Origin of the sequence: Rhizobium sp. NPDC092011 (genome assembly GCF_044756305.1) — a bacterium.
Classification (GTDB): Bacteria; Pseudomonadota; Alphaproteobacteria; order Rhizobiales; family Rhizobiaceae; genus Rhizobium.
Genome location: NZ_JBIVSO010000003.1, coordinates 170,480 through 227,158, shown reverse-complemented (window position 1 = coordinate 227,158; position 56,679 = coordinate 170,480). Strand labels below are relative to the sequence as shown.

Sequence of the window (56,679 nt, the reverse complement as noted above, 5' to 3'; positions counted from 1 at the left end):
GCGACAATCTCAATCACGCGCTGCCGATCTTTGCCCGCCACAACACGCCCTTCACGATTTTCGTCGCACAGGGCCTTTCGGAAAGAACCCATAGTCTGTGGTGGGAAACACTGGCCGAACTGCTTGAACGACGGGACCGGGTGACATTCGATTTCGGCGCCGGGCAGGAATTCGTCCCGCTCAGTACAGATAGCCAGAAGGAGGCGGCGTTTTCCCGCTTTGCCGCCTTTGTCCATGGCATTGACGAGAGCGAAGCCGTTGCGCGGATAGACGAACTTGCAGCAAGGAACGGTTTGGAGCCGCTCGATATCGTCCGCGCCTCGATCATGGATCGAGAAGAACTGAAAGACCTCGCCCGCCATCCGCTTGCCTCGCTTGGCGCACATACCGTCAGCCACAGAGCTCTGGCGCGCCTGCCCGAGGCAGAAGCGGCGGCGGAGATGGCACTTTCGACCGACTATGTGGCTGGTATTACCGGAAAACGGCCGATGGCGATCGCCTACCCCTATGGCACAAGCGAGGCGGTTTCATCCCGCGAAGGCAGGCTTGCGGCAGAACTCGGCTTTTCGATCGGCGTAACGACCCGGCCCGGAATAATCGATCAAGCCAGCGGCACCGCCCTAACCCTTCTGCCAAGGTTGTCGTTGAACGGTCATTATCAGAAGGCACGTTATGCCTCCGCGCTTGCCTCCGGCATTCCCATGCGGCTGATGGGACGCCGGGAGGCGATTTAGATCTGCCAGACGGCAGACCGGGATGTTACGGATACATCCGCACCTTCTGCCAGGCACCTTCCGGCACATCACGCCGGAATTCGATTCGGTCATGCAGGCGGAATTGGCGATCGTGCCAGAACTCGATCGACAACGGGCGAATGCGGAAGCCGGACCAATATGGCGGGCGCGGAATGTCACCGATGGCATAACGTGCCGTATATTCGGCAACGGCCTTCTCCAGCGCAAATCGGCCTTCGAGCGGACGGGACTGCTTCGAAGCCCAGGCGCCGATGCGGCTGCCCCGTGCTCGCGTCTTGTAATATTCGTCCGCTTCCTTGTCGGTGACCACTTCAACCAAGCCGCGCAGACGCACCTGGCGGCGCAGCGACTTCCAGTGGAAGCACATGGCCGCTTTCTTCTGGGAAAGAATTTCTTGGCCTTTCTGGCTTTCGAAATTCGTATAGAATACGAATCCGTCGCTATCGAAACCCTTCAGAAGAACCATGCGGACGTTTGGCAAACCATCCTTATCCACCGTTGCCAAAGCCACCGCATTCGGATCATTGGGTTCAGTGGTCTCCGCCTCGCGCAGCCATGCTGCAAAAAGAGTGAAGGGTTCGTTCTGTTCGGTGAAGTCACCGCTTGTTAACTCGTTTTCCGACATATTAGTTTAAATACTCCGCAATTCCAAGAAACAGCCGGCCTCTCGGGCCGGTCGAAACATCCGGGTGGAAGTCATAGCAAAGTCGACCGTTCATACAATGCGCAAGCTTGCAAAAGACGTGACGATGGCTGTCGCCCTTGTCTCCCTTTTCACCCTTGGCGGCTGCGTCGGCGGCGGCATGGACTATCTGAGCTCGGCGAAAGTGGATCGCAGCGTTTCAACCGGCACTGTGCCGGCCGCTCCCGTAACCACCGACAGTATCTCCGACGAAACCACCGTGCGCAACGCCGTAACCTCTGCGGATCTTCATAAACTCAACGGCCAGTCGATTCCCTGGGCCAATGCCTCCACCGGCAGCGCCGGCGTCATCGACACGATCGTAGAGAGCAACGGCTCGGGCGTAGTTTGCCGCCAGTTTCGCACGACACGCCACTCCTATGAGGGCATTGCCAACTTCTCCGGCAGAACCTGCCTTGTCGGGCTGGGCGAATGGCAATTGCTGAGTTTCCAGCAAGCCGGCTGATCGAAGCCCCTCACATTTTCCACAGGCAATGCGACTGGGCTTTGTGACCCGGACAATACGCATCGCATGCCATATCAATCCCCAGCATCCATTGTTAGCAATCGGCTAACCATTCCGCGAAATGCCCTTTGCCGGCCCCCATCCGCCGTAACGCCTGATTAGCAACTTTTCCCGCAGGATCATCCCATACGCGCATCGACCTTGCTTCCCCCCAGGACGCAAGCCGGCGAAGCGAGATCGATGGATTCATTTGTTTGGGGTGCTCCCACGGGGCCGGGCATACTCAAGAAACGGCGGCGGGAAAGATGCGTGATCCTTACAAGGTGCTGGGCGTAAAGCGGGATGCCGGAGCGGACGAAATCAAATCCGCGTGGCGCAGTCTCGCCAAAACGGCCCACCCCGATCACAATATGAGCGATCCGACCGCCACCGAGCGCTTTGCCGAGATCGGCCGGGCATATGAGACGCTGAAAGATCCGCAGAAGCGTAGCCGCTACGATCAGATTGCCCGTATGGCCGAAGCGAAGGGCCAAAGCACGGAACAGACGATCATACAGCAGCGTCAGGCAGCGCGTGAAATGGCCGCACGGGCCAAGGCAGCGCGCGCCAATGCGGAAAAAGTCATGGAGGAACTCGCCCGGGCGACCGCGCGCAAGGCAGCGGCATCCGCCGCCGCGAGCCAGCAGACGGCTTCGAACGAGTCGCCCGAGGATATGGTGGAGCGCATTTTCGGCGCCAAGGCCAGCCGCAGCACGCAGCAGGAGCAGGCCGCCGCCGAGACCGTTGCGCAGCAGGCCAGCAAGCCGCAGGAAACAAACGCCGCCGCCGCGGAAGATATGCAAGCGGAAGAGGAATTGCTGGCAACCGGCACCGGCTCTGGCGGCTCCCGTTCCGCTTTCGGCATTCTGAGCTCGCTTGTGCGCCGCATCACCGGCAGCAGCGTCCAGGACAAGCCGCCGGAAAAGACGCCCGAGGTGGCTGCGGAGGCGACCGTGACCCTCGACGACATGCTGACGGCCCGCTGGATCACCGTCCCTTTGTCCGACGGTCGCGAGACGCGCTTCCAGGCAACGACGGATATCGGCAATGGCCAGGTACTCCATCTGAAGGGTCAGGGATTGAAACTGCCGGGAATGCTGCGCGGCGATGTCGCCGTCACCATCCATCTTTCCACCGATGCCCGCTTCACGCCCGACGGCCACAATATCCGCACCACGCTGCCCGTAACGATAGAGAACGCCGTTCTCGGTTGCGAGACGACGGTCGAAGGGCTGAACGGTCCGCTCAAGCTTACGGTTCCAGCCTGGTCCGGTTCGGATCAGATCGTTCGCATTCCGGGAGAAGGATTGCCCGACGGCAACGGCGGCAAGGGCGATCTCATCGTCGAATTGCGGCTGATGCTGTGGGAGAAACCGGACGACAAGATCACGGACCTGATGCGCAGCATGCGCGAAGGACTTTTCCTGTGAAATTTTGGTGACAACAGCACCCTTTGTTACGATCCCTAACAGTTGATGATCTTTACGATGCTTGAACAGGGGAACGGCCTATGCCATAGGCAGGGTCATTCGAAAGTTCAAGGGAGCAGAATATGGCTCAATCCACTGGCCTCATGGCAGGCAAGCGCGGCGTCATCCTCGGCGTAGCAAACAACCGTTCGATAGCGTGGGGTATTGCCAAGGCCTGTTCGGATGCCGGAGCCGAGATCGCATTGACATGGCAGGGCGACGCCCTGAAGAAGCGTGTCGAGCCGCTCGCTCAGGAACTCGGTGCCTTCATGGTCGGCCATTGCGACGTCACCGAACCGGCGACGATCGACGCCGTCATCGAGACGCTTGAAGCGAAGTGGGGCAAGATCGACTTCGTCGTGCATGCCATCGCTTTCTCCGACAAGGACGAGCTGACCGGCCGCTACCTCGACACCAGCCGCGACAACTTCACGAAGACGATGGACATCTCCGTCTATTCGTTCACCGCAGTTGCACAGCGCGCCGAGCGAATCATGAATGACGGCGGCTCGATGATCACCCTCACCTATTACGGTGCGGAGAAGGTCATGCCGCACTACAACGTCATGGGTGTTGCAAAGGCTGCTCTCGAAGCGAGCGTGCGTTACCTCGCCGTCGATCTCGGCAACCGCGGCATCCGCGTGAATGCGATTTCGGCAGGTCCAATCAAGACGCTCGCAGCCTCCGGCATCGGCGATTTCCGCTACATTCTGAAGTGGAACGAATACAACGCCCCGCTGAAGCGGACGGTGACGATCGACGAGGTCGGTAACTCGGCCCTCTATCTGCTGTCCGATCTCTCGACGGCTGTCACAGGCGAAATCCACCATGTCGATTCCGGCTACCACACGGTCGGCATGAAGGCTGTGGACGCGCCCGACATTTCCGTCGCGAAGGACTGATCAACAGGAATCTGACCGTGTCGCCAATCCTTTATGTGATACGTCACGGTCAGACCGACTGGAATGCCGAGCGCCGACTGCAAGGGCAGAAGGATATCGACCTCAATGCCATCGGCCGCGAACAGGCCCGTCAGAATGGCGTCGACCTCGGCGAAATTCTGACATTCGAAAACCGGCCGTTCGATTTCGTCGCAAGTCCCTTGCGGCGCACGCGCGAGACGATGGAAATCGTCCGAACCGCCATGGGCATGCCCCCTAAAGACTATCGCACCGACGACAGGCTGGTCGAAGTATCCTTCGGCGCTTGGGAAGGCTTTACCCTCAAGGAACTGAAGGCAACGGAACCCGAGAGGCTGGCGGAGCGCAAGGCCCATAAATGGGATTTCATTCCGCCAGGCGACGATGCGGAAAGTTATGAAATCCTCTCCTGGCGGGTCGGCTCCTGGCTGGCATCCGTGACCGAACCGACCGTCTGCGTTACGCATGGCGGCGTCATCCGCACGCTCTTCCGTCTGATCGGCGATGTCGAAAAGGAAGAAGCGGCCGAAATCCCGATCCATCAGGACCAGATTCTGAAAGTCGATCCGGAAATGAAGATTATCGGCTGGATTTAGGGCTATTCCGGTAAAGTCGGCGGTATTTTCCGCCCGGAATTGCGTGAGCTGCACTTCGGCATAGTGCAAAGGCGCTCGTGAGCCGCCAGCTATCTGGCGGCAGCAATATTTACTGGACGATATCGAGATCGTTGACGACGCGCTTCCCGTCTACTTCCGTGTAGAAGACAACGACCTTGACGCCTGCCTTCAGACCGTTGAAGTCGAAATCCTCGGGCACCTGATAGTTCTTGCCGTCATCCAGCGTGATGCTGAAATTCTGCGTGTCGACCTTCTTGATCGTGGACTCGACATCGGCGCTTTCGGCAAAAGCTGCGACGGGAGCAAGCAGGCTTGCCGTGGCCAAAAGCGTCGCTACGAAAAAGCGCATGGTCGTTACCCTTCAGGTCAATTTGCTTGTGATTTCTTATGCGGCGCAGATAACACTTCGAATATGGCGGAAGTTGCCCTCAATAGTGGCTTCGCCCGCCCAATTGGTGAATGTAGTGTCACAATCCACAATCTGGATTAATCTTTGTTTACCATGCCGATGGCGAAGGCAAGACAGTGGCGGACGCCGTTTCCCGGATGATGGAAAGAAAGCTTTCGTCTTGCCGGCTTTTGGCCCTGCCGGACGCTCGAGACCAAACCGGCCACGATCATTCGGCACAGGACGCAAATAGGCAGAGTATGATGCCGCCTGAAAACCGCTTACACTTTTCGGCATCATGCTCTATGAGTGTGCCGCAATTGTAAGAGAGAAGACGCGGTCTGTTCGTCAGACTGCACCAATCCGGTCGTTTTCCATGTCGCACAATACTTTCGGTCACCTTTTCCGCGTCACCACCTGGGGCGAAAGCCACGGGCCGGCACTCGGCTGCGTCGTCGATGGCTGCCCTCCCGGGCTGCGCTTCAAACTTGAGGAGCTTCAGGCCTGGCTCGACAAGCGCAAGCCAGGCCAGTCGCGCTTCGTCACACAGCGGCGCGAGGACGATCTCGTCAAGGTATTGTCGGGCGTGATGATGGACGAGGACGGCGAGACGATGATCTCGACGGGAACGCCGATCTCGATGCTGATCGAGAACACCGACCAGCGCTCGAAGGATTACGGCGAGATCGCGCGGCGCTATCGCCCCGGTCACGCCGATTATACCTATGACGTCAAATACGGCATTCGCGACTATCGCGGCGGCGGACGTTCGTCGGCGCGCGAGACGGCGGCGCGTGTCGCTGCCGGCGGCATCGCCCGCCTCGTCGTGCCCGGCGTGACCATCCGCGGTGCGCTGGTGCAGATCGGCAAACACAAGATCAACCGCGCCAACTGGGATTGGGCGCAGGTGGATCAGAACCCGTTCTTCGCTCCGGATCCCGAAATCGTGCCTGTTTGGGAAGAATATCTCGACGGTATCCGCAAGGCCGGCTCCTCGATCGGCGCCGTGGTCGAAGTCGTGGCTGAAGGCGTGCCTGAGGGTCTCGGCGCACCGATTTACGGCAAGCTCGATCAGGACATCGCCTCGCTTTTGATGTCGATCAATGCAGTCAAGGGTGTCGAGATCGGCGAAGGTTTCGCATCGGCCGAGCTGACCGGCGAGGAGAATGCTGACGAGATGCGCATGGGCAATGACGGCAAGCGCATTTTCCTGTCCAACCATGCCGGCGGCATTCTGGGCGGTATTTCCACCGGCGAGCCTGTCGTCGCCCGCTTCGCCATCAAGCCGACCTCCTCGATCCTGACGGAACGCCAGTCGATCGATGCGGACGGCAACAATGTCGACCTGCGCACCAAGGGCCGCCATGATCCATGCGTCGGCATTCGCGCCGTACCGATCGGCGAAGCAATGGTTGCTTGCGCCATTGCCGATCATTATTTGAGAGATCGCGGCCAGACCGGCCGGCAGAGATAGGGATTTCTTGATGCCTTACGACCAGAAGCGTGTTGTCGATGCCATCCGGGCTTTCGAGGCCGGCGAAATCGTCGTTGTCATGGACGACAACGATCGTGAAAACGAGGGTGACCTGATCGTCGCTGCGGTTCACTGCACGCCCGAGAAGATGGCTTTCATCGTTCGCCATACATCCGGCATCGTCTGCACGCCGATGCCGCGAGAGGAAGCCAAGCGGCTGAACCTCAACGCCATGGTGGCGGAAAATGATTCCGCCCATACCACCGCCTTCACCGTTTCCGTCGACTTCAAGCACGGCACGACGACGGGCATTTCCGCCGACGACCGGACGCTGACGGTGCGCAACCTCGCCAACCCGAATGTCGGTCCCGCCGACTTCGTCCGCCCCGGCCATATCTTCCCGCTGGTTTCACGCGAAGGCGGCGTGCTGATGCGCTCGGGCCATACCGAAGCCGCAGTCGATCTCTGCAAGCTTGCCGGCCTGCCGCCGATCGGCGTCATCAGCGAACTCGTCAATGACGACGGCACGGTGATGCGCGGCCCGCAAGTGGCCGGTTTTGCCGAGCAGCATGGGCTGAAGATGGTCTCTGTCGCCGACCTCATCGCCTATCGCCAGCGCAAGGAAACGCTGATCGAACTCGGCGCCAGTTTCGATATCGACACGCCGTTCGGCAAGGCGCGTGCCCATACCTACTCTCTGCCGTGGGATCCGATGCAGCACCTCGCCGTTGTTTTCGGCGATATCCGCGACGGCATCGACATTCCGGTGCGTCTGCATCCGGAAATCGTCGCCGAGGATATTTTCGGCAAGCGCCGGCCTGTCGATTTCTACATGAAGAAGATCGCTGAAGAGGGGCGCGGCATCATCGTCTATCTCCGCGAGGGTTCCGTCGGCGTCGGTCATTTCGACAACGGCCGCAAGACGCGTCAGGCAGAGCGGGAAAGCCACGCCGAAGCGCAGGCACGCGACAACGAATGGCTTGAAATCGGCCTGGGCGCACAGATCCTGAAGGATCTCGGCGTCAGCTCGATCAAGCTGCTCACCAGCCGCGAGCGGCACTATGTCGGCCTGGAAGGTTTCGGCATCAAGATTGCAAAGACGGAAATCTGCTGAGAGGTTGGTCTCTCCCTCAAATGGGAGAGACAACACGATCGTTCCCGGTACAGCATGTACGAGGTCGATAGCCGTTGAAGCTGGCCTATTACGATGAAGGGGTGGAATTGACGATTGCCGGACTGCCGCCGATCTGGTTGCACGGCGGCATTGTGATCGTTGCGTTCTTCATCACCTTTCCGCTGTGGAGCAGGCTTAGCGCAACGGGACTTACTGCCGCCGGCTTCGTTGTCGTCGGCCTCATCCTCTCCGTCTTGTCCCATGAGCTCGGCCACACGCTTACGGCGCGCCATTTCGGTTTTACTCCGACGTTGATCCGCCTGCACGCAGGCGGTGGCGAAACTGTTTGGGAAGCAGAGGAGAGCACGCGTGCCGAGCGGCGCCTAATTACGATTGCAGGTCCCGCCGTCAATCTCGCGCTCGGCCTCATACTTTTGTTCGCCTATCATGCCATCGTCCAGCACTCCGCAGGCTTCGTCACGCCGAACCCAGACACGCCTTGGTTTCGTCCCCCTCCCACTGCCGTTCCGCCGCTATTCACAGCCTTGCTTTGGCTGGGCGCGCTAAATCTGGTTTTATGTGGCGTCAATCTCCTGCCTGCATTTCCGCTTGATGGCGGAAACCTGCTCTATGAGGAACTTGAAGCGCGATGCGGCGCTGACCGAGCGCTGTTCTGGACGGGTTTGTTCGGAGCAGCTTTCGCCATCGCGGCAAAGATCATCTTCATAGTCGGGATTCTGACCGGGTTTGTGATATGGTCGCCGCCCTATCTCAAACCGAATTTGCAGGCACTGCGCGCATCGCGCCAACATCGACTGACAACGTGAGCGAAAGCTGACCAGCCGCAAGCGGAGCTATGCCGCTATATCGGCCCGAGAGCCTTCGATATCAAAATCAATCGATACCGGTGCATTGCGATCGGGACAGGAACTCGCGGTCCAGCAGGCCCAGCATGATGTCGTCGTGCCAGTTGCCGTTGACATAGGCGGTTTCCCTCTCCCTTCCTTCAACGACGAAGCCGCATTTCTCGTAGGCGCGAATGGCGCGCTTGTTATAGGCGAGCACGCGTATTCCGACGCGATGCAGCTTCATCTCCGCGAAGGCATGGCGCAGGAGAAGGGTGATCGCTTCGGTGCCGAACCCCTTGCCAAGCAAAGCTGGGTTGTTGATGCCGATCGCCATCATTGCCCGTCTGTCCTGCGAATTGACGTTGTCCAATCTGATTTCGCCGGCGAAGGCACCGTTGATCTCGATGACCCAGGCATGCGGGTGATCGCTAAGCCTTTGCAGCCATCGCATCGCACCTTCACGGGTGATGGGCTTTATGTTGTCCTTGTCGACGCCGTACATCTCCGCGATCTCGGCATGATTGCCCAGAGCGAAACGCATGTCGGCGTCATCGGCGCATGGTGGACGAAGCCTGACATTGCTGCCTTCCAGAACTGGCGATGGCAATGAACCCTCCCCTTTCGACAGATGCCTTTGGCTACCCCTCCCCTGCAGGAGAGGTGGTCAGCCCCGCCAACCTTCGAGAAACACGACCTTCTCGACGCCGGTGAAGCGGGCGACGCGCTCCAGCTCGGCCTCCAGCTTTTCCAGGCGACCAGCGGAAGCCTTTACACCCGGCTCCAGCCATAAGCGCTTGACGTCGAGCGTGCTCGCCTTGCGGTCGGCCTTCATGTCGATCCGTCCGATCAACCGGTCCCCCTCGAGCAGCGGGAAGACATAATAGCCATATTCGCGCTTCGGTTCAGGCACGAAAATCTCGATGCGATAGAAGAAGCCGAACAGGCGTTCGGTGCGGTTGCGATCCCGCAGCGTCGGATCGAAGGGACTTAGGACGCGGATGCGCGCCGGCGCTTCCGGGTGCTGATCGAGTGTTTCGTGGAAATCTTGAAAAGCATAGGATGCGCGCGGCTTGCCGCCGCCGACGGGCTCGATCAGCACATCGGTCAGCTCATCGCGATGCGTCTCCACCCAGGTCTTGGCCTCGAGCGGCGTCACGAGATCCCAAAAGGCTGATATTTCGCCCGAAGTGGCAAACCCAAGCCGCTGCAGCGCGCTGCGGCAGGCCCAATCGACGAATTCCTCATGCTCCACTTCCGGCTCGTGGAAATGGCTTGGAAGAACCCGTTCGACCAGATCGTAGACCTTCTGGAAATTGGTGCGACCGGCGATCGCGAACTTGCCGGTGCGCCAGAAATATTCGAGTGCTGTCTTGTTCGGGTGCCAATTCCACCAGCCGCCGGAGACATGATCCTCCGCTTTGACCTCGCGGGCGGTGATGGCTCCGTGCTTCAGTACGCGCTCGTAGGTTTCGTCGAAGACGGCTTCGAACCCCTCCCCACGCCATTTGCGCCAGCGCTCGATGATCGCAGCATCCTCGCGGCGGAAGCGATGCTTCCAGTAGACGTAAAAGGCGCTCGGCAGGATGGAGGCATCATGCGTCCAGTTCTCGAAAAGCGCGCCGTCCTTTTCCAAGAGCTCGGTCAGATGCTCGCGCCGATAGGTCTGGTTGCGTGAAAACAGGATCTGATGATGGGCTCGCTCGACGGTGCCAATACTATCCACCTGCACGAAACCGATGTCCTGGATGAGCTGCAACAGCCCCGCCTTGGTCAAGGCACGGTTCGGCGGATTGGCGAGCCCCTGCTTGGCAAGGAACACGCGGCGGGCGTCACGATTCGAAAGCAGATTCGTCATGAGGGATCATAGGCATAAATTCCCATGCTTTCAAAGAGGCGTTGATTTGATAAATCGACGCAATGCGCTACAGCCTTTTGTCGTTCCGCAATTCCAGCCGGAAAACCGCTTCGCACTTTTCCTGGAATTGCTCTATAGCTCCGCGATCACACTATTGAGCAGGGAAGCCGCTTGGACATCCGCTTCGAAAATGCCGGCGTCGACTATGGCATTCGTACCGCGCTGGTTCCGCTGAGCCTGACGCTTCAAGAGCACCGCATCGGCGTGATCGGCCTCAACGGTTCCGGCAAGACGACGTTCGCGCGGCTCATCAACGGGCTCGTCAAGCCAACGACCGGGCGTATCGTTGTCGATGGGCTCGACACGGTTAGCGATGCCGGCGCCGTGCTTGGAAAGGTCGGCTATATCTTCCAGTCACCACAGAACCAGATCATCCTGCCGATCGTGCGCGACGATATTGCCTACGGGCTGAAGGCGCGCGGATACGACAAATCACGGATCGAGGCGGCGGTAGACGGCATTCTCGACCGCTTCGGCGTTCGCCATCTGGCGGCGCGTCGCGCGCATGAGCTTTCAGGCGGCGAGCTGCAGATGGCAGCCCTCTGCTCCGTGCTGGTCACCGGCCCCGACATTCTCATTCTGGACGAGCCGACGAACCAGCTCGATCTCCGCAACCGGGCGCTCGTGCAGAAAACCATGGCAACGCTGCCGGAAAATGTCATCGTCATCAGCCACGATCTGCCGCTGCTGGAGGATTTCGAGCGGGTGCTGGTGTTCGATCAAGGCCGGTTGGTCGTCGATGCTCCGGCGGCGGCGGCGATCGCCCGGTACAAGGAGATGGCTGCCTGATGCAGACGCTGCATGTCGACGTCGACACATGGCTGCACCGGCTGACGCCGCGCGTGAAGCTCCTGGCGTTGGCCGCTCTTGGCGTCGTGCTCTTCCTGACGCAGTCCGTCCCGTTGCTTGCCTGCGCAAATCTGGTCGGCGCCGGTCTCTATTTTCGCGCCGGTCTGTCGATCAGGGACGCGCTGCGGCGACTGCGACCGATCCTGATCTCGATTGCCGTGCTGGCGGTCTTTGCCGCATTGGTCGGTCCGCTCCACGCTGCAATCGTCACGGCACTGAGGCTGACCGCGCTTGCGCTCTTTGCGGCCACGGTGACGGCAACCACATCGACAGCGGCTTTTATTGACGAAATCACCGCCCTTGCCATGCCGGTCGAGAAGGTGAGCCCGCTCAAAGCCGCCGATATCGGGCTTGCGATCGGCCTCGTCATTCGTTTCGTGCCTGAAATTCTCGATCGCTATCAGGCGATCCGCGAGGCGCATCAGGCGCGCGGAATCAAGGTGAGGCTGGTCACGACCCTCGCGCCGCTAATCATTCTGACGTTGCGCGATGCGGACAATATCGCCGCTGCGATTGACGCGCGTGGCATTCGGCGGCAATGAACACAGATCTGTTTCGCAAGGAGCTGCCATGAACACCCGCGACCTCGTCCTTTCGGCGCTGTTTGCCGCCATCATCGTGGCGCTCGGCCTGCTGCCACCGATCCCGATCGGCATCATTCCCGTGCCGATCACCGCGCAATCGCTGGGCGTCATGCTTGCCGGTGTTGTGCTTGGCGCCAAGCGTGGCACGATCGCCGTGTTGCTGGTTGTCGTTCTCGTCACGATCGGCCTGCCGGTCTTATCGGGCGGCCGCGGCGGCCTTGCCGTGTTCGCTGGCCCCACTGCCGGCTTTTTCGTCGGCTGGATTTTCGCGGCATTCGTTACCGGCTATCTCTCCGAGCGGCTGGTGAAGCCTGAGCAGAGCAATCTCGCACAAGGCGTCGGCTTCTTCATCGCCGCCGCCATCGGTGGCGTGGTGGTGCTCTATGCCTTCGGCATCGCCTGGCTCGCCATCAATATCGGCTTCGGCAAGGCATTTTTCGGATCGCTGGGTTTCGTGCCCGGCGACGTCGTCAAGGCAGCCGTGGCAGCGCTCGTCGGACGCGCTGTAATGGCCGGTTATCCGCTGCTACCGCAGCGAAGCTAAGCCCGGCTCAAGCCAGATATTTGTAGAGCCAATCGCGCGTGTCTTCCGGCAGCGAGACGGGTTCATGCTCCTCGCCGCGAACCGCGAGCCACAGGATTTCCACCTCAGCCGCCAGTTCGTTGCCGGTTTCGACGGCAACGACAAAGCCGATCGATTTTCCACCGATCTTGTTGACGCTGACCGAGAAACGCGCAAGGTCGTCGTAGCGAAGCGCTCTGTGCAGCGAACAGGATGCCTTTCTGGCGACATAGATTGGCTCGTCATCGACGAGAGGCCGCGTCCGCCAGAAATTCGAAAGCGCTGTCTCCGCCTGCGAGATGTAGGAGGCGATGAACATATGGCCGTGCCTGTCGACATCACGCGGCGGCACCCTGAACTCGATGACATCGGATCGTTCTATGCTCATCATCACGCAACAACCCCGGCCGACGCCATACTGACCTTAGAGCATGATGCCGAAAAGTGCGCGCGGTTTTCGGGCGACATCATGCTCTACTTCTTTGATTTTAGAGCGGATTCAGATTTTAGGTCGAGCAGACCTAAAATCATCCGGCTCTAACGAAAGCTTAACACCGCGCCTCGATAAGTAAACGGGCGCCCTGCCAAAGTGGTTAAGATGGATTGTTGACATCGTAGTGACATTGTCCATGTCCTGTAATAGGCGTCACACCTCTTTTATAGATTGGGCCCATGAGCACACGTCTTTACGAACATCCGATCTTTCTTGAACATATAGTTCCACCCGGCCACCCGGAGCGTCCCGACCGGCTGCGGTCGCTGAACATTGCACTTGAGCATCCGAATTTCGAGCGGCTGGACCGGCGCAAGGCGCCGCCTGCTCCTGAGGAAGCGATCCTGCTTGCGCATCCCGAAGAGCATCTGGAATTCGTTCTGCGCTCGATGCCGGACAAAGGCGACGACGGCGAGATCAACCAGATCGAGGCTGACACCTACGCTAGCCCGAAGACCCTGCAGGCGATCATGCACGGTGTCGGCGGTGCCATGGCGGCGGTCGACGACGTGTTTACGGGTGCTGCGGACAATGTCTTCGTGGCGGCCCGGCCGCCGGGCCACCATGCCGAAAAGTCCAAGGCCATGGGCTTCTGCTTCTTCAACAATGCGGCGATTGCCGCCCGCCATGCACAAAAGGCCCACGGCGCAGAACGCGTCGCCATCGTCGACTGGGATGTCCACCACGGCAACGGCACGCAGGACATTTTCTGGGACGATCCGTCCGTGCTCTTCTGTTCGACCCACCAGATGCCGCTCTACCCGGGCACAGGCAAGAAAGACGATCGTGGCACCCACAACACCATCGTCAACGCACCGCTTTCGCCGAACACCGGCGGCGACCATTTCCGCGAAGCTTTCAAATCGCGCGTTCTGCCGGCGCTGCATGATTTTCGCCCCGACCTCATCATCATTTCGGCCGGCTTCGACGCCCATCACCGCGATCCACTCGGCCAATTGAACCTCGTCGGCGAAGATTTCGACTGGGCCACGGGACGGCTGCTCGAAGTCGCAGACCGTAGCGCCAACAACCGGGTCGTCAGCCTGCTAGAAGGCGGCTATGATCTGGAAGGCCTCGCCGAGTCGGCGGGGATGCATATTCTACGCATGATGAAGGGTTGACGATGAGCGAGAACGCCAAAGTAGATGTTTCAGGCTATTCCTTCGAGAAGGCCGTGGCGGAGCTCGAGAGCATCGTCGCGCGGCTGGAACGCGGCGATGTGGCACTGGACGAGTCCATCTCCATCTACGAGCGCGGCGAAGCGCTGAAGAAGCATTGCGAGGCTCTGCTCTCGGCTGCCGAGAACCGCATCGAAAAGATCAGGCTCGACCGCGCCGGAAAGCCACAGGGCACGGAACCGCTGGACGGGCAGTAGGACGAGCGGGAAAATTTGAGTTTGCCTGACATTCCCGGTAGGTTGAGCATCAACCGAAAGGAGACCCGATATGTCTTTCTTCCCAGGCAACGATCCTCAGGCAGGTGATGCCTTCGCCTGCGACGCGATCGAAAATCTCATCATTCCGCGCACCAGCGACCTTGGCGGATTTTCCGTGCGGCGCGCGCTTCCGAGCAGCCGGCGGCGGCTAGTGGGGCCGTTCATCTTCTTCGATCGCATGGGCCCGGCCATCCTGCGACCCGGCGAAGCTCTTGACGTGCGCCCGCATCCGCATATCGGCCTATCCACCGTCACCTACCTCTTCGACGGCGAGATCCGCCATCTCGACAGCCTTGGCACCGCCAAGGTGATCCGCCCCGGCGACGTCAACCTGATGACGGCCGGACGCGGCATCGTGCATTCGGAGCGCACGCCGGAGAACCTGCGCGACCATCCGTTTGCCATGTCCGGCCTGCAGACCTGGCTGGCTTTGCCCGACGACAAGGAAGAGATCGATCCCGCCTTCGCCCATACGGAAAAGGAGGATCTTCCTGATATCTCCGACGCCGGCGTCACCGGACGTGTGGTCATCGGCAACTTCGAGGGCCTCAAGTCACCGGTGAAGTCCTTTTCCGATACGCTTTATGTCGATCTTCAGCTGCAGGCGGGTGCAAAGTTTCCGTTCGGTACAGCACATGAGGAACGTGCGATCTATATTCTCTCCGGTTCGCTGGTCGTCGCCGGCGACCGGTTCGCACAGGATCAGCTCCTCGTTTTCCGCCCGGGCGACGCCATAACCCTGGAAGCCGCAGAAAAAGGCTGTCACCTCATGCTTTTTGGTGGTGCGGCGCTCAATTCGAAGCGCTATATCTGGTGGAATTTCGTGTCATCTTCCAAGGAGCGGATCGAAAAAGCCAAGGAAGAATGGCGCACTGGCCGCTTCGATATCGTGCCAGGCGACGAAGAAGAATTCATTCCCCTGCCGGAAGGCTGACGGGTTCATGACAATCCCACATGTTTCTTGTTCGGGATCACCTTGAATTCGGCGCCTTTTGTCGCAATCTGTTTTGACGTAAAGGCGGACCGCCGCCCAAGAATAGCAAGAAAGAGGCTTCCGCCTTGACACAAATGCCACAGACGCCCCTGCTCGATCAGGTCCAGTATCCTTCCGATCTGCGGAAGCTGGAAGATCGGGATCTGCCGCAGCTCGCCCGCGAAGTCCGCGACGAGATGATCGATGCGGTGTCTCGCACGGGCGGGCATCTCGGCGCCGGCCTCGGCGTCGTCGAACTCACCATCGCCATTCACAGCGTCTTCAACACACCGGATGATCGGCTGATCTTCGATGTCGGGCATCAGTGTTATCCGCACAAGATCCTGACCGGACGTCGCGACCGCATCCGCACGCTGCGTCAGGAAGATGGCCTTTCCGGCTTCACGCGCCGGGCCGAAAGCGAATATGATCCTTTCGGCGCCGCGCATTCGTCGACCTCCATTTCCGCCGGTCTCGGCATGGCGGTTGCCGCCGAGCTCGATAAGACCGACCGGCGCGTGATCGCCGTCATTGGCGACGGCGCCATGTCGGCCGGCATGGCCTATGAAGCCCTGAACAATGCCGGCGCGCTCGATGCGCGACTGATCGTCATCCTCAACGACAACGACATGTCCATTGCTCCGCCGACGGGCGCGATGAGCGCCTATCTCGCGCGCCTCGCTTCCGGCCGCACCTATATGGGCTTCCGGGATTTTGGAAAGAAACTGACGGCCTATCTTGGCAAGAAGGTCGACCGCGCCATCACGCGGGCAGTAGAGCACGCACGGGGCTATGTGACCGGCGGGACGATGTTCGAGGAGATGGGCTTCTACCATATCGGCCCGATCGACGGTCATTCCTTCGAACATCTCTTGCCCGTGCTGCGCAATGTCCGCGACAATGCTCAGGGACCAGTACTGATCCATGTCGTCACGCAGAAGGGCAAGGGCTATCCGCCCGCTGAAGCCGCCGCCGACAAATATCATGGCGTCAACAAATTCGACGTCATCACCGGGACCCAGGCCAAGGCGAAGCCAAACGCACCGAGCTATACCAGCGTCTTTGCCGACGCTCTGGTGCAGGAAGCAACGCTCGACGACAAGATCGTCGGCATTACCGCCGCCATGCCGAACGGCACCGGTCTCGACAAGCTGCAGGAGTTCTTCCCCAACCGCTGTTTTGACGTCGGCATTGCCGAGCAGCATGCGGTCACCTTTGCAGCCGGCCTTGCCGCCGAAGGCTATAAGCCTTTTGCCGCCCTCTATTCCACCTTCCTGCAGCGCGCCTACGACCAGGTGGTGCACGACGTAGCCATCCAGGGGCTGCCGGTACGCTTCCCGATCGACCGCGCCGGTTTCGTCGGCGCCGATGGGCCGACGCATGCGGGTTCCTTCGATACCGCATTCCTTGCCACCCTGCCCGGTTTCGTCGTCATGGCCGCCGCCGACGAGGCGGAACTGAAGCACATGGTCCGCACCGCCGCCGCCTACGATCTCGGCCCGATCTCCTTCCGCTATCCGCGTGGCGAAGGTGTCGGCATCGAGCTTCCGGAACGCGGACAGATTCTGGAAATCGGTAGGGGACGCGTGGTCAAGCAAGGTTCGAAGGTCGCGCTGCTATCCTTTGGTACGCGCCTGGCCGATAGCCTCGCAGCCGCTGAGGATCTCGATGCGGCCGGTCTGTCGACGACGGTCGCGGACGCCCGCTTCGCCAAGCCGCTCGATCACGATCTCATCCGTCAGCTGGCCGCTCACCACGAGATGCTGATCACCATTGAGGAAGGCTCGGTCGGCGGCTTCGGCAGCCAGGTCATGCAGTTCCTCGCCAGCGAAGGCCTGCTCGACAACGGATTGAAGATCCGCACGCTCGTCATGCCCGATATCTGGATGGAGCAGGCGAAGCCCGAGGTCATGAACGCCAAGGCCGGCATCGACCGGGCCGGCATCGTGCAGACCGTGTTCAACGCGCTTGGTCGTGGCCGGATCGTCGAAGCGGCGGGATAATTTGCCGAGCCGGCAATTTCATCGCGTTCGGGCTTCTCTCCAGAACGTTTCCGCTTTTTTTCGAAACGCGAAGACGCTGTAAAGCGCGTCGCGATCTTTCAGATTCGCTTCATGCGCTTTAGCTTTTTGATTTCGCGCATGTCGTAGTCGCAAAACCGCTGCACACTTTTGCGCGACATGCTCTAGCTTATTGTTTTCTTACGCATTCCGAACGGAAAACCACTGCGCACTTTTCCTGGAATTCCTCTAATCGTCAGGAACCGAATATCGCGACGCGATCGCGGCCGGCGGCCTTCGCCTGATAGAGGGCGGCATCGACATTCCGCAGCAACAGCGTGCGCGTTGCGCCATCCTGCGGCGCGATGGCTGCGCCAATGCTCAGCCTAGCCAAGATGGACACGCCGTCCACCGTGAAAGGTGCCCGGAACGCCATAAGCAGCCGTTCGGACAAGGAAATAAGCGCGCTCCCCTCGGGCAGGTCGGGAACGAAAACTGCGAACTCGTCACCGCCCATACGCACGACGATATCCTCGGCTCGAATGACAGAGCGGATACGCGATGATGCCTCGCACAACACCTCGTCGCCGACATTGTGGCCGAAACGATCGTTGATTGCCTTGAAGCCATCCATGTCCAGATAGAGAACGCCGAAGCGTCTGCCGGCTGAGATCGCCGCGCTCAACGCTCCATCAACAATGCCTTCCAGCGCCGAGCGGTTGTAGAAGCCGGTCAATGGATCTGTCATGGCGGCGGCGCGCAAGCCGTTTTCGGCAATGCCCATCAACAGGTTGTTCTTCTGGAGACGCAGCAGTGCACTTGCGATCTGCGCAAACTGCATGAGGCTGCGCTCCTCGCCTTCGGAGAAGCGCCTTGCCTTCTGATCCAGGATGCAGAAAGCGCCCACAGGTAAGCCGCTCTCCAATCTGACCGGCGCGCCTGCATAGAAGCGGAAGCAGGGATCGTCGAGAACGAAGGGAGCGGTTTTCAACTCCGGGTCTTCAACCAGATCAGGAATGACCAGCAATCCGTCGTCGAACACCACACGGGTACAGATCGACATGTCGCGCGAGCATTCGGCGATCTTCAGACCCGCCTGCCCCGCGATACGCTGCCAGTCTTCGTCGATGATGTTGATCGCCGCGTAGGGGGTTTCGAATACGCCTCTCGCCAGCTCGGCAAGAGTCGCAAGCTCCGGCGTCGGACTGCTGTGAATCCCATTCAGGGAGCGTACGGCCAAAAGTCTCTGTGTTTCGTTGGCCGGAACTCGGACGAGCTGTCCCATTCGACTCTCCCTAGGCGGTCAGTATGCGCTTATAGAAATGGCGGTTCGCTACTGGGAGCAACCCTGCCGCCGATCAAATATTTAATAAATCTTGACCAAAGAATGGTCCGCCAGCTTGCGAAAAATGAATGTGCCTGCCGAATACCCTGCCTTTCAAGGAAAGAAGCACCCTCATCAGAGATAGGGCTGCCCCAAGATAAGACAGGTGCAGCATGAGAGATTTTCGTACAGCCTGTGCAAAACCGAACCCGCTCGCCGCGAGGCAGCGAATCGGCGAGGCTCACGGCAAGCTGCAGCCTTACCCCGCACGAATGATTTGCCGACGCTCCGAGGCGCTTTCGCCTCACTCGGAGACCCATTAATTGACGGGTGTCGCAGCGAGAATCAGAATATCGAGGTCGTGCTCGGGGTAAAAATCCTGCGCCGTCATCTGGAAGGTTGTCGGGCCGGTTTTCTTCACGTCCTTGCCGCAGAAGCTGATGTAATTTTCCGGGCTGCCCTTATCGACGGTCAGTTCGAAATGTTTGATGGGGCCCGACCAATTGGCGCCCGTCGTCAGCACATATGAGATCCAGCTTTCGGTGTAGGTACGGCCACCCTTGTCGGCTGCGGCTGCGAGCTTGGTCGCGGTCTTCAGAAACGCCTCGTCGATGCAATATTTGCCGCGATAGGTCTGCAGCTGCCGGGTCTGATAATCTTCATCGCCGGCGAAGGTGATGGCGACGGTGCCGCCGACGCTTGGCTTGTAGCGGTGCTGGACAGCGATCTTGGCCTTGGCGGGAAATTTGGTGCGCCACCAATAGGTGGTGTGCAGCGTCCACATCGGCGTCGGATGATGCTTCATGCCCTGGCCGTCATTGTCGTATTCGTCGTCGGTAATCAGACCGCGCGCCGTCCAATCCTCCAACACCTCGACGGGCAGCTTGGCTGCGGCGTCCATCGCCGCCCGGCTGAGCGGCAGCAAGGGCACACCATGCGCCTTCAGCTCATCCGTCATGTCGACCCCGGCGACTGTAACGCGCTGCTGAAGGGTCGGGACGATGGCCTTTCCGTCCTGGGTTACGGTGAAGCCAAGGAAATTGTCGGCTTCGACATCGCCGGCATCGACCATGCTGTCGACATCGCCCTTGATATCCGGCATGGGGAACGCAATGACGCTTTCGACATCCCTGTCCGAGGTATTCTGGAAAACGTAGTCGACGCGCACTTCGGCCGGCGAAATGAAGAGTTTTTCCTGATCCATGCTGATGTCGCCGGTCCGGACGTAGGCCAGGCCGCCGGTCTGCAATTCAGCCATGGTGTCATTCGCCAAGGCTGGCGCAGCAAACATCGCCAATAGCGCCGCATAGCCACTGATTTTCCGCATGATGCTCCCCAGCCGCTGATTTGCTCAATTAAGGCCAGCGGCAATCCGCCGTCAACGCCACGATCAGCACAAAAGGCTTGCAACGCACCGCATTGACCGGCATGGACTGCCTATGTCCGAACCACAACGTCTCGACCAGCTTCTCGTCACCCTTTCGCTCTTCGCCAGCCGCTCCCGCGCGCGCGATGCCATTCAACGCGGCACCGTGACCGTCGACGGCAAGGTGGTGACCAAACCGGGTGCGCTCTTTACCGAAGAAGCCAAGATCGGCATCGACGATCCGGCCCAGGACTATGTCTCCCGCGCGGCACTGAAACTGGTAGCGGCCCTGGATCATTTCGGCATCGATCCGCAGGGACAAAGCTGTCTCGACGTCGGCGCATCGACCGGCGGCTTTACCGAGGTTCTGCTGCAACGCGGCGCGGCCCATGTCACGTCGATCGATGTCGGCCACGGCCAGATGCACCCGCGCATAGCGGCCGATCCGCGCGTCACCAACATCGAAGGGTTGAACGCCCGCAACCTGACAGCCGAGGATATTGGCCGGCCCATTTCGTTCGTCGTGTCCGACGTGTCGTTCATCTCGCTGAAACTGGCGCTTGCGCCGGCACTCGCTCTTGCCGAGCCGGGGACGCGTGCAGCACTGCTGGTAAAGCCGCAATTCGAGGCGGGCCGGGATGCGATCGGCAAGGGTGGACTGCTGAAGGACCCCTCCTCCGCTCCATCAGTCGCCGCAGAACTCGAGCGCTGGTTCGTCCAGGATATGGGCTGGCAAAGTCTCGGCCTCATCGACTCGCCGATTGCAGGCGGCGACGGCAACCATGAATTTCTTCTCGCAGGGATCAAGCCATGAGCACTGAAAGCGTCACCATCCAGAAGCTTGGCGGTCAGGGCGACGGCATCGCGCAGGGCGCCGATGGCCCGATCTATGTACCCTTCACACTGCCGGGCGAAAATGTCGCCATCGCACGGGTGAAAAGCCAGGGCACATTGATGTCGATCACCACGGCCTCTCCGGATCGGCAGGAGCCGCACTGTCGCCACTTCGGGCCGGATGGCGTCAACGGCACGTGCGGCGGCTGCACCCTGCAGCACTATGTCGACGCGCCCTACCGCGCCTTCAAACGCCAGCTCGTCATCGATGCGCTGCGCTCCAAGGGCCTGGCGCCTGAGGTGGACGATATCGTTGCCGCTCATCCCGGTGAGCGCCGCAGGGTCGTCTTTGCCGCGCGCAAGACCGAAAAGAGCACGCTGATCGGTTTCAATCAGGCCGAAAGCCACCATATCGTCGCAATCGAGGAATGTCCCATCGCGTCAGCGGGGATCATGGCACGGCTCGACGCGATCAGGGCAGTCGCAACCGCGATCGCTGCCAATGCCGAGGCTTTCCGCATCTCCGTGCTGGAAACCCTGTCCGGCCTCGATCTGGCCGTTGACGGCATCAAGTCGCTTTCCGACAAACAGCGCCGCAGCACGGTTGAAACCGTGCTGGCGCTTCGCGGCATCGCCCGCGTCTCGCTGAACGGCGAAATCCTGGTGGAGCCGGCAAAGCCGATGATCGATTTCGGCGGCGTGCAGGTTGCGCCACCGCCGGGCGCCTTCACGCAGGCAACCAAGCAGGCCGAGGATGCTATGGCCGCGCGGGTGGCCGCTCATGTCGGCAAAGCCAAGCGTATCGCCGATCTCTTCGCCGGCAGCGGCACCTTCTCGCTTCGTCTAGCGCACATCGGGCGCGTGCATGCGGTGGAAAGCGAAGACAAGCCGCTTGCCGCGCTGGACCACGCCGCCCGTAATACACAGGGCCTGAAGCCCGTGACCGTCGAGCGCCGCGACCTGTTCCGCCGGCCTTTGATGGCCCAGGAGCTCAAGGTCTATGATGCCGTGGTCTTCGATCCCCCGCGTGCGGGAGCCGAATTCCAGTGCAAGGAACTCGCCCGCTCGCAGGTCAAAAAAATCGTCGCCGTCTCCTGCAATCCGTTAACGTTCGCCCGCGATCTCGCGCTGCTGGTCGAAGGCGGTTACCGCATCACCAAGGTAACGCCGATCGACCAGTTCCTCTGGACCTCGCATGTCGAGGTGGTTGCGGTGCTGGAGAAGTAAGCCTTCACCGCTTCATGAAAGCTTCGAAGGCCGCCCGGGCCTCGGCGCTCTTCAGCTGAGCAGCGAAATGCCCGGCTTCCTGCTGGATGCGGTCAAGAACGGTGTCCGGCGGGCCGCGCATGAGGTCACGAGCGATCCGCAGTGCCTCCGGCGGCTTGGCGGCGAGCTTTGCCGCCAGCGACAGCGTTTCGGCCTCCACTGCTTCCGGCGCCGTTACCTTCCAGATCAGGCCGGCCTCCTTGGCTTGCGCAGCGGAGAAGCCTTCACCAAGGGCAAGCAGCGCAAAGGCGCGCTGCTGGCCCATGACGCGCGGCGCAATCAGGCTGGAAGCAGCTTCGGGAACAAGGGCAAGATCGACGAAGGGCGTCTTGAACAGGCTGCGGTCGGAAGCAACGGTCAGATCGCAGTGGAGATGGATCGTCGTGCCGATGCCGATCGCCAGGCCATCGACGCCGGAGACGACCGGCTTTCGGGCGCTGGCCAGAGCAACCAGAAAATCCACGACTTCGCGGCCCATGCTGCCACCCATGGCGAAGGCAAGGAAATCGGCCATGTCATTGCCGGCAGAGAAGCAGCCTTCCGTACCGAGGAAGACGTTGACGCGAATATCCGACGCCTCGTCCGCCGCCCTCAGCGCATCGGTCATTGCCTGATACATGGCGCGGGTGATGGCATTCTTCTTTTCCGGCCGGTTGAACCGGATGATCTGGATATGCGGCGCCGTTTCGGAACGTTCGATCAGAATGTGGTCGGTCATGGCCTCTCCTCAGGCAAGAGCAATGCGGGCAGCTTCCAGGCTGGATGCGCCGGCCAAGACGCGATCGGCAAGCGCCGCCGTTTCAGCCAGCAGGTTCTCGGCGGCAAAACGGCAGAGTGCGATGCGTTTCGCCCCTTCACCATCAGCGACGTCGGCAAGACCGCCCTTGGCGAGATAGGAAGCGGTCAGCACCAGGCCGAATAGCCGCTGGTAAGGGGTAGCGCCGGCCAGAGCCTCCGCAACCGCGCCCTCGGCCTGCTTGGCCAGGAGCCATTCGCCCGCTTTTTCAAGATCGTCGATCGCGGCTTCCAATCGTGGCGCGGTCTCGCCGAGACCCTCGAGATTGGATCTGGCAACCGAACCGGCAATGTCGCGCAGCTCGCTGATGAAACCGCGCACATGCTCGCCATTGCCAATCGTCAGCTTGCGGGTCACGAGGTCGATGGCCTGAATGCCGTTGGTACCTTCGTAGATCGGCGCGATGCGTGCGTCACGCAGCAGCCGTGCCGCACCGGTCTCTTCGATAAAGCCCATGCCGCCATGAACCTGGATGCCGAGCGAGGCGACATCGACGCCGGCGTCGGTGGAAAAAGACTTGGCGATCGGCGTCAGCAGCGCAGCCCGCTCCTGCCAGTGCTTTGCACTCTGCCGATCGCGATGCGACATGTCGATCGCCTCGGCGCAGGCATAGCAGATGGCGCGAGACCCTTGCGTCAGCGACTTCATCGTCAGCAGCATGCGCGCGACATCAGGATGCTCGATAATGGGGCTCATGCCTGCTGAAGTTGTGCCCGGCGCACGGCCCTGCGTGCGCTCCCTGGCATAGGCGATAGCCTTCTGGGTGGCCGCCTCCGCGATCGCCACACCCTGAATGCCAACAGCCAGGCGCGCGTTGTTCATCATCGTGAACATGCAGGCGAGGCCCTTGTTCTCATCGCCGACGAGCCAGCCCAAGGCGCCCTTCTCGCTGCCGTACTTGCCGTCACCATAGATCATCGTACAGGTCGGAGAACCGTGGATGCCGAGCTTGTGCTCAAGTGAATGGGCAAAGCAATCGTTGCGGGCGCCCAGCGAACCATCTTCGTTCACAAGGAACTTCGGCACCAGAAAGAGCGATATGCCGCGCGTTCCGGCAGGGGCATCCGGCAACCGGGCGAGAACGAGATGGATGATGTTCTCCGTCGCTTCATGATCGCCCCAGGTAATGAAGATCTTCTGGCCGAAAATGCGATAGCTGCCATCGTCCCCGCGTTCAGCGCGTGCACGCAGAGCGCCGACGTCGGAACCGGCATGCGGCTCCGTCAGGTTCATGGTTCCGGTCCACTCACCCGATACGAGCTTTGTCAGGTATATCTTCTTGAGATCGTCGCTGCCGTGCGCCCGCAGCGCCTCGACCGCCCCCATGGTCAGCGTCGGCGCCAGGCCGAATGCCACCGAAGCGGAATTCCACATTTCCAGCGTCGCAATGTTCAGCATGTGCGGGAGGTCCTGCCCGCCGAATTCCTCCGGCGCGGTCAACCCGTTCCAGCCGCCCGATATCCAGTCGCGATAGAGTTTCTCCCAGCCGTCGGGAAGAACCATTTTGCCATCGACCAGCCTTGCGCCTTGCCGGTCGCCGTTTTCGGCCAGTGGCTCCATTTCCTCACCGGCAAATCGCCCGGCTTCCGCTAGAATGGCGTCGACGACATCGGCGCTGAGATCACCGAGGATCCCCTGCTCCATCGCACGTCCCATGCCTGTGACGTGGTTCAGCGTGAATGCGATTTCCTCGACGGGCGCCTTGTACATGCTGTCTCCTCCGCATGAGAACAATTCCAGCAATGTTGCGTCCGGAATTGCGTGAAAACAAACAGATAGAGCATTTCCGTGACTCTATTTGAAATCGGAAATGCTCGATACTGCCTTCGGCCTGCCTCACTCGGGCCGAAGACGGTGGGTAACATAGCTAGTTGATTTTTACGTAAACGTCAATTTTTCGAAGCAGCAATCGTGACGATTTCCGCTAGGCCGCAAACACGATCCCGCAGCGGGTTCAAAACTCGTCTTTATCGCAAAGCTGCAGCCAGTCGCCGCAGCCGCGCCAGCAATTATTCCGGCTAATGATGGTCTTGTATAAACAATCGTCATGAACAAAGACTAAGGCAACTGTTCAGACAATGCGAACGATCCGGCCATGAACACGATCATCTCCGCCAATAAGATACCGGGCTTCGTCTGGGCCTATCGTCTGCGACCGGGCTCGGACAAGCCGGAGCGGTTGGCCGACGATACCGATCGTGCGGCGCTCTTTACCGGAGAAGGCTTCCTCTGGCTGCATCTCAGTCTCGTCGATGCCCGCGTCCCGGCCTTCCTCGCGGACGCGCCAGGCCTCAACGACGCCGCACGCATCGCGCTGACGACACATGAAACGCATGCCGCCGTCACTGTCGATGAACAGATGCTTTTCGGCACACTGGTCGATTTCCAGCGTGATTTCACTCACAACACCCACGATATCGGCTGGCTGCATTTCGCGCTGACCGATCGCATGCTCATCACCAGCCGGCTGCAGCCGCTTCGCAGCCTGGATCGGGCCCGTACGCTGATCGAAAAGAACCCGGCGCGTTTTTCCAGCCCGGTGGATGTTTTCGAGGCGCTGGTGGCAGAATTCCAGCGTGCCCTGATTTCCGTCGTCATCGAAATCGGCGAGGAACTGAACGCTATCGAAGATTTCGTGCACGGCAATACGTCGCATGACGAGCGCGCACGGCTTCCGCCCATTCGCCGGACGATCGTGCGACTACACAGGCATCTGCGAACGGTGCTTTCTCTGATGCGTCACGCCGCCGCCTCGGATGACGAGGAAATGCCGCTCGGTTTCGACGATGTGGCGGGGCGCTTGACGGGCCGGCTCGAGGCTGTCGAGCATGACATTTATGCGCTGCAGGAGCGCGCCAGGCTATTGCACGAAGAAATCGGCTCGAAGCTCTCGGCCGAGATCAATCGCCACCTCTACATCCTGTCGATCATGACGGCGTTTTTGCTGCCACCCACGCTGGTAACCGGCTTTTTCGGCATGAACACATCGGGCCTGCCGCTCGCCGGCGGCTCCACCGGTACCGGATATGCGGTCGGCTTCATCATCGCGTCCATATTGCTGGCTTGGTGGCTGCTGAAGCGCGTCGACATTCTCTGAGGTTGAGACATGCAAAAGCCGCCCGGTGGGAACCGGACGGCTTGTGTCTGTAACTCTCAATTCTATTGCCCTTACGCAATTCCGGGCGAAAAACCGTCAATCGTTTTTCCCTGAACTACGTTAGCTGCGGCTTAGTAATACGGCGAGTAGCACTGGCGGCGCGGGCCATAATTCGGCTGGAACGTGTTGTCGTAGGCGCGATAGGAACGGTAGCGTCCTTCGCACCAGTCAACGTGCCGAGGGTTTATGCCAACGGAAGGAGCCGGAGCCGGCGCATAATAACGCGGCTGGCTGGCGATTGCGCCACCGATCAAAGCGCCGGCGCCGAAGGCGGCGAGCGGGAACCAGTAGCCGTCATGATAGCGATAACCGTGACGATAACCCGAGTAGCCGCGATAGCCGCCATACCAACCACGACGATAGTAGCCGCCGCGATAGTCGCGCCATTGCACCTGCTCGACATTGCCGACTGACTTGTCGGCCTGCACGACCGGTGCGGTGGGCATCTGGATGGCGAAAGACGGTGTGAAGCTCGTCAAGGTGACCGCGGCCGTCACGGCTATGGTCGCAATTTTCGCACGGAAACCAAGCATTTTTATCTCCATTCCCTGGTTCGACTTGTGCTCAAGCCTATAGGTTTCATGTCGGGAATGCTTCCCGAGCAAGGTTTCGCTGCCTGTTTCGTCGTATATTCGAATAGACGACAAGAAACGCGGCAGCACACTGTTTGGTTCCTTAAATCCCTACCAACTTAAGGAGTTATGCGAGGGCTCCACACCGAGTTTATAGTGTTTGCATTCTTAACCCAAGATTAACCAGCAATCCTTACTATTATTTCATGAAAGGATCCTGGCAGAGCCACGCCCTGATTTGCACCTTCCTTACGGTTCTGAGCTTCATGGGCCCGGCCACCAAACCTTCGGCTGGTGAAAATCAACCTTGGACGGACACGAAAAACGCCCTCATCGTCGATGCCTACGAGCTGAATACGATCGATTGGAGTGCGTTTCTGCAGGACAAGCGCATCGCCGCCTTCATTTCGAAAGCCTCGGACGGCCTGCCGGCGACCTACAATTGCGCCGCCAAACCCGCGGGCGACACACCCGCGCATTGCAAGACGATATGGCGCAAATACGCCATCAGCCGCGAACTCTATCAGACCCGCCGCATGTTGGCGAAGACGAATGGCCTATTATGGGGCGCTTATCATTTGGGACGGCCGGGCAATCCCATCGATCAGGCCAATCATTTTCTCGATTATGCCGATCCGCAGCCGGATGAGCTGATGGTGCTCGACATAGACGGGATGGACCCTGCCCAGTTCATGTCGCTGGACGATGCCCAGATTTTCGTCGCGCATATCAAGGTCAGAACCGGGCGCTATCCGATCCTATACACCAACCACAATACGGCGCAGTATATTGCCGATCACCGCGATCTCTATCCGCTGCTGTCGCGGCTGCCGCTCTGGTATGCCCGCTACAAGCCGGACGTGAAGGGCACCTTCCCGCTCGGCAACTGGGACAGCTATGCCATCTGGCAATTCGTCTCGTCGGAAAACTGCTCCGACAAGAGTTGCCCCTACCGCGTTCCGGGCACCCTGACCGATATCGACGTCAATGTCGTGCCGATGACCAAGGTGCAGCTCGCCGCGATCTGGCCGCAGGGCGATCTCGTGGCGGCCAAGCCGCTTCCCGCCCCCGACCTGACGATTGCTCAGGATGCGACCTGCAGCGGGCCGCGGCAAACGCTGGTCTCGCTGCTGCTCGACCCGGTGGTCACGGCTTCGATCCCGCGATCCAAGCCGGTCGCTGAGATCAACGAATTTAACTATCAGGATTTCTAAAGCGCCGTGTTTCCTTACGGAAGCACAAAGGTCGCTCCATCTATTTGAATCGGCGCATCAGGCTTCGACCTGAACATCCGTCTTCGGACGCGAGCAGCAGGCCAGAATGTAGCCCTCCTCGATCTCGTCGTCGAGGATGCCGCCATTGTGGCTCATCTCGACCTCGCCAGAAAGCTTCAGCACGCGGCAGGTACCGCAAAGCCCCGATTCGCAGGCTGCGCCGATGCGCACGCCGGCGCCACGGGCCGCCTGCAGCACGGTCTGACCGGCCGGGCAGAGTACGTCCTTGCCGGCCATGGTGAAGCGGATCGTCGTCGCGGCCTCGGTCGACGCGTCGTCGGTCACCTCGGCGAGCGGCGTTGCCGCATTTGCCGGCTGGAAGCTCTCCTGATGGTAGCGCGACATGTCGAAACCATGCGCTTCCAGCATGGAGCGGACGGCATCCATGAAGACTTCGGGACCGCAGCAGAAGATCGTGCGATCCATGAAATCCGGCGAGAGCAAGCCGATCTTGGCCTTGTCGATGCGACCCTTCAGCCCCGACCAGAGATCGGTGCGGCCGCAACCCTCGACGATCAGGCCGAGGCTGAGGTTGGGCATGAAACGGGCGAGATATTCCAGCTCCGAGCGGAAGATGATGTCGGCGGGGCTGCGCGCGCAATTGATGAAGCCGATATCCGACAGCGGCGCGATATCGGCCATGTAGCGGGTCATCGACATCATCGGCGTGATGCCGGAACCGGCCGAGACGAACAGGTATTTTTCGCCAGGATGGCGGATGTGGCTGAAATCGCCGAGCGGTCCGAAGGCCTTGATACGCATGCCCGGCTTCAGATTGTCGAACATCCAGCGCGTGCCGATGCTGTCCTTTTGCGCCTTCACCGTCACGGCGACCGAAAAGGGCCGCGACGGTGTGGACGACAGCGTATAGGTGCGCATGACCGGCTCCGGCGTCGTCGGCAGCTCAAGCGTCACGAACTGGCCCGGCAGATAGCGGAACCAGTTGTCCTTGTCGGACCCGAATGTGAAGGTCATCACATCGGGCGCTTCGGGCGTGACCGAGAGGCATTCGAGCAGATGCTGCCTGTCGCTCCAGGGCTGCATCTGATCGAGGTGTCGATGACTGTTGGAGGCGGTCTTGCTCATACTCAGGCTACCGCCGACAGCTTGGCCTGATCGCCCTGCAGGCGGTCGATCATGAAGTTCGAATACCACTCGACGAACTGCATGACGCCGCCTTCGTGGATTTCCGAATAAGGACCGGGCTCATAAGCCGGCGAGTGGATACCGAAGGCATTCTCCTCGACGATGCGGCGGTCCTGATCGTTGGTCTCGTTCCAGACGTGGGTCAGCTCCTCGATATCGTAATCGACGCCTTCGACTGCATCCTTATGAACCAGCCATTTGGTGGTAACGGCGGTTTCTTCGGCATTGAGCGGCAGCACGCGGAAGGAAATGGCGTGGTCGCCAAGCAGATGGTTCCAGGTGGTCGGGTAGTGGAAGAGCAGCATCGTGCCGATGCCGTTCATCGTCACGTCGGAGGCCAGCTGCCGCTTGACGGCCTTCTGGCCGGACATGGTGTAGCTTTCGGCTCCTTCGATCAGCGGCATGCGGGCGGTACGGAACTGGCCGTCCGGCGAGATCTTGAATTCGCTCGGCAGGCCTGCGGCTTCGCAACGTGCCCAATGCTCCAGGATGACCGGATCGCTCATCGCGCCTTGAACGCCGGTAACGGTCGGTGCTTCCGGGAAGGTGCGGCAAAGCTCGGGGTGGTTGGCGGCGCAGTGGTAGCACTCGCGATTGTTTTCCCAGACCAGCTTCCAGTTACCCTTCTCGATGATGGTGCTCTGGAAGGCGACCTTGGCTTCGCTCATGCGATGCGGCGCCATGTAGGGCTCGATCGCAGCACGAACCGGCGCGAAATCCGGCGCATTCTTCGCAAGGCAGATGAAGATATAGCCGGCGACACTTTCGCAGTGGACTTGCTTCAGAGAATACTGGCTCTTGTCGAAATCCTCCGCCATCTGGCGGGCAAAGAGCAGCGAGCCGTCCAGCTCGTAGGTCCACTGGTGGTAGGGGCAGACGAGCTTGGCCGAGGAGCCGCGCTCAGTCGTGCAGACGCGCGAACCGCGATGGCGACAGCTATTGTGGAAGGCCCGGATCACCTGGTCGCGGCCGCGAACGATGACAACAGGATATTCGCCGATCTGTACGGTGAAGTAGTTGCCGGCGCGCGGCACCTCGCAATCGTGGCCGATGAACAGCCAGTCGCGATAGTAGATCATTTCCATATCGAGCTTGAAATAATCCTGATCGATATAGAAAGGTTGCTCCAGGCTGAAGCCCTCACGGCGGCTCTTCAATTGCCGCAACACATTGCTCTTGATATCCATTTGCCTATCCTCGCGCAGTACCGGAAGCGAGGGAGGACCTGCGCAACCGTCAGAACGGTTGAAGCAGTATCCGACCACCCGTCGCGGTCAGTAAACCATATCTGCCCAAGGCTGGTTTCCGGGTTCTGGAAAGGCCCTGCTGCCAGGACCTCCGCCTCCCTGATGGACGGCACCTTGAGATTGATATCATCATAGCTCCCGGCCCTATCGCCCGCTCCGCTACAATGCGACATCGACTTCGAAATTGACGACAGACGAAACCATATCTGGAGACGGTTGCGTACGGCGGCAATATAGAAAGACAATTCAATCCCTTAAGTATCACCATCGCAAATCGGCGAGGCAACTGTTCCACGCCTTGCTGATGACGCTTTATTCTGATTGCGACAGAACGACCGACGCCGGGCAATCAAAGCGGTGCCTGCGCCGCAGAAAGCGCCCGCAATGCCGCCATCGCCCGGTCAGCGTCGCCCGAGGGGACGAAGACATGGTCATGATAATAGGCTGCGACGACATTGGCGCTGATGCCTTCATTTCCGAGCGCCGTGGCGAAAGCGGCGGTGAGGCCGACGGCCTCGAGCGACGAATGGACTTCGAGGGTGATCATCCGCATGGCAGGGGTGGTTGCAAGTCCCGCCTGTCGCGCGGCTTCCAGTGGCAGGATCAGCGTCATACCCTCGCGCTCCCGGAAAAAGCCGATGGGTTCCAAATGAATATGGTCTATCAGCGCAGTGGCCGGCACGCTGCAATAGACGAACTCTCCCTCGGCGAGATTAGGCTTCATGCCGGAAAGCAGTTGCTTGAGATCGGTTACTCCGGACATGTCTTGGTCTCCTTAGGAAAGTGCGCCTGCGCCGTTAAGCCCTGCTCAAGCCAGGTGTATTATCATGCAATCACCAGATTCTTATAGCGAGACCCGGCATGGCCAAACTCAGATATTTCGACACTGGGAAGCCCGCCGACCCCGAGCCAACAGCAGCGGTGTCGACGACGGGGCATAGCGAATTCCTGCGAACCGGCCGCATCAATCGCGACAGGTCACATTGGCTTGCCGAAGAGCGCCGATACATGACCCACCAGGAGGTCGCCGAACGCACCGCGCAGAAGCTGCTGAGTGCCGGCGAAAAGACCCATGACCGGCTGAACGGCTTTCACAAGTCGATTCGCTTCCCGAAACTCATCTTCCATCACACGCTGAAGGACACGCCGCATCTGGGCTATTGCCACGTCACCGCCGCGCGAACGCAGTTCGCGCATTATGAGGACGTGAACTGGGCCTTCTATATCGCCAACTTCTTTGCCCGCATCGGCCAGGAAGAAAACTTCTTCGAAGACATCAGTCTCAAATATTCGCGGATGTATTTCGCCGTCGCCATGCATCCTGACAAGGAAGCGGAAGACAAGAAGCTGACGATCAATCGCGACATCCGCGGCAACGGCGTGCTCTTCCACACGCACGACCCGCAGATCGCCATCCGCAATGTTCTTCTGCTCGGTGCCCGCAACGAGCAGCTTCGCGACATCATTCGCCAGCTTTGACGATTGATCCGAAAACTCGAAGAGCATAAGAAACGGCCTGAACTGCAAGCAGGCAGGCCATGGCACGACACATAGACATTCTCGAACATCCGCAAACGGCGATCGACGTTGCCTCGGCGACGCTCGCCGAGGGTTTGCCCATCGGGTTGCCGACGGAGACGGTCTACGGCCTTGCGGCTGACGCCACCAATCCAGCCGCGATTACCCGGATCTACGAGACGAAGGGCCGTCCGCGCTTCAATCCGCTGATCTGCCATATGAGCGATCTTGCCATGGCAGAGCGGTATGCGGTCTTCGATCCGATCTCCCGCAAGCTCGCAGAAGCTTTCTGGCCCGGCCCGCTGACGCTGGTGCTGCCGCTCAGGCCCGATAGCGGCATTCATCCGCTTGCAACAGCCGGTCTCGACACCGTCGGCATCCGCGTGCCGCAAGGCTTTGCCGGCGAGTTGATCCGCGCCTTTGATCGCCCCCTTGCCGCGCCGAGCGCCAATACCTCTGGCAAGATCAGCGCCACCAGCGCCGATCATGTCGATGACGATCTCGGGGAACGGATTACCCTTATTCTCGATGCCGGAGCCTCGGTCGTCGGCGTGGAGTCGACCATCGTCAAGGTCGAGAATGGCGAGATGCGTCTTCTGCGGCCAGGTGGTCTGGCGGCAAGCGAGATCGAGCGCGTTGCCGGCAAGGTGCTGAAGCGCAAGAAGAAGGCTTCGGCCGCCATCGAGGCGCCCGGCATGATGGCCTCGCATTATGCACCGGGTGCAGCCGTGCGGCTCGACGCGACAGATGTTTCCGCGAACGAAGCGCTGATCCGCTTCGGGACGCCAGACATCCCCGGCAGCGAGAATGCCCTTGCCGTGCTCGATCTGAGCGCTAGCGGCGATCTCTCCGAAGCCGCTGCGAACCTCTTCGATTTCATGAAGCGCGCCGATGCCACCGGCGCTGCGACCATTGCCTTTTCGCATATTCCCGACGAGGGCCTCGGCGAGGCCATCAACGACCGGCTGCGGCGCGCGGCCGCGCCCAGAGAGTAAATCAGCCCGACACCATCAGGCAAAGGACACGCCATGAGCAGCTCCGTCCCCTCTTCCGACCTCCTCGATCGCTTCGCCGCTATCGTCGGCGAGAAACATGCCCTACGGGACCAGGCGGATATCGCGCCGCATCTCGTTGAGAACCGCGGGCTCTATCATGGGGCTTCGCCCATGCTGCTGAAGCCCGGCTCGGTGGAAGAGGTTTCCGCGATCCTCAAGCTTGCCAGCGAGACTGGCGCGGCCATCGTTCCCCAGACCGGCAATACCGGCCTCGTCGGCGGTCAGACGCCGCGCGAGGACGGCTCCGACATCATCCTGTCGCTGGAGCGCATGAACCGCGTGCGTGATATCGATCCGGTCGGCAATACGATCGTTGTCGACGGCGGCTGCATTCTCGCCGATGTCCACAAGGCCGCGGCGGAGCATGGCCGCATGTTTCCGCTGTCGCTCGGCTCGGAAGGCTCCTGCCGCATCGCCGGCAATCTTTCCACCAATGCAGGCGGCACGGCTGTTCTTGCCTATGGCAACATGCGCCAGCTCTGCCTCGGCCTCGAAGTCGTGCTGCCCACGGGCGAGATTTGGAACGGCCTGCGCCGCCTGAAGAAGGACAATACCGGCTACGACCTGCGCGATCTCTTCATCGGCGCAGAAGGCACGCTTGGCGTCATCACGGGCGCTGTGCTGAAACTCTTTCCGCAACCTCTCGGTCACCAGGTCGCCTTTGCCGGGCTGCAATCGGTCGAGGATGCGCTCACCCTGTTCAAAAACGCATCGAGCCTCTGCGGCACGGCGCTGACCGGCTTCGAGCTGATGCCGCGCATCGGTGTCGAGTTCACCGCTCGACATATTGCGGGCGTGCGCGATCCGCTTGAGACTGCCCACCCCTGGTATGTGCTGATCGACATATCCACCTCCGATTCGGCTGAGACGGCTGAGCGGATGATGACGGCGCTGCTCGAACAGGGCTATGAGGACGGCCTGATCCAGGATGCGACCATAGCCAGCTCCGAGGCGCAACAACAGGCCATCTGGCATATGCGCGAGAGCATGTCGGACGCGCAGAAGCCGGAAGGCGGCTCGATCAAGCACGATGTTTCCGTGCCGGTGGCGCAGATCCCGCAATTCATGGCGGAAGCCGAAAAGGCCGTTGTCGCCGCCATGCCGGGCGCACGCGTCTGCGCCTTCGGCCACATGGGCGACGGCAACATCCACTACAACATCTCCCAGCCCGTCGGTGCCGACAAGGCCGAGTTCATCGGCCACTGGCGCGAGATGAACAAGATCGTGCACGGGCTGGTGCTGCAGCACGGCGGCTCGATCTCCGCCGAGCATGGCATCGGCCAGTTGAAGCGCGACGAGCTGGCTTCGATCCGCTCCGATATCGAGATCGACCTGATGCGCCGGATCAAGATCGCCTTCGATCCGTCCGGCATCATGAATCCAGGCAAGGTTCTCAAGGTCTGAGACTCAAGAGCTTTTCCGCTTTTCTTCGAATCGCGGAAAAGCTCTATCTTATTATTTCCCAACGCATTCCAGACGGAAAACCGCTGCGCACCTTTCCTGGAAATGCTCAGACCGTTACGACAACCCGCTCGGAGGCGAAGCAGCCGATCTGGCACGAGATGATCGTGCCGTTGGCATCGATGTCTTCCCCGGCATAGGCAAGCACCGGTACCTGCCGGGATTGCTGCAGGAAACGTGCTTCAGCCTCCGTCGGCATGCGCGCCGTGATGTCGGTGGAGCGACGCCAGTAGTCCGTCACGCCGTAATCCCTCAGCGCCGTTGTGAACGAGCCCGTCGCGGCAAACTTCTCCGCAAGATCGGTAAAGCGTTCCGCCGAGCAACTGCGCATGACGACCGAGACGGGAAGCGCATCGGCATAGGCGACCACGCACATTTCCAGTACCGCTTCGCCCTGCTGCAGATTAAGCCGCTTAGCGATATCGGCACTGGCTGGAATTTCCCGGGTCGAGAGAACCTTGCGGGTGAGATTTGCATCCCTCGCAGTAAGATCCTTGCCGAACCGGACCTTGTCACCGAGTTTGAAGCGGACGGGCATGTCGGCGCGGACATAAGCGCCGCTTCCACGCGCCACGCGCAGCAACCCCTCCCCCTCCAATTCGGCGATCGCGCGTCGCATCGTGACCCGCGAGACCCCAAACTGTTCGGACAGGGCGCGTTCGCTCGGCAGGCGGCTGCCGGGAGCATGTCTGCCTTCGTCGATAGCGTTTCGCAGCTCTGCGGCAACACTCGCCCAGCCACTGCCGGATTTTACGCCTGCGTCCTGTCGATTTTTTTCATCCATCACAATTCTGTCGCCTTGAAATTGGTATATACCAATTTATAAAGATCCGGATTGTTTATGGAAGGGTTCGGCATGGTCGACAAGCGCATATATGTGACAACGGTCAGCAGCAGTGGCGTGCATGGGTTTAGCAAGCAGATCAGGGATCATATCCAATTGCTGACCGGCCTTGGCGTCGAAGGCGACGCGCATATGGGGGTGACGGTAAAACATCGCTCGCGCGTCGCGGCCGATCCGACGCAGCCCAACCTGCGCCAGGTGCATATCATCCACGAAGAGTTGTTCGAGGAACTGACCGAGAAGGGTTTTTCTGTCGTTCCGGGCGACATGGGTGAGAACATCGCCACCAGAGGGATAGACCTGCTTTCCCTGCCCCAGGGCACCCGCCTGCATATCGGCGACGATGCGATCGTCGAGGTGACGGGCTTGCGCAATCCCTGCAAGCAGATCGACGATTTTCAAAAGGGTCTCTTGCATGCCGTACTCGATCGCGATGCCGATGGCGGCCTGATCCGCAAAGCCGGAATCATGGGCATCGTTTCGCGGGGGGGCCGGGTGCAACCTGACGACGCCATCCGCGTCGAGCTGCCGCCGCTGCCACATATGAAGCTCGAGCGGGTTTGATAAAAAGAAGCGGCCTTCCATTGGAAAGCCGCCTCATACTGTCGTTCCGGTGTCGCGCGGGCTTTGCAGCCTGCTTGATCAATCGAAATCTTCCTGGCTGGCATTGCCACCGCCGTTGCGGTTGCCGGTGATGATCTCGCGCTTGCCGACGTGGTTGGCAGGCCCGACCAGACCGTCTTTTTCCATGCGCTCGACGAGCGAGGCGGCGCGGTTGTAGCCGATACCGAGGCGGCGCTGGATGTAGGACGTCGAGCACTTCTTGTCGCGCATGACCACCTTGATCGCCTGCTCGTAGAGATCGTCGCCATCTTCCGAGGCGATCGCGCCCTTGTCGAAGACGGCCGTATCTTCCTCTTCGGCTTCCTCATCCTCATCGGCCGTAACCGTATCGAGATATTCCGGACGGCCTTGCAGCTTCAGGTGGGCCACGACCTTTTCGACTTCCTCGTCGGAAACGAAGGGTCCGTGAACACGGGAAATGCGGCCGCCGCCGGCCATGTGCAGCATATCGCCCTGGCCGAGCAGCTGCTCGGCGCCCTGTTCGCCGAGAATGGTGCGGCTGTCGATCTTCGACGTCACCTGGAAAGAGATGCGCGTCGGGAAGTTCGCCTTGATCGTGCCGGTGATGACGTCGACAGACGGACGCTGTGTCGCCATGATCAAATGGATGCCAGCGGCACGCGCCATTTGCGCCAGACGCTGGATCGCGCCTTCGATTTCCTTGCCGGCGACCATCATCAGGTCGGCCATTTCGTCGACGATGACGACGATATACGGCATCGGCGTCAGGTCCATTTCCTGGCTTTCTTCGATCGGGGCACCCGTGCCCTTGTCGAAGCCGGTCTGTACCATGACGTGGATCGTCTCACCCTTTTCCTTGGCGGAGGCGACGCGGCTGTTGTAGCCGTCGATGTTGCGCACGCCGAGGCGCGACATCTTCTTGTAGCGATCCTCCATTTCGCGAACCGCCCACTTCAGCGCCATGACGGCCTTCTTGGGATCGGTGACGACGGGGGTCAGCAGGTGCGGGATGCCGTCATAGACGGAGAGTTCCAGCATCTTCGGATCGACCATGATCAGGCGGCACTGTTCCGGCGTCATGCGGTAGAGCAACGACAGGATCATGGTGTTGATGGCGACGGACTTGCCCGAGCCGGTGGTGCCGGCAACGAGCAGGTGCGGCATCTTCGCGAGTTCGGCAATGACCGGCTCGCCACCGATCGTCTTGCCGAGGCCGAGCGCCAACTTGTAGCCGCTCTTCTCGAAGTCGGGCGAATCGATCATCTCGCGGAAGTACACGGTCTCACGATTGACGTTCGGCAGCTCGATACCGATGACATTGCGGCCGGGAACCACAGCAACGCGGGCCGACAGCGCCGACATCGAACGGGCGATATCGTCTGCGAGATTGATGACGCGCGAGGATTTGACGCCGGGCGCCGGCTCGAATTCATAAAGGGTGACGACCGGGCCGGGGCGAACGTGAATGATCTCGCCCTTGACGCCGAAGTCTTCCAGCACGCTTTCCAGCAGGCCGGCATTCTGCTCCAGCGTTTCCTGCGTCATGATCACGCCGGAACGGACGGCGGGCTCCTGCAGCAATTCGCGCGGCGGCAACTCGTACTCGCCGTCGGCGCTACGGGCAATCGGCCGCCATTCAGGCGGCGTCAGCAATGCGGGCCGGCGCGGCGTGATCCGCGATGGCGGCGCGTCGATCAAACGCTGCGCTGCGGCCTCGACGGCCGGGAGTGCCGGTGCGGCCTTGGCAACGGGTTCGACCGGTGCGGCTGCAACGACCTTCGTCGGCATCGGGGCCAGGACCATGACCGGGGTCGGACGGGCTTCCTCTGCTGGAGCAGCGTCTGCACCGTAGACGGCAGCCACGAAAGCGGGGGGCACGAATGCGTCCGGCGCGGCAATGACTTGCGGCTCGGCAGGAGCCGGCGCGGTGGTCTCGGACGTTGCCTCGACGACAGCGGTCTGAACGACGGCATCCCATGCCGCCAATTCGTCCATGGCGGGTGTGCTGACAGGTGCCGGCGCCAGGACAGAAGCGGCCACGATCGGGGCCACGACTCCCATCACGGCAGGCACTTCGGCGGCCAGCTGGACTTCGGCAGCAGTTGCGGGCCGACGGCATTCGACAACACGGAATTTCGCGACGATCGATTCGGCTTCGACCTCAAGCTCGGGGATCATCACCGGCTGGGCCGGCGCACCCTTGATGGCGGACACGAATTCGCCGTCGAAAGGCATCGCGTCCCAGAAGGCGAAATCGGAAAGATGGGTAAGCCGCGACTCGACCACAGGCGCGACTACAGACTCGGGAACACTTGACTGAACAGAGGAAGCATCCAGCGCGATCGCCGGAGCCTTCGAAAATGCGGTAGCGATAACGGTCATCTCCAATGCGTCCGGCGAGGTCGCCGGGGATTTCTGAATTACTGACGGCATGTAGCCTTCGACCGCGAAAGGCATGTCCTCAAGCGGCGGCAAGTGGAATTCGGCAGGCTGGACCGGCTGCGGCGCGATGATGGCCGGCGCAGCTTCGACAACGGGCTGCTCCATCACCCGCATCGCGACGTGCGTGGGGACCGGCCGCGCGACCTCGACGGGAGGTTCCGCAACAGGTCGGCGGCTGATGATTTCGTTTTCGCGCGTGCGGGTGAACCGAACGTTCGGCCCCATGAGGAACGCGTTCTGCCAGCCTGGCGAAGCAAGATCCTCCGCGGAAATTCCCTGCGGCAGGACCGGCATCACCGGCGTGCTCTCCGCAGGTGTTGCCTGCAAGGCTTCTACGACCGGTTTCGGGGCTGCGGCAGTCCTCTGCCTTGCCTCTTCGGCGCAACGCAGTTCCTCGGCCCGGCGCTGCTCCTCGGCCTTGCGCTTGGCTTCGCGGGCATTGCGGATCTTCTCTTCCAGGAAAGCCCGGCGAGCAGCGATCTGCTCGGCCCGGCGAGCCTCTTCGGCCGCCTGTTCGGCTTCGAGTTCGCCCTCTGGCGGGACGCCTTGAGACGCATTTGAAAGTGTCGTTCGGGAAAGACGCATGAGACCTGCAACCCAGTCATTGATATTGCCGATGGCTTCTCAAATCGAATAGGGCAAGGATGGTTAATAAGTTCCTTCCTGACACCCCTGAAAGCTCTTAATTCCCGCCTCCTGTGCCGCCGAAACAACATCGGAAATCCCCCGCAAACAGGCGCGCGGAAACAGCTTTGCCGTGCAGGAACACAGCAAAGGGGACGGCTGGATTTTTTTGTTTGGCGCGTTACCTCGACGACGACAGTTGCGCGATCGAGAGCAGCGTGTCGGCGCTGATGCCAACGCCGGACGAGGAGCCACTGAGAATCGATAGGGCCGGCGACGTGGAGGACGTCGTATCGTTCTGCATGTCGTACATCGCGGAGAATCGCTGCAGCAGCGAGTTGACCTTGGTCGGATCCTGCAGATCGCTGACGTTGATGAAATTGCCCAGCATCTTGGCCTGCGTATCCACATCCATGGACGACATGGCGCTCGGCAGGCTGAAGGTCGTTGTGATGACCTCGTAGAGCGCCGCATCCCCCATGATATCGTAGACCGAGTTGATACTCGGGGCCTTGCGCTGGAAATATAGCGCCAACCGCACGCCGGGATTCGTGTCGCCCTGCTGGTCTTCCAGCGTCTGATGCAGGAAGAGATCGTTGGTCGCCGACAGCGCCCCCTGGTTTTGTGCCGAACCGAGCTTGCTGTCGGTCAGATTGCCATCCGTGCCGAAGTTGAACGCCTCTACGATACTCTTGAACTTGGCGCCATCGGAGGTGTTGACGAAGCTCTTCGGATCGGACGGATCGGAAGCGAAAGCCTTCTTCAGCGTCGCCGTGTCGACGGTTTTCGGATCGATGCCGTTGGCTGCGAGGACGAAATTGGTGAGCTTGCTGTCGGCCAGCAGATCCGTGACGCTCTTTACGTTGGCAATGTTGGTTGCAAAGTAGGTGCCGGCGTCCTTGGCATCGCTGGTGGCCTTGGTCAACAGCGCGCCCGTCAGCCCTGCCGTGCTGTGGGTGGAGTATTGAGAGATGAAACTGTTGACCTGCGTCGGCGACAGCGACTGAACCGGAGCCTTCAGATTGCCCTTGCTGTCGAAGTTGAAAGCCTCGGCGAGCGCCGTGAAGCGAGTATCCTTCAGCGAACTGACGTAGCTCTTCGGATCATAGGGATCGCTCTCGAGAATCTGCGTCAGTTGCGACTTCGTCACCTCGTTCGGGCCGATGCCGTAGGCGCGCAGCGCCATCTGATAGAGTTCTGGCGCGCTGTCGTTGGATGTACTGCCGTCAGCGGTATTGCTCGCGAAGAAGTCCTTGATGGTCTTCACGTTGCCAAGGCGGTTCTTATAGTTGTTGACGGCGTCCGTCGTCAGGTTCGATTGCGAGGTCTTGTAATTGGTCATGTAGGCCGTCGAGGCAGCATTGGTCGCGCTTTGCGACTGCGCTGTCTGGCCTGCAGGGAGCGTTCCGTCCGATTGGAAATTGAAGGCGGCGACGACATTCGTCAGACCGAAGATCGAAGCGGTCGTCGGATCGGAGAAGGCGTTCTTGAAAACAACCGTGGGCGTGGTCGGATCGATACCATAGGCCGTCTTGATATAGTCGAAGAGACGCGAATCCGACGTCAGTTGATCGATCGATGTTACCGAGCCGATGTGATCCTTGTAATACTGGTCGTTGTCTGCAGCACCGACACTGGTGACGAACGACGGTACGGTGGAATTGTAGGCGCTCATCACATCGGACTGCTGACCCAGCGTCTGCGGCCCTCCGACGTAGTTCGTGGCATAGGCAGCCGTCATGGCATTCACCTGATCCGACGTTTGCGCCTGCGAACCGGAGGCGACGGTCCCGTCGCTCTGGAAATTGAATTGCGCCATGACGCTCGTCAGCCCGTTCGACGTCGCGACGCCGGCATCCTCGGCCGAAGCATTGAACTGGTCGGCGGTGATATAGGCCGGAATGTTGAGAGCAGTCTTGACGTACTGGAAAAGCCGCGGGTTGGAGGTCAGCTGATCGACCGAGGTGATATTGCCGATATTCGCCTGGTAGTAGGCCGTGTCGCTGTCAGGCGTCGAAGCCTTCACCGTACCGTCGGCGTTGAAATTGAATGCGGCCGCAAGAGCCTTGTCGGCCGTGCCGCCGTTCTGGTTCAGATAGCTGTTGGGATCGTTTGGATCGCTCGTCAGCATCTGCTTCAAGCTATCGTTCGAGGTATAGGTCGGATCGAGGCCATAGGCCTGCAGCACGTAGTTTCGCAGGCGCGTATTGCCAAGAAGGTCATCGACCGTCTTAACCGAGCCGATATTCTGACTGTAATAGCTCGTTTCGGTAGCCGCGGACGTCTCTTCATTTGTAAACGATTGCTGATAAAGGCCGATGAGATCGTCTTCCTGCGCGCTCGTTTGCGCCGAATTCGTGCTGCCCGTGCCGAAATTGAACGCCGCGGCAAAGGCCTTGTATCGCGGATCGTTCAGCTGGTTCGCAAAACTGCTGGAATCGCTCAGGTTGCTCGTCAGCACCTGTTTCATAAAGGCCTTGGCATAGGTCATGTCGGAGAGCCCGTAGGCTTCCATGGCATAACTGTATAGCTGATAGTCATTCACGAAGTCGTCGACGTTGGTTACTTTGCCGATATTGGCATTGTAATAGTCGATCTGACGCTTGCTTTGCGCCTGCGTCGCCACCTGGTTGAGCGAGGTGGCCATATCTCTGGTTGCGATCGTATAACCAAGATAGGTGGAAATCATCAGCAGAATCCCAATAGATCTTCAATATAGTCGGCGAATCCATCTACGATTATTACATGCAAACCTTACCCGAGACTTACACGTACTCGTCTTATACGTGTACTATATTGAGGCGGCGGCCCTGCCGTGTATTCACCTTATGGAAACCCTGATGCATTCGACTTTGCTAACCATTTGAGGACGCAAAGTTTTCTTAACCTCGATTTTTAAGCTGTCTGGAAGGGACGCCGCCTAATCTGCCCAACAACGAGAGGACAAAAGTTCTCCGAGAGAAGACCGGAAACCGGCTCTCAGGTAAAGCAAGGGTAGAGAATCGATGACAAATACCGTCCTGAAGCCCGATTGGGCTGGAACCACACTGCGACTTGATCCGACGCGCTTTCCGCAACAGGTCAGCTACGCCATGAATGGTGCCGAGGGTGACGTCACCATCACGATCGACGAGCGCGGCGCCGTGCTGCGCAAGATCCTGCCGTCCAGCGGACTGCCGCTGTCCGTCGCTCTGCCAAAGCGCGCTTTCATGGGTGTTGCAGCCCGCGCCATCGACCATGGCGACGGCGAAGTCACCGTCACGCTGGAACTGCATCACTCCGATCCGGACCTCTGCATCCCCCTCCTCGTCGCTCACGACTTGAGCGACATCGCCGCCGACTGGCGCTCCTGGTCGGAAGCCTTCCGTATTCCGATGCTGATGATCGAAGCCGACGGGGTTGCTCGCCCGCTGGAAGAACATCTCGGCGGCGTCCGTTCACAGGACAGCCAGCCGCGTCGTCGCCACGCCTACTTTGCCGACCGCCGCCCGCGCTTCCTGGTGCGCCGCTCCACCGGCAAGCTCGGCATCAAGATGAAGATCGAAGGCCGCGAGATCATCGCAAGGCGCTGAGCCCGGCAAAGACAATTCCCGATACGATCAGAAAGCGGCCGCGCGAGATTCACTCCCGCGGCCGCAATCATTATGGCTCCAACGATCGCTCCATGACGATCGTGCGCTCTTCCCCGTAATAACGATCTTCCACGACCTCGAAACCGAGCCTGGCGTAGAAACCTTGGGCGGTGACCGATGATGGTACGGTTAGGGTCTTGACGCCTTGCGCTTGCGCTGCGCCGATGATCGCGGTCATGAGCCTGGAGCCGATGCCCAGCTTCTGCGCCGAAGGCGACACGAATACGCTGCGGACGACTGCTCCGTCGAGGCTGCCGGCGCCGAACACCACTCCGCCTTCAGCCGCGACAAAGACCATTCGAGAGCGCAGAAGGCTGCGCACGGCGGCGGGGCTGAAGTTTTCAACGACGCGATCGATAATCGCAGGGGAATAATCCCTGGCATTGGTCCGGCGCAGCGCGTCCACGATCACCAGGCTGATTGCTTCTGCATCCCCCTCCCGTGCCAGGCGAATTTCACAGGCCACCACAAAACCTCACCAGCGGTTGTTAAGGAACGAGGAACAGAAACGACAGAAAGAGCCCGGCAAAGATGATCAGACCGACCCGGTTGTTGGATTTGAACAGGGCAAGGCATTGCTCCCCGTCGTTGATGTCGAGCACGGCGATCTGATAGGCGAACATGCCGCCGGCAATGATCAGGCCGATGTAGGACAGGCCGCCTGCTCCGGCCAGGGCGAAGGCAACCAGCATCAAAAGCAGCGTCGCGCCGTAGAGGCCGACCAGCCAGAGGCGCGTCTGGTCGCCGAACAACCGCGCAGTCGAACGTACGCCGATCAGCTCGTCGTCTTCCTTGTCCTGATGCGCATAGATCGTGTCGTATCCGATCGTCCAGAGGATGGCGGCCAGGTAGAGAACGATCGCCGCAAAGGACAGGTTACCGAAAAGACCGGCCCATCCCATCAGGGCGCCCCAGGAAAAAGCGAGCCCGAGGAAGAATTGCGGCCAGTCGGTGAAGCGCTTGGCGAAAGGATAGAGCGCGACGATACCGAGCGACAGCACGCCGAGGATAACAGTAAACCAGTTGAACTGCAGCACAACCAGCAGGCCGACGAGAGCCTGAAGCGCGATGAAGACCTTGGCTTGAAGGCGCGTCACGCGGCCCGATGGCAGCGGGCGCGACCGGGTGCGCGCCACCGACATGTCGATCTCGTGGTCGACCAGATCATTATAGGTGCAGCCGGCGCCCCGCATGGCGACCGCGCCGATGAAATAAAGCGCGAGGTGATAGATCACGACCAGGCCCGGCGAACCCCGTCCCATCGAAATCGAGGCATTGGCGGCGAGCGCCACCGACCAGAAACACGGCCACATCAGGAGCTGCCAGCCGATCGGCCTGTCCCAGCGCGCCAGCTGCGCATAGGGCCAGAGCCACGGGGGCAGCACTCGATACACCCAGTTTCCGGATGGCGCGTCAGCGACGCGCCCGTTGATGTCGCCTGTCTTTTGCATGAGCGAGTAGTAGTGATATCAGGCGTTCAAGGTCAAGCGGCGACGGGGCCGCAGCCCCGCTCATTCGTCAGTTGGCCGTGAAGTTGAACTTGTAGCTGGCCGACATGCCAATGAGGAGCTGGTTGCGGTCGCCGCGCTCGCGCACGAGGCTGCTGTCGGCGGCAGGGCCAGTCAGGCGCGTATATTCGAGGAATGTGCTGGTGGTCCAGTTCTCCGATGCCTTCCAGGTCAGTGCGCCGCCAACGCCAACGGATTTGACGCCGCCGCCCGGATTATACGGGCTAAGGCCCGATGCCGCTGACTCCCGGGCATTGACGCCATAATAGGTGTTGAAATAGTCGCTCGAGGCGACAGTCATACGGGGGCCGCCGGACAGGCGCAGTTCCGGGGTGATGTCGGTGAAGGCATCGACGGCGGCATCGGCGACGAGGCCGCTATGGGCACGGATGCCCTGGCGCACTTCGACACGCGCGCGCAGCCAATCGGTCGGATAGACCTCGGCGAAACCGCCGGCCTCCAGGCCCCACTTCACCTTTTTAAGCCCTTTGAGTTCACTGCCGTCGCTGGTGTCGCGGCTGCGCACGAACTTGCCGACGATACCGACCCGAAAGGCATCACTCTCGATGAGAGCGAAGGACGGATTGTCGTTACGCGAGGAGAAACGCGGGCCTGGCCCCTGCCTGCCGACCGACACCAGCGGCTGCCATTGCAGCCTGTTGTGCTTGCCGCCTTCGAATTTGGGCGCAGAGAAACCGGCCGCGCCGACGCTTAGATACCAATTGCCCGACCAGAAATGCTGGCCGTCTGCGGCGGCCGCAGAAGCAGAAGCGACGAGCAAACCGAAACTGATGAAAAGACGCGATCTCGCGAACATGATGCAACCCCCTGATACGCAATACAAAAGGCCATACACGCGGCCCTAGAGTTGCCCCAAACTATTCGGATCGCGTTACCGCTCTCTTAACCACAACGAACTGTTACCGACGGCAGCGAATTTAAGTGGAAAACCGGCCCAGCCGTTGCTTTGCGCCGACGTGTCGCGGTGATTTAAATCCGAAATGGATTATTCAATCACAGGTATTGATCGGATGGTGCGGGCAATATCTGATCAATCGAAGCCCCATAGTCTGCAGAGAGAAACACATGAAGACCACATCCCTGATTTCCCTGGGCTTATTTCTCGGCATCGGCGTGGCACTCTCAAGCTGTGTCGGCACTCCGATCAGCGGCGCCAAGCAAAGCCAGTTTTCCGTCAGGGCCGCATCCGGCAAGAAGACAAAAATCACCAGCGCTTCTCTTGTAAAGCAGGATTGCACCTTCGCAGGCTTCCCGTATACGGGCGTCGTCAAGGATCCGGCCCATGGCAAGGTCGAGGTCGAGCATGGCCCGGTGGCCGCGAAATTCCCGAAGGACAGCAACGCCTATCTGTGCAGCGGCAAGACAGTTCAGGGCAACATCATCTACTATACGCCAAACGCCGGCTTCACCGGGACGGGTCAGTTCACGCTGCGGCTGACGGGATTGCATACCGACGGCACGGTGCAGGACGGAACGTTCAAGGTTCATGTCGGGCGATAGCCCGAAAGTCGGTCAACCCGGCGACGGCAACCCAGAAATGCGAACGCCGGCCCATGGAAATCCAAGGGCCGGCGCGATGAAGTGACGATAGGGAATTTTAGAACGTTACCTTTTCCAGAGGCGCGCGCGTTGCCTCGAATTCCCTGAGCTTTGCCTCGCGCTCGCCGATGTAATTGCGGTTGTCGGGAACGGCGAACTGGTTCTTGGCGATCTGAATCTGCATGATGAAAAGCTCATCCCAGCGGAAGCCCATTTCGGAGCCGGCCAGATAGAATTCCCACATGCGGAAGAACTTCTCGTCGTAGAGCGCAACGGCGTCGGCCTTGCGGGCGACGAAGTTGTTGCGCCAATGCCTGAGCGTATAGGCATAGTGCATCGGCAGGGTTTCGACGTCCCTCGTCAGCAGACCGGCCTTCTCGAGCGGCGGCGTGGTCTCGCCGATCGACGGGATATAGCCACCCGGGAAAATATACTTTTCGATGAAGGCGTTGGTGGCGTAGCTCGGCTTCGGACGCGCGATGGAATGAAGCAACATCACGCCATTATCATCAAGCAGCTCCGAAACCTTGCGGAAAAACTTGCCGTAATCGCCGATACCGACATGTTCGAACATGCCGACGGAAACGATGCGGTCGAATTTCTTGCCGGTCAGGTAACGATAGTCCTGCAGTTCGAAGCGGACGCGATCGGACAGGCCGCGCTTGGCCGCACGTTCGCGAGATACTTTCAGCTGCTCTTCGCTGAGCGTGATGCCGGTGACGTCAAGGCCCGGATAGGCCTCGGCCAGATACATGGCCATGCCACCCCAGCCAGAACCGATCTCCAGCACCTTCTGACCCGGCTCGACCAACAGCTTCGCGGCGATATGGCGCTTCTTGGCCACCTGCGCTTCGTAGAGGCTGATGCCGGGCGGATTGAAATAGGCGCAGGAATATTGCCAGTCCTCATCGAGGAAGAGATCGAACAGCTTCGCCGACAGGTCGTAGTGATGCGCAACATTGTATTTGTTGCGATTGACCGGCGAGCGGCTCTTGAGCTGCTGCCAGACAATGCGGCTGAAGAGCAGCGCCGCCATGCGGAAATCGAAGATTTCGTTGGTGGTATTCTGCTTCACCAGCGAGAGGAATTCATAGATATCCCCCTGCTCTAGAATGAAGCGGCCCTCCATGTACATCTCGCCGAGCTTCAGCGTCGGATCGCGCGCAATCGCGTCTTCCGCCTGCTGGTCGGCAATGCGCGCCACGATCGTTTCGCCGGAGCCGTCACCGATCGTGTGCGTCTCGCCGGATGCGAGCGTGAGCTTGAAGGAGCCTTTACGGATGAGTTTCTTAACGAGAGAAAGAAGTGCCGACGCCATGGACGCCTCGAATGTTATGACATGACATTAAGGCAGACTTTAGCGCCTCACAGCTGAGTGGCAAGATCAGCTTTTCGCACAGGTTGGCACTCTGGCAACAACTCTGCCAGAGTGTGACATTCTTGCATAATCTCTCGCTAAGTCCTTATTTTCGTTTGAGTGCGTCCGCCAAGGCGGCACCAAAACTACCCCGTTCTTCGGTCTTTGGGCGGCTATTGTTCTTAACGCTAGCGTTGCGAGCACCGTTCTGCTCGCGCGACTCACGCCCTGAGGGGGTCGCCGCAGTGCCGCCATCTTTGCGCATCGACAGGGCGATTCGCTTCCGCTTCGCGTCGACCTCGACCACTCTCACCTTGACCACGTCGCCGGCCTTCACGACCTCATGCGGATCCTTGACGAAGCGGTCGGCCAGTTGCGAGACATGCACCAAACCGTCCTGGTGGACGCCAATATCGACGAAGGCGCCAAAGGCGGCGACATTGGTAACAGTCCCCTCCAGCAACATGCCAAGCTTGAGGTCGCTGATCTCGTTCACGCCTTCGGCGAAGGTCGCGGTCTTGAAGCTCGGACGCGGGTCGCGGCCGGGCTTCTCCAGCTCGGCGATGATATCTCGCACGGTCGGCAGACCGAATTTCTCGTCGATGAACTGTCTGGGATCAACGGACTTCAGCGCAGCCGTATCGCCCATCAGCGTGCGCAGGTCGCGACCGCAGGCGGCGACAATCTTCTTGGCGACGCCGTAGGCTTCCGGATGCACGGAGGAAGCATCCAGCGGCTCCTTGCCATTGGGGATGCGCAGGAAGCCCGCGCATTGCTCGAAGGTGCGTTGACCGAGACGCGCGACCTTCAACAGATCGCGACGGGTTTCGAAGGCGCCTTCACCATCACGATGCTTGACGATCGCCTCGGCGATCGAGGGGCCGAGGCCGGAGACGCGGGCCAGCAGCGGCGCCGAGGCCGTGTTCAGGTCGACGCCGACGGCATTCACAGCATCTTCGACGACCGCATCCAGCGAACGGGAGAGCTTCTGCTGGTCGACATCGTGCTGATATTGGCCGACGCCGATCGACTTCGGCTCAATCTTCACCAGTTCGGCCAGCGGATCCTGCAGGCGGCGGGCGATGGAGACGGCACCGCGCAGCGAGACATCGAGGCCGGGGAACTCAAACGCTGCCGTTTCCGAGGCGGAATAGACGGAGGCGCCTGCCTCCGAGACGATGACCTTGGTGGGCTTCGGCGCCGGCAATTCCGCCAGCATATCGGCCACTAGCTTTTCCGTCTCGCGGCTGCCGGTGCCGTTGCCGATGGAGATCAGTTCGACCTTGTGCTTACGGATGAGGGCCGCAAGGGTCGCCTGCGTGCCGCGCACATCGTTCTTCGGCGGGAAAGGATAGACCGTCGTCGTCTCCAAGAGCTTGCCGGTGCCGTCGACGACAGCCACCTTGACGCCGGTACGGATGCCCGGATCGAGGCCCATGGTGGAGCGCGAGCCGGCGGGCGCAGCCAGCAGCAGATCCTTCAGATTCCGGGCGAAAACATGGATCGCCTCTTCTTCGGCGCGCTCGCGCAATTCGCGCATCAGGTCGAGTGACAGCGACATGGAGAGCTTCACACGCCACGTCCAGCTCGCAACCTCGGTGAGCCAGCGGTCGCCAGGCCGGTTCGGGCCGATCTCGTAGGCGGTGGTGATCATCCGCTCGACAGGCTTGTTCGGGGAGACGGCATCAACATCGACTTCGATATTCAGCGTCAGGAACTCTTCGTTCCAGCCGCGCAGCATGGCGAGTGCACGATGGCCGGGGGCCGTCGCCCAGCGCTCCTGATGCGCGAAGTAATCGGAGAATTTGGCGCCGGCTTCCTGCTTGCCGTCGACGACGGCAGCTTTGAGGGTGGCGTTCACCTTCATATAGCCGCGCAGCTTGCCGAGCAGGTCGGCATTTTCGGCAATGCCTTCGGCGATGATGTCGCGCGCACCCTCGAGCGCCGTCTTCACATCCGTAACCTCGGCTGTGACGAAGCCTTCGGCGAGAGCCGCAGGCTCCTTCGAGCGATCGGCGAGGATCGTGTCGGCGAGCGGGCCGAGGCCGCGCTCCCTGGCGATTTCGGCGCGGGTGCGGCGCTTGGGCTTATAAGGCAGATAAAGATCTTCCAGCTCAGCCTTGGTGGCAACGGTGGCGACCTTGCGCATAAGCTCGTCGGTCATCTTGCCCTGGCCGGTGATGGATTCGACGATGGCGGCGCGACGGGCTTCCAGTTCGCGCAGATAGACCAGCCGTTCGGCCAGCGTGCGCAGCTGCGTGTCATCGAGACCACCCGTCACTTCCTTGCGGTAGCGGGCTATGAACGGCACGGTCGCGCCTTCGTCGAGAAGCTCGATGGCTGATTTGGCCTGATCCGGGCGGGCATTGATCTCGGCGGCAATGGTTGCGGCAAGGGAACGAATATCGGCGGCCATGTGACTCTCTGAACTGGACAATCGTGAAGGGGACCATAAGCACGATCCCGCTGGCATAAGAAACAGTTTTCGACGCGGATCGTGCCGATCCACGCAGGGATCGGACGATCTCGCGTCGAAATCGCATCTCGCTTTAGCGATAGAAAAAGGCGTGGCAATGTTGGTCGCGGAACCTCCACAGGATTTGATGCTTGACCTTTGGGCCACGCCCGCTTAACCGCGCAAAGGAACGCAACGAAAGGGCAAGCCATGAGAGTTCTGTTGATCGGATCGGGCGGACGCGAGCACGCACTGGCCTGGAAACTGGCGCAATCGCCTCTCATGACGGAGTTCTACGCCGCGCCTGGCAATCCCGGCATCGCCGAGCATGCGACGCTGGCGGCACTCGATATCGACAATCACGATGCTGTCGTCGCCTTCTGCAAGGAGAAAGCCATCGACTTCGTGGTTGTCGGGCCGGAAGCGCCGCTGGTTGCGGGTATTGCCGACGCGCTGCGCGCCGCTGGCATCGCCGTATTCGGCCCTTCGGCAGCGGCGGCACAGCTCGAGGGATCCAAGGGCTTCACCAAGGATATCTGCGCCCGCTACGACATCCCGACCGGGGCCTATCAGCGCTTCAACAACGCGCCGAAGGCGAAGGCCTATGTTCGTGCGCAGGGTGCGCCGATCGTCGTCAAGGCCGACGGGCTTGCCGCCGGCAAGGGCGTGACTGTTGCCATGACGGTCGACGAAGCATTGGCGGCCATCGACGATTGCTTCGAAGGTGCATTTGGCGAGGCCGGTGCGGAAGTCGTGATCGAAGCCTATCTCGATGGCGAGGAGGCAAGTTTCTTCTGCCTCTGCGACGGCAATCATGCTCTGGCGCTGGCCACCGCACAGGACCACAAGCGCGTCGGCGACGGCGACACAGGCCCGAACACGGGCGGCATGGGCGCCTACTCCCCGGCTCCGGTCATGACGCCGGACATGGTCGAGCGCACGATGAAGGAAATCATCGAGCCGACAATGCGTGGCATGGCGGAAAGTGGCCATCCCTTCAGTGGCGTCTTCTTTGCGGGGTTGATGATCACCGCCAAGGGTCCGGAACTCATCGAATACAATGTCCGCTTCGGTGATCCGGAATGCCAGGTGCTGATGATGCGGCTGAAGAGCGATCTGCTGCCGCTGCTCTTTGCCTGCGCCAACGGTACGCTCGATCAGGTGAGCGCCGAGTGGAGCGACGACCCGGCACTGACCGTGGTCATGGCCTCCAAAGGCTATCCCGGCTCCTACGCCAAGAATACGCCGATTGCGGTACTCCCCGCCGACAGCGAGGGATCGAAGGTGTTTCATGCCGGCACAGCCTTGAAGGATGGAGCGCTGGTGGCGACCGGCGGCCGCGTTCTCAACGTCACCGCGACTGGCAAGACTGTCGGCGAGGCACAGAAGCGCGCCTATGCGCTTGCCGGTGACGTGGAATGGGAAAACGGCTTTCACCGCAACGACATCGGCTGGCGTGCAGTCGAGCGCGAAGGGTAAACAAACGGCCGATGCCTCAGCCGGCAGTCCATTAAATCTTTACCTAATCTCCTGACGGTATGGAAACAAAGCTTCGCTAAAGTCTCCTTCAATCTGAAGCGTGTCGCGATCTCCGGGATTCGCGCTCCACGCCTCAGGTCTTTGATTTCACGCATGTCATTATCGCAAAACCGCCCACACTTTTGCGCGACATGCTTTGGATGGAGTTGTTTGCGATGCGTTCCTTCTTCCTGACCTTGGCATGCGTGCTGGCCGGTGGTTCGGCCATGGCTTCGTCCATCCAGTCCATCGACGGCACGATGCGCGGCGACAAAACCAGCATCGTCGAGAAGAGCTGCGCAGAGTGCCCTCCCCTCAAGCCGCAGGAGAGGGAAAAGGAATACACCGTCCCGACCCTCGCGCCCGGCACTCAATCGGTTGCCATTCAGACGATCGACGGCGAAAAGAGGGTCGTGCGCACCGAGGCCTGGATGGGCGGCTCCCCGGTGATGTTCGTCAGCAAACCTACCCCGGAAGCGCTGGCTGCTGCCGGCACCTCTCCTGACGGTATTGACCTCACGGCCAAGACGGCATCGCTGTTGGCGACGGCTCACGAACCCGCACGTCTTGATATCTCTACCTTCGAGCTTCGTCAGTAAGAGCTGGATTTACTGCTCTGCCTCCTCACGACTTGCGCCGCGAGTTCAAGATTCTCGGTTATTATGCGAATCTACATTTAAGAACATTCGAATTATCAAAATAAAAGATCCGTGGTTCCAGTAAAAGCTGCCATTGGCGACAACTCAAACCGGATATTACTGTTGCCTGCAGGAGCATATCCCCGGTTTCATCTAGGGTAAGATACAACCATGTCCCTGCAATTAAAGATTTTTTAGACATAAACGGCGATTTTACTGTCCACCGGACAGCAGCATGTCATTCAAGCAGCGGCAAACGTATTGGGTCTCTCTCAGGCGCTCGCACAGGCGGTAGGATACCGCACCGGTACCCAGTTACCTGTGGAGGCACTATTGAAGAATCTCAAGATCGCGCATCAACTATTTGCCCTGCTCGGCGTCCTAATGGCCGCCTTCGCCGTGGCCACTTATTTTCAGATCAAGTCTCAGGCCGATTCCATCTATGACGACCGCTTCGATATGCTGCGCACGCAGGTCGAATCCGGCGTTTCCGTTTTGAACCAGTATTATCAGCGCGAAAAATCCGGCGAGCTGACGCATGAGGCGGCCCAGGCCGAGGCCTTCAAGGTCTTGTCGCATGTCAGCTTCGCACCGGCGGGCTATCTCTTCGGTTTCGACTACAACGTCGTGCAGCGCATTCACCCGAGCCCGGTCAACATCGGCAAGGACATGTCCTCGCAGGTCGACAAGAACGGCACCCATTTCAGCAAGGAAATGGTCGAGAAGGCCATCAAGGGTGGCGGCCGCACCATCTATTATTGGAACAAGCCCGGCCATCCCGAAAGCGACTTCTTTCTGAAGGGCAGCTACTCGGCCGCTTTCGACCCCTGGCAGATCGTGCTCGGCTGCGGCGTCTACATGGATGACCTGCAGGAGCAGATCAACACGACCATGTGGCGCGCCTTGCTCATCTGCGGCATCGTCTTCGTCATCGGCATCGGTGCGGCTCTCTATTGCATCCGCGGGATCACCCGACCACTCGCCAATGTCCACGCCGCCCTCAAGGCCGTAGCCGACGAAGACGTGAAGATCACAATCCCACACGTCGAGATGCGCAACGAAATCGGCCTTATGGCCAAGGCGACCCAGGCGTTGCAGGAAAAGATCCGCGAACGCCACATGCTGGCCGACCGACAGGCAGCCCAGGAACTCGAAATCAGCAGCGAGCGCGAACAGAACATGCGCCAGCAGCAGGACGAAGCCCGCGAGCAGGCGCGCGTCGTCTCCGTCATCGGCAAGGCGCTGGAAGACCTCGCCCGCGGCGATCTGACGGTGCGTTGCGGCGATCTCGGCGCCAGCTATGCCGGCCTTCGCAACAACTTCAACGAGGCGCTGTCGCATCTCGAAGCCGCAATGGGTCGCGTCAATGCCAAGGGCAACGACATCGGCCTCAGCAAGGAAGAAATCCGCCGCGCCTCCAACGAACTATCGCAGCGCACCGAACGCCAGGCCGCCAGCCTGGAAGAGACCTCGGCAGCACTCGATGAGCTCACCGTTGCCGTCCGCCAGACGGCGGAGGGCGCACATGAGGCCAGCAAGCGCGTTCACTCAGTCAGCACCGAGGCCTCGCGTAGCGACGCAGTCGTTGCCCAGGCAATCGAAGCCATGAGCGGCATCGAAAGATCTTCCTCTGAAATCGGCAAGATCATCGGCGTCATCGACGAGATCGCCTTCCAGACCAACCTGCTTGCGCTCAATGCCGGCGTCGAGGCCGCCAGAGCCGGCGAATCGGGCAAGGGCTTTGCTGTCGTCGCCCAGGAAGTGCGTGAACTGGCCCAGCGCTCTGCGGCAGCCGCCAAGGAGATCAAGGATCAGATCGCTCGCTCCTCCGGCCAGGTCGACCAAGGCGTCCGTCTCGTCGGCGAGGCAGGCGAAGCGCTGAAGCGCATCTCCGACCAGATCAAGGCCGCCAACGAGATCGTCTCGAAGATCGCCCACAGCGCTTCCGAGCAGGATACGACGCTGCGCTCGATCTCCTCTTCGATGAACCAGCTCGATGCCGCCACGCAGCAGAACGCCGCAATGGCCGAAGAGACCACCGCATCGGCCGAGACGCTCGCCGCCGACACGGAAGATCTTCTCGCCCTCATCCGCGGCTTCCGCGTTGCCGAAGGCCGCTCGGCCATGGATCATCGTCGCGCCGCCTAATCAGCGTAGGGCAGAAAACCGAAACCGCCGGGCTCGCGTCCGGCGGTTTTCTTTTGAGCTGCGATTGGCTGCTTTAGTCTGCGATTTTCAGCCGCGCGACCAGGCTGTCGATCTCGCGATCGGAATAAACCTCGATGCCGGCCTGCTTGAGCAGTGCAGCCGTGACGCCCATGCCATTCTGCCGGCCGCCGGAGAATGAGCCGTCATAGATGAAGCCGGAGCCGCAGGACGGGCTGCCGTCGATCAAGAGAGCGTAGCGACAGCCGGTTTCCTGTGCGAGCGCCAACGCATTTTCCGCTGCCCGACGAAACTCCGCCGTGACATCGCCGCCAGTGATCTCCATGACCGTTGCCGTGCCGGCAAGCACATCCTTGCCGGTTGCGCCGCCTGCAATCTCAGCCGGTGGCCTCGGTACGGCCATCCCTGCGGACATTTCCGGGCAGATCGTCACCAACAGCCCCTCCTCCCGCCAGCGATCGATCGCCGGATGGATAAGCGGCTTGGAACGGCCGTCATAGCGGACGGCATGGCCCATGAGACAGGCGCTGACGAGAATCTTTCCGGTCATCGCGCCCCCATGTCTTATCCCGCGATCTTGGAGAAGTCGGCGACCGTGCCGGTTGCCTCGCGGATCAGGCGCAGCAGCGCCAGGCGATTGGCGCGGATGGCGGCGTCTTCATCGTTGACGAGCACGTCCTCGAAGAAGCGATCGACGGGCGCGCGCAGCTTGGAAAGCGCTGCCATGGCCGAGCGGAAATCTTCCTTGGCAATTGCGTCGGAAGCCTCAGCGGAGGCTGCCTTCACGGCAGCGAAGAGATCCTTTTCCGCATCGAGCTTCAGCAGGGCGTCCGAAACGCTATCGGCAACGACGGTGCCCTTCTTCTCTTCGGCGGCGAGAAGCTGCGTGGCGCGCTTGGTGCCGGCGAGCAGGTTTTTGCCATCCTCTGACGTGATGAAGGCGGTCAGCGCCTCGACGCGGCGGGCGACCATCAGCAGATCGTCGGTCTCCGGCGTCAGCACGGCGTCGATCAGGTCGTGGCGGGCGCCAAGATCGCGGAGATAAACCTTGAGACGATCATGGAAGAAAGCGAGCAGGTCGGCATCCCTGGTGGTTGCGAGCAGCGGCAGGCGCACGCCGCGCTCCAGAAGGATGCGGACGACGCCAAGCGCGGCACGGCGCAACGCGTAGGGGTCCTTCGAGCCTGTGGGCTTTTCGTCGATCGCCCAGAAGCCAACGAGCGTATCCAGCTTGTCGGCGAGCGCGACCGTGATCGCAACCTTGTCTTCGGGGACGCGGTCGGACGGGCCTTGCGGCTTGTAGTGATCCTCGATAGCGGCGGCGACCGAGGCGTTCTCGCCCTGCAGTGCCGCATATTTGCGACCCATGAGGCCCTGCAACTCGGGGAACTCGCCAACGGCTTCTGTGCGAAGGTCAGCCTTGGCCAGCACAACGGCGCGATCGACCAGAGCGGCATCGGCGCCGGTAATCTTGGCTAGGTCAGCGGCCAGCGCACGGATGCGGGCAACGCGCTCGCCCTGGCTGCCGAGCTTGGCATGGAAAGTGACGTTCAATGCGTCGAGCTTGGCCATGCGCTGATCGAGCGGTTTCTTCAGATCGAGACCAAATTTTTTAGCCGAGGCTTCCAGCGTTTCGAGATCGGGCAGATTGCCCTGGTCGCGCTTCCAGAAGTGCAGCGCGTCGGACAGACGGGCACGTACGACCTTGCCGTTGCCGTGGATGATTTCCTTGCCGCCGTCCGTCGCCTGGATATTGGCGACGAGAATGAAGCGGTTGGATAGCGTCTCGCCTGCCTGCGGACGGGTGACGAAACACTTCTGATTGGTCTTGATGGTCAGGCGGATGATCTCGGACGGGATCGACAGATAGTCTTCCTCGAAGGAGCCCATCAGCACCTGCGGCCACTCGACGAGGCCGGATACTTCTTCCAGCAAGCCTTCGTCCTCGACCAGTTCCAGGCCATTGGCAAAGGCGATGTCGCGGGCATCGTGCAGGATGATGTCCTTGCGGCGCTCCGCATCCAGGATGACATTGGCCTTTTCGAGGCTCGAGACATAGTCATCGAAACGCTTGACCGTAATCGGGCCTGGCGCATGAAAACGATGGCCATAGGTCACGTTGGAAGCAACGATACCGTCAATCTCGAAGGGGATGACCACGGTCTCTTCATGCTCGGTGCCGAAGGTGCAGACGATCGACTGCAGCGGGCGCACCCAACGCAGCGAGCCGGGCTTTACCGATGCCTTGCCCCAGCGCATGGATTTCGCCCAGGGGAAGTTTCTTATGATGTCGGGCATCACGGCCGCAACGATTTCCTCTGCGGCGCGACCGGGCTTGGAAATCACGGCAACGTAGAAATCGCCCTTCTTCGGGTCACTCTGCACCTGAGCTTCTGAAATCGAAGAAAGGCCTGCGCCACGCAAAAAGCCTTCGATCGCCTTCTCGTTGGCATCGGTGCGCGGACCCTTGCGCTCTTCGCGCACATCGGCCGAGCGCGCGGTCAGACCGCGAATGTCGAGCGTGAGGCGCCGCGGCGTCCAATATTCCCTGGCCCCCTCATAGGAAAGACCCGCTTCGACCAGGGCATCGGTCACCAGCTTCTTCAGGTCACCGGCAGCCTTGCGCTGCATACGGGCGGGAATTTCCTCGGAGCGGAGTTCGAGAAGGAGATCGGGCATGGGAGCTGTCTTTGCGTTGAGGCAGAAATGGTCCGGGCGGACTTAGCAAGCCCGGCGACAAAAGTCACCAAG

51 protein-coding genes (1 of these 51 running past the window's edge) are annotated in these 56,679 nt (G+C 60.4%); 28 read left to right on the top strand and 23 right to left on the bottom strand.

Going from position 1 to position 56,679, the window contains the following annotated elements; translation table 11 throughout:
- A protein-coding gene (locus ACIQJ2_RS16290; RefSeq protein ID WP_400667497.1) for a polysaccharide deacetylase family protein crosses the window boundary here: on the top strand, positions 1-734 show its 3' portion. Its footprint begins 325 nt before the window's first position; 734 of the gene's 1,059 nt are visible here — the last part of the coding sequence; the start codon falls outside the window, past its left edge; the stop codon is at positions 732-734.
- 25 nt (positions 735-759) lie between these two features.
- Here the strand turns inward: ACIQJ2_RS16290 and pdxH are convergent, their stop codons facing one another.
- A complete protein-coding gene (gene pdxH, locus ACIQJ2_RS16285) occupies positions 760-1,380 on the bottom strand; it encodes a pyridoxamine 5'-phosphate oxidase (protein ID WP_092847083.1) in 621 nt (206 codons plus the stop codon).
- A 64-nt stretch (positions 1,381-1,444) separates the two neighbouring features.
- Here pdxH and ACIQJ2_RS16280 point away from each other — a divergent pair, with 64 nt between their 5' ends.
- From ACIQJ2_RS16280 to ACIQJ2_RS16265, 4 genes are all read left to right on the top strand, one after another.
- Positions 1,445-1,903, top strand: coding sequence for an RT0821/Lpp0805 family surface protein (locus ACIQJ2_RS16280; protein WP_400667499.1), 459 nt, complete (start codon positions 1,445-1,447; stop codon positions 1,901-1,903).
- A 305-nt stretch (positions 1,904-2,208) separates the two neighbouring features.
- Positions 2,209-3,372 carry a DnaJ domain-containing protein gene (locus ACIQJ2_RS16275; RefSeq protein ID WP_400667501.1) on the top strand — a complete coding sequence of 388 codons (1,164 nt, stop codon included), beginning with the start codon at positions 2,209-2,211 and terminating at the stop codon, positions 3,370-3,372.
- Between the two features lie 122 nt (positions 3,373-3,494).
- Positions 3,495-4,313 carry an enoyl-ACP reductase FabI gene (gene fabI / locus ACIQJ2_RS16270; protein ID WP_400667503.1) on the top strand — a complete coding sequence of 273 codons (819 nt, stop codon included), beginning with the start codon at positions 3,495-3,497 and terminating at the stop codon, positions 4,311-4,313.
- A 17-nt stretch (positions 4,314-4,330) separates the two neighbouring features.
- Entirely contained in the window at positions 4,331-4,927 is a 597-nt protein-coding gene (locus tag ACIQJ2_RS16265; RefSeq protein ID WP_400667505.1) for a histidine phosphatase family protein, read from the top strand.
- 109 nt (positions 4,928-5,036) lie between these two features.
- Here ACIQJ2_RS16265 and ACIQJ2_RS16260 read toward each other — a convergent pair whose 3' ends face one another.
- The gene (locus ACIQJ2_RS16260; protein ID WP_199151339.1) at positions 5,037-5,297 is read right to left on the bottom strand and encodes a DUF1344 domain-containing protein; all 261 of its coding nucleotides are present in this window, start codon (positions 5,295-5,297) and stop codon (positions 5,037-5,039) included.
- A gap of 415 nt (positions 5,298-5,712) precedes the next feature.
- Between ACIQJ2_RS16260 and aroC the strand changes: the two genes are divergently transcribed.
- From aroC to ACIQJ2_RS16245, 3 genes are all read left to right on the top strand, one after another.
- Positions 5,713-6,810: a chorismate synthase gene (gene aroC / locus ACIQJ2_RS16255; protein ID WP_400667507.1), complete on the top strand. Its 1,098-nt coding sequence runs from the start codon at positions 5,713-5,715 to the stop codon at positions 6,808-6,810.
- Between the two features lie 10 nt (positions 6,811-6,820).
- Positions 6,821-7,924 (top strand): 3,4-dihydroxy-2-butanone-4-phosphate synthase, encoded by a 1,104-nt coding sequence (ribB, locus tag ACIQJ2_RS16250; protein ID WP_199151341.1) that lies wholly within the window; start codon positions 6,821-6,823, stop codon positions 7,922-7,924.
- A gap of 74 nt (positions 7,925-7,998) precedes the next feature.
- On the top strand, positions 7,999-8,751 hold the full coding sequence (locus tag ACIQJ2_RS16245; protein ID WP_400667510.1) for a site-2 protease family protein: 753 nt from the start codon (positions 7,999-8,001) through the stop codon (positions 8,749-8,751).
- 67 nt (positions 8,752-8,818) lie between these two features.
- Here ACIQJ2_RS16245 and ACIQJ2_RS16240 read toward each other — a convergent pair whose 3' ends face one another.
- Both ACIQJ2_RS16240 and ACIQJ2_RS16235 read right to left on the bottom strand, forming a co-directional pair.
- Positions 8,819-9,379, bottom strand: a complete 561-nt coding sequence (locus ACIQJ2_RS16240) for a GNAT family N-acetyltransferase (RefSeq protein ID WP_400667512.1) — start codon at positions 9,377-9,379, stop codon at positions 8,819-8,821.
- Between the two features lie 57 nt (positions 9,380-9,436).
- The gene (locus tag ACIQJ2_RS16235) at positions 9,437-10,627 is read right to left on the bottom strand and encodes a winged helix-turn-helix domain-containing protein (RefSeq protein ID WP_199151343.1); all 1,191 of its coding nucleotides are present in this window, start codon (positions 10,625-10,627) and stop codon (positions 9,437-9,439) included.
- Between the two features lie 171 nt (positions 10,628-10,798).
- Here ACIQJ2_RS16235 and ACIQJ2_RS16230 point away from each other — a divergent pair, with 171 nt between their 5' ends.
- Genes ACIQJ2_RS16230 through ACIQJ2_RS16220 form a run of 3 tightly spaced genes read left to right on the top strand, consistent with a single transcriptional unit; the run spans position 10,799 to position 12,664 of the window.
- A complete protein-coding gene (locus ACIQJ2_RS16230; RefSeq protein WP_400667514.1) occupies positions 10,799-11,476 on the top strand; it encodes an energy-coupling factor ABC transporter ATP-binding protein in 678 nt (225 codons plus the stop codon).
- Complete coding sequence (locus ACIQJ2_RS16225) at positions 11,476-12,078, top strand: energy-coupling factor transporter transmembrane protein EcfT (RefSeq protein ID WP_199145448.1); 603 nt, start codon at positions 11,476-11,478, stop codon at positions 12,076-12,078. Before ACIQJ2_RS16230 ends, ACIQJ2_RS16225 begins: the two co-directional genes overlap by 1 nt.
- 28 nt (positions 12,079-12,106) lie before the next feature.
- Positions 12,107-12,664: a biotin transporter BioY gene (locus ACIQJ2_RS16220; protein WP_400667516.1), complete on the top strand. Its 558-nt coding sequence runs from the start codon at positions 12,107-12,109 to the stop codon at positions 12,662-12,664.
- 7 nt (positions 12,665-12,671) lie between these two features.
- On the opposite strand, the gene ACIQJ2_RS16215 is transcribed toward ACIQJ2_RS16220, so the two are convergent.
- Positions 12,672-13,073, bottom strand: a complete 402-nt coding sequence (locus ACIQJ2_RS16215) for a thioesterase family protein (RefSeq protein WP_199145569.1) — start codon at positions 13,071-13,073, stop codon at positions 12,672-12,674.
- Positions 13,074-13,354: 281 nt separating this feature from the next.
- Between ACIQJ2_RS16215 and ACIQJ2_RS16210 the strand changes: the two genes are divergently transcribed.
- The 4 genes from ACIQJ2_RS16210 (at position 13,355) to dxs (ending at position 17,586) form a co-directional block, all read left to right on the top strand.
- Positions 13,355-14,296, top strand: a complete 942-nt coding sequence (locus tag ACIQJ2_RS16210; RefSeq protein ID WP_400667518.1) for a histone deacetylase family protein — start codon at positions 13,355-13,357, stop codon at positions 14,294-14,296.
- A gap of 2 nt (positions 14,297-14,298) precedes the next feature.
- Positions 14,299-14,550, top strand: a complete 252-nt coding sequence (locus ACIQJ2_RS16205; protein ID WP_184700926.1) for an exodeoxyribonuclease VII small subunit — start codon at positions 14,299-14,301, stop codon at positions 14,548-14,550.
- Positions 14,551-14,620: 70 nt separating this feature from the next.
- On the top strand, positions 14,621-15,544 hold the full coding sequence (locus ACIQJ2_RS16200) for a pirin family protein (RefSeq protein ID WP_400667521.1): 924 nt from the start codon (positions 14,621-14,623) through the stop codon (positions 15,542-15,544).
- Positions 15,545-15,669: 125 nt separating this feature from the next.
- Positions 15,670-17,586, top strand: a complete 1,917-nt coding sequence (gene dxs, locus ACIQJ2_RS16195; protein ID WP_400667523.1) for a 1-deoxy-D-xylulose-5-phosphate synthase — start codon at positions 15,670-15,672, stop codon at positions 17,584-17,586.
- 253 nt (positions 17,587-17,839) lie between these two features.
- Here dxs and ACIQJ2_RS16190 read toward each other — a convergent pair whose 3' ends face one another.
- Both ACIQJ2_RS16190 and ACIQJ2_RS16185 read right to left on the bottom strand, forming a co-directional pair.
- Entirely contained in the window at positions 17,840-18,868 is a 1,029-nt protein-coding gene (locus ACIQJ2_RS16190; protein ID WP_400667525.1) for a sensor domain-containing diguanylate cyclase, read from the bottom strand.
- 358 nt (positions 18,869-19,226) lie between these two features.
- Entirely contained in the window at positions 19,227-20,234 is a 1,008-nt protein-coding gene (locus tag ACIQJ2_RS16185; protein WP_400667527.1) for a DUF4424 domain-containing protein, read from the bottom strand.
- Between the two features lie 112 nt (positions 20,235-20,346).
- Between ACIQJ2_RS16185 and ACIQJ2_RS16180 the strand changes: the two genes are divergently transcribed.
- Complete coding sequence (locus ACIQJ2_RS16180) at positions 20,347-21,087, top strand: TlyA family RNA methyltransferase (RefSeq protein ID WP_400667529.1); 741 nt, start codon at positions 20,347-20,349, stop codon at positions 21,085-21,087.
- Positions 21,084-22,334, top strand: a complete 1,251-nt coding sequence (locus ACIQJ2_RS16175) for a class I SAM-dependent RNA methyltransferase (RefSeq protein WP_400667531.1) — start codon at positions 21,084-21,086, stop codon at positions 22,332-22,334. Before ACIQJ2_RS16180 ends, ACIQJ2_RS16175 begins: the two co-directional genes overlap by 4 nt.
- Before the next feature lie 4 nt (positions 22,335-22,338).
- Here ACIQJ2_RS16175 and ACIQJ2_RS16170 read toward each other — a convergent pair whose 3' ends face one another.
- Positions 22,339-23,091, bottom strand: coding sequence for a crotonase/enoyl-CoA hydratase family protein (locus ACIQJ2_RS16170; protein ID WP_400667532.1), 753 nt, complete (start codon positions 23,089-23,091; stop codon positions 22,339-22,341).
- 9 nt (positions 23,092-23,100) lie between these two features.
- Positions 23,101-24,879 carry an acyl-CoA dehydrogenase gene (locus tag ACIQJ2_RS16165; RefSeq protein ID WP_400667534.1) on the bottom strand — a complete coding sequence of 593 codons (1,779 nt, stop codon included), beginning with the start codon at positions 24,877-24,879 and terminating at the stop codon, positions 23,101-23,103.
- A gap of 385 nt (positions 24,880-25,264) precedes the next feature.
- On the opposite strand from ACIQJ2_RS16165, the gene ACIQJ2_RS16160 reads away from it, so the two are divergent.
- A complete protein-coding gene (locus tag ACIQJ2_RS16160) occupies positions 25,265-26,266 on the top strand; it encodes a transporter (RefSeq protein WP_400667536.1) in 1,002 nt (333 codons plus the stop codon).
- 131 nt (positions 26,267-26,397) lie between these two features.
- Here the strand turns inward: ACIQJ2_RS16160 and ACIQJ2_RS16155 are convergent, their stop codons facing one another.
- Positions 26,398-26,859, bottom strand: coding sequence for a BA14K family protein (locus ACIQJ2_RS16155; protein WP_199145473.1), 462 nt, complete (start codon positions 26,857-26,859; stop codon positions 26,398-26,400).
- A gap of 245 nt (positions 26,860-27,104) precedes the next feature.
- Here ACIQJ2_RS16155 and ACIQJ2_RS16150 point away from each other — a divergent pair, with 245 nt between their 5' ends.
- Positions 27,105-28,112, top strand: coding sequence for a glycoside hydrolase family 25 protein (locus ACIQJ2_RS16150; RefSeq protein ID WP_400667538.1), 1,008 nt, complete (start codon positions 27,105-27,107; stop codon positions 28,110-28,112).
- A 57-nt stretch (positions 28,113-28,169) separates the two neighbouring features.
- Here the strand turns inward: ACIQJ2_RS16150 and ACIQJ2_RS16145 are convergent, their stop codons facing one another.
- From ACIQJ2_RS16145 to ACIQJ2_RS16135, 3 genes are all read right to left on the bottom strand, one after another.
- The gene (locus ACIQJ2_RS16145) at positions 28,170-29,258 is read right to left on the bottom strand and encodes a hybrid-cluster NAD(P)-dependent oxidoreductase (RefSeq protein WP_199145477.1); all 1,089 of its coding nucleotides are present in this window, start codon (positions 29,256-29,258) and stop codon (positions 28,170-28,172) included.
- A gap of 2 nt (positions 29,259-29,260) precedes the next feature.
- The gene (locus ACIQJ2_RS16140) at positions 29,261-30,505 is read right to left on the bottom strand and encodes an aromatic ring-hydroxylating dioxygenase subunit alpha (RefSeq protein ID WP_199145480.1); all 1,245 of its coding nucleotides are present in this window, start codon (positions 30,503-30,505) and stop codon (positions 29,261-29,263) included.
- Between the two features lie 409 nt (positions 30,506-30,914).
- A complete protein-coding gene (locus tag ACIQJ2_RS16135; RefSeq protein WP_400667541.1) occupies positions 30,915-31,328 on the bottom strand; it encodes an ACT domain-containing protein in 414 nt (137 codons plus the stop codon).
- 98 nt (positions 31,329-31,426) lie between these two features.
- Between ACIQJ2_RS16135 and ACIQJ2_RS16130 the strand changes: the two genes are divergently transcribed.
- From ACIQJ2_RS16130 to ACIQJ2_RS16120, 3 genes are read left to right on the top strand one after another with little or no spacing between them, the layout of a single operon-like run.
- Positions 31,427-32,044 carry a DUF6656 family protein gene (locus ACIQJ2_RS16130; RefSeq protein WP_199145483.1) on the top strand — a complete coding sequence of 206 codons (618 nt, stop codon included), beginning with the start codon at positions 31,427-31,429 and terminating at the stop codon, positions 32,042-32,044.
- 59 nt (positions 32,045-32,103) lie between these two features.
- On the top strand, positions 32,104-33,078 hold the full coding sequence (locus ACIQJ2_RS16125; protein WP_400667543.1) for an L-threonylcarbamoyladenylate synthase: 975 nt from the start codon (positions 32,104-32,106) through the stop codon (positions 33,076-33,078).
- Between the two features lie 33 nt (positions 33,079-33,111).
- On the top strand, positions 33,112-34,542 hold the full coding sequence (locus tag ACIQJ2_RS16120) for an FAD-binding oxidoreductase (protein ID WP_400667545.1): 1,431 nt from the start codon (positions 33,112-33,114) through the stop codon (positions 34,540-34,542).
- 106 nt (positions 34,543-34,648) lie between these two features.
- Here ACIQJ2_RS16120 and phnF read toward each other — a convergent pair whose 3' ends face one another.
- The gene (gene phnF / locus ACIQJ2_RS16115; RefSeq protein WP_400667547.1) at positions 34,649-35,383 is read right to left on the bottom strand and encodes a phosphonate metabolism transcriptional regulator PhnF; all 735 of its coding nucleotides are present in this window, start codon (positions 35,381-35,383) and stop codon (positions 34,649-34,651) included.
- A 72-nt stretch (positions 35,384-35,455) separates the two neighbouring features.
- On the opposite strand from phnF, the gene ACIQJ2_RS16110 reads away from it, so the two are divergent.
- Positions 35,456-36,007, top strand: a complete 552-nt coding sequence (locus ACIQJ2_RS16110; protein WP_400667549.1) for an MOSC domain-containing protein — start codon at positions 35,456-35,458, stop codon at positions 36,005-36,007.
- Between the two features lie 78 nt (positions 36,008-36,085).
- Here the strand turns inward: ACIQJ2_RS16110 and ACIQJ2_RS16105 are convergent, their stop codons facing one another.
- Both ACIQJ2_RS16105 and ACIQJ2_RS16100 read right to left on the bottom strand, forming a co-directional pair.
- Complete coding sequence (locus tag ACIQJ2_RS16105) at positions 36,086-39,055, bottom strand: DNA translocase FtsK (protein WP_400667551.1); 2,970 nt, start codon at positions 39,053-39,055, stop codon at positions 36,086-36,088.
- A 220-nt stretch (positions 39,056-39,275) separates the two neighbouring features.
- Positions 39,276-41,783, bottom strand: coding sequence for a DUF1217 domain-containing protein (locus tag ACIQJ2_RS16100; RefSeq protein WP_400667553.1), 2,508 nt, complete (start codon positions 41,781-41,783; stop codon positions 39,276-39,278).
- Between the two features lie 316 nt (positions 41,784-42,099).
- Between ACIQJ2_RS16100 and ACIQJ2_RS16095 the strand changes: the two genes are divergently transcribed.
- Complete coding sequence (locus tag ACIQJ2_RS16095) at positions 42,100-42,666, top strand: DUF6101 family protein (protein WP_400667555.1); 567 nt, start codon at positions 42,100-42,102, stop codon at positions 42,664-42,666.
- 70 nt (positions 42,667-42,736) lie between these two features.
- Here the strand turns inward: ACIQJ2_RS16095 and ACIQJ2_RS16090 are convergent, their stop codons facing one another.
- From ACIQJ2_RS16090 to ACIQJ2_RS16080, 3 genes are all read right to left on the bottom strand, one after another.
- Positions 42,737-43,192 carry a GNAT family N-acetyltransferase gene (locus ACIQJ2_RS16090; protein WP_400667557.1) on the bottom strand — a complete coding sequence of 152 codons (456 nt, stop codon included), beginning with the start codon at positions 43,190-43,192 and terminating at the stop codon, positions 42,737-42,739.
- 22 nt (positions 43,193-43,214) lie between these two features.
- Positions 43,215-44,177 carry a 4-hydroxybenzoate octaprenyltransferase gene (gene ubiA, locus ACIQJ2_RS16085; protein ID WP_199145502.1) on the bottom strand — a complete coding sequence of 321 codons (963 nt, stop codon included), beginning with the start codon at positions 44,175-44,177 and terminating at the stop codon, positions 43,215-43,217.
- Between the two features lie 67 nt (positions 44,178-44,244).
- Positions 44,245-45,051, bottom strand: coding sequence for a MipA/OmpV family protein (locus ACIQJ2_RS16080; RefSeq protein WP_400667559.1), 807 nt, complete (start codon positions 45,049-45,051; stop codon positions 44,245-44,247).
- Between the two features lie 269 nt (positions 45,052-45,320).
- On the opposite strand from ACIQJ2_RS16080, the gene ACIQJ2_RS16075 reads away from it, so the two are divergent.
- Positions 45,321-45,755 (top strand): hypothetical protein, encoded by a 435-nt coding sequence (locus ACIQJ2_RS16075; RefSeq protein ID WP_400667561.1) that lies wholly within the window; start codon positions 45,321-45,323, stop codon positions 45,753-45,755.
- Positions 45,756-45,852: 97 nt separating this feature from the next.
- Here the strand turns inward: ACIQJ2_RS16075 and ACIQJ2_RS16070 are convergent, their stop codons facing one another.
- Positions 45,853-47,112 (bottom strand): class I SAM-dependent methyltransferase, encoded by a 1,260-nt coding sequence (locus tag ACIQJ2_RS16070; protein ID WP_400667563.1) that lies wholly within the window; start codon positions 47,110-47,112, stop codon positions 45,853-45,855.
- Between the two features lie 145 nt (positions 47,113-47,257).
- Complete coding sequence (locus ACIQJ2_RS16065; protein WP_400667565.1) at positions 47,258-49,567, bottom strand: Tex family protein; 2,310 nt, start codon at positions 49,565-49,567, stop codon at positions 47,258-47,260.
- A gap of 249 nt (positions 49,568-49,816) precedes the next feature.
- On the opposite strand from ACIQJ2_RS16065, the gene purD reads away from it, so the two are divergent.
- The 3 genes from purD (at position 49,817) to ACIQJ2_RS16050 (ending at position 53,910) form a co-directional block, all read left to right on the top strand.
- Positions 49,817-51,085 carry a phosphoribosylamine--glycine ligase gene (gene purD / locus ACIQJ2_RS16060; protein ID WP_400667567.1) on the top strand — a complete coding sequence of 423 codons (1,269 nt, stop codon included), beginning with the start codon at positions 49,817-49,819 and terminating at the stop codon, positions 51,083-51,085.
- Between the two features lie 215 nt (positions 51,086-51,300).
- Positions 51,301-51,723 (top strand): plant virulence effector HPE1-like domain-containing protein, encoded by a 423-nt coding sequence (locus ACIQJ2_RS16055; RefSeq protein ID WP_400667569.1) that lies wholly within the window; start codon positions 51,301-51,303, stop codon positions 51,721-51,723.
- A 372-nt stretch (positions 51,724-52,095) separates the two neighbouring features.
- Complete coding sequence (locus ACIQJ2_RS16050; protein WP_400667571.1) at positions 52,096-53,910, top strand: methyl-accepting chemotaxis protein; 1,815 nt, start codon at positions 52,096-52,098, stop codon at positions 53,908-53,910.
- A 73-nt stretch (positions 53,911-53,983) separates the two neighbouring features.
- On the opposite strand, the gene ACIQJ2_RS16045 is transcribed toward ACIQJ2_RS16050, so the two are convergent.
- Both ACIQJ2_RS16045 and glyS read right to left on the bottom strand, forming a co-directional pair.
- Positions 53,984-54,478 (bottom strand): DUF523 domain-containing protein, encoded by a 495-nt coding sequence (locus ACIQJ2_RS16045; RefSeq protein ID WP_400667573.1) that lies wholly within the window; start codon positions 54,476-54,478, stop codon positions 53,984-53,986.
- A 14-nt stretch (positions 54,479-54,492) separates the two neighbouring features.
- The gene (gene glyS / locus ACIQJ2_RS16040) at positions 54,493-56,607 is read right to left on the bottom strand and encodes a glycine--tRNA ligase subunit beta (protein ID WP_400667575.1); all 2,115 of its coding nucleotides are present in this window, start codon (positions 56,605-56,607) and stop codon (positions 54,493-54,495) included.
- Positions 56,608-56,679 lie beyond the last annotated feature (72 nt).

What these genes read in the sequence shown, in the direction of transcription:
- ACIQJ2_RS16160 (WP_400667536.1), top strand. Translation starts at nt 25,265, where the DNA reads ATGAACACGATCATCTCCGCCAATAAGATACCGGGCTTCGTCTGGGCC.
- ACIQJ2_RS16120 (WP_400667545.1), top strand. Translation starts at nt 33,112, where the DNA reads ATGAGCAGCTCCGTCCCCTCTTCCGACCTCCTCGATCGCTTCGCCGCT.
- pdxH (WP_092847083.1), bottom strand. Translation starts at nt 1,380, where the DNA reads ATGTCGGAAAACGAGTTAACAAGCGGTGACTTCACCGAACAGAACGAA.
- ACIQJ2_RS16205 (WP_184700926.1), top strand. Translation starts at nt 14,299, where the DNA reads ATGAGCGAGAACGCCAAAGTAGATGTTTCAGGCTATTCCTTCGAGAAG.
- glyS (WP_400667575.1), bottom strand. Translation starts at nt 56,607, where the DNA reads ATGCCCGATCTCCTTCTCGAACTCCGCTCCGAGGAAATTCCCGCCCGT.
- ribB (WP_199151341.1), top strand. Translation starts at nt 6,821, where the DNA reads ATGCCTTACGACCAGAAGCGTGTTGTCGATGCCATCCGGGCTTTCGAG.
- ACIQJ2_RS16175 (WP_400667531.1), top strand. Translation starts at nt 21,084, where the DNA reads ATGAGCACTGAAAGCGTCACCATCCAGAAGCTTGGCGGTCAGGGCGAC.
- ACIQJ2_RS16200 (WP_400667521.1), top strand. Translation starts at nt 14,621, where the DNA reads ATGTCTTTCTTCCCAGGCAACGATCCTCAGGCAGGTGATGCCTTCGCC.
- ACIQJ2_RS16065 (WP_400667565.1), bottom strand. Translation starts at nt 49,567, where the DNA reads ATGGCCGCCGATATTCGTTCCCTTGCCGCAACCATTGCCGCCGAGATC.
- ACIQJ2_RS16210 (WP_400667518.1), top strand. Translation starts at nt 13,355, where the DNA reads ATGAGCACACGTCTTTACGAACATCCGATCTTTCTTGAACATATAGTT.
- ACIQJ2_RS16170 (WP_400667532.1), bottom strand. Translation starts at nt 23,091, where the DNA reads ATGACCGACCACATTCTGATCGAACGTTCCGAAACGGCGCCGCATATC.
- ACIQJ2_RS16135 (WP_400667541.1), bottom strand. Translation starts at nt 31,328, where the DNA reads ATGTCCGGAGTAACCGATCTCAAGCAACTGCTTTCCGGCATGAAGCCT.
- ACIQJ2_RS16075 (WP_400667561.1), top strand. Translation starts at nt 45,321, where the DNA reads ATGAAGACCACATCCCTGATTTCCCTGGGCTTATTTCTCGGCATCGGC.
- ACIQJ2_RS16110 (WP_400667549.1), top strand. Translation starts at nt 35,456, where the DNA reads ATGGTCGACAAGCGCATATATGTGACAACGGTCAGCAGCAGTGGCGTG.
- ACIQJ2_RS16095 (WP_400667555.1), top strand. Translation starts at nt 42,100, where the DNA reads ATGACAAATACCGTCCTGAAGCCCGATTGGGCTGGAACCACACTGCGA.
- ACIQJ2_RS16145 (WP_199145477.1), bottom strand. Translation starts at nt 29,258, where the DNA reads ATGAGCAAGACCGCCTCCAACAGTCATCGACACCTCGATCAGATGCAG.
- ubiA (WP_199145502.1), bottom strand. Translation starts at nt 44,177, where the DNA reads ATGCAAAAGACAGGCGACATCAACGGGCGCGTCGCTGACGCGCCATCC.
- ACIQJ2_RS16235 (WP_199151343.1), bottom strand. Translation starts at nt 10,627, where the DNA reads ATGACGAATCTGCTTTCGAATCGTGACGCCCGCCGCGTGTTCCTTGCC.
- ACIQJ2_RS16045 (WP_400667573.1), bottom strand. Translation starts at nt 54,478, where the DNA reads ATGACCGGAAAGATTCTCGTCAGCGCCTGTCTCATGGGCCATGCCGTC.
- ACIQJ2_RS16105 (WP_400667551.1), bottom strand. Translation starts at nt 39,055, where the DNA reads ATGCGTCTTTCCCGAACGACACTTTCAAATGCGTCTCAAGGCGTCCCG.
- ACIQJ2_RS16165 (WP_400667534.1), bottom strand. Translation starts at nt 24,879, where the DNA reads ATGTACAAGGCGCCCGTCGAGGAAATCGCATTCACGCTGAACCACGTC.
- ACIQJ2_RS16080 (WP_400667559.1), bottom strand. Translation starts at nt 45,051, where the DNA reads ATGTTCGCGAGATCGCGTCTTTTCATCAGTTTCGGTTTGCTCGTCGCT.
- ACIQJ2_RS16180 (WP_400667529.1), top strand. Translation starts at nt 20,347, where the DNA reads ATGTCCGAACCACAACGTCTCGACCAGCTTCTCGTCACCCTTTCGCTC.
- ACIQJ2_RS16150 (WP_400667538.1), top strand. Translation starts at nt 27,105, where the DNA reads ATGAAAGGATCCTGGCAGAGCCACGCCCTGATTTGCACCTTCCTTACG.
- ACIQJ2_RS16220 (WP_400667516.1), top strand. Translation starts at nt 12,107, where the DNA reads ATGAACACCCGCGACCTCGTCCTTTCGGCGCTGTTTGCCGCCATCATC.
- ACIQJ2_RS16215 (WP_199145569.1), bottom strand. Translation starts at nt 13,073, where the DNA reads ATGATGAGCATAGAACGATCCGATGTCATCGAGTTCAGGGTGCCGCCG.
- aroC (WP_400667507.1), top strand. Translation starts at nt 5,713, where the DNA reads ATGTCGCACAATACTTTCGGTCACCTTTTCCGCGTCACCACCTGGGGC.
- ACIQJ2_RS16100 (WP_400667553.1), bottom strand. Translation starts at nt 41,783, where the DNA reads ATGATTTCCACCTATCTTGGTTATACGATCGCAACCAGAGATATGGCC.
- ACIQJ2_RS16070 (WP_400667563.1), bottom strand. Translation starts at nt 47,112, where the DNA reads ATGGCGTCGGCACTTCTTTCTCTCGTTAAGAAACTCATCCGTAAAGGC.
- ACIQJ2_RS16130 (WP_199145483.1), top strand. Translation starts at nt 31,427, where the DNA reads ATGGCCAAACTCAGATATTTCGACACTGGGAAGCCCGCCGACCCCGAG.
- ACIQJ2_RS16260 (WP_199151339.1), bottom strand. Translation starts at nt 5,297, where the DNA reads ATGCGCTTTTTCGTAGCGACGCTTTTGGCCACGGCAAGCCTGCTTGCT.
- phnF (WP_400667547.1), bottom strand. Translation starts at nt 35,383, where the DNA reads ATGGATGAAAAAAATCGACAGGACGCAGGCGTAAAATCCGGCAGTGGC.
- ACIQJ2_RS16190 (WP_400667525.1), bottom strand. Translation starts at nt 18,868, where the DNA reads ATGGGACAGCTCGTCCGAGTTCCGGCCAACGAAACACAGAGACTTTTG.
- purD (WP_400667567.1), top strand. Translation starts at nt 49,817, where the DNA reads ATGAGAGTTCTGTTGATCGGATCGGGCGGACGCGAGCACGCACTGGCC.
- ACIQJ2_RS16055 (WP_400667569.1), top strand. Translation starts at nt 51,301, where the DNA reads ATGCGTTCCTTCTTCCTGACCTTGGCATGCGTGCTGGCCGGTGGTTCG.
- ACIQJ2_RS16125 (WP_400667543.1), top strand. Translation starts at nt 32,104, where the DNA reads ATGGCACGACACATAGACATTCTCGAACATCCGCAAACGGCGATCGAC.
- fabI (WP_400667503.1), top strand. Translation starts at nt 3,495, where the DNA reads ATGGCTCAATCCACTGGCCTCATGGCAGGCAAGCGCGGCGTCATCCTC.
- ACIQJ2_RS16275 (WP_400667501.1), top strand. Translation starts at nt 2,209, where the DNA reads ATGCGTGATCCTTACAAGGTGCTGGGCGTAAAGCGGGATGCCGGAGCG.
- ACIQJ2_RS16140 (WP_199145480.1), bottom strand. Translation starts at nt 30,505, where the DNA reads ATGGATATCAAGAGCAATGTGTTGCGGCAATTGAAGAGCCGCCGTGAG.
- ACIQJ2_RS16185 (WP_400667527.1), bottom strand. Translation starts at nt 20,234, where the DNA reads ATGCGGAAAATCAGTGGCTATGCGGCGCTATTGGCGATGTTTGCTGCG.
- ACIQJ2_RS16155 (WP_199145473.1), bottom strand. Translation starts at nt 26,859, where the DNA reads ATGCTTGGTTTCCGTGCGAAAATTGCGACCATAGCCGTGACGGCCGCG.
- ACIQJ2_RS16225 (WP_199145448.1), top strand. Translation starts at nt 11,476, where the DNA reads ATGCAGACGCTGCATGTCGACGTCGACACATGGCTGCACCGGCTGACG.